This window comes from Clostridioides sp. ZZV15-6383, from assembly GCF_020657735.1.
In the GTDB taxonomy this organism is placed as follows: domain Bacteria; phylum Bacillota; class Clostridia; order Peptostreptococcales; family Peptostreptococcaceae; genus Clostridioides; species Clostridioides difficile_D.
Window position 1 is genome coordinate 1 of record NZ_JAGWCV010000033.1, and the last position, 40,829, is coordinate 40,829.

Consider the following 40,829-nt stretch of genomic DNA (forward strand, 5'->3'; position numbering starts at 1 on the left):
AATCTACACCAAATTGTATATTATATGCTGGTTTAAGTTGTCCATTTTTCATATGGTCTTCTTTCATTCTCATAAAAGTTGCGTCATTATCCGTTTTAGAATAACTATTTCGTTCACCCATTATATGAAGGTCTTTAGTATATTTTTTCAATCTATCAATATAATTATTTAATTGCTCTATAGATTTTTGAACGATAGATTTTTTCTTTCCTTTTCCATGAACAAATATTATATTTGATTCTTTTGATATTTTTTTTAGTTTCTTTAAAAGTTTCTTTAAATGATAGATTTTGATTTTATCCTTATAAATTATTTTAATACCAAAATCAATCTCACATTTTAATATGAAGTCAGATATATTATTCATCATTTTAGCCATATTTTTATTTATAGCTTTTTTCCAAACAAAAGTATATCTATTAGCAGATGACTCTATTTTTGTACCATCAATAAATAGAGTGTCCTTTGAAATCTCCTTATTATCTCCAAGAAAGTTTGTAAACTGTGCAATCAAATTTTTGCTTATTGGTGAAAAATGAATACTACGAAATCTTGCAATTGTTGAATGGTCTGGGGCGGAGGCTCCGCCTAGCAGATACATAAAGTTAATATCTCTTTTGCATGCTTTCTCTATTTCTCTTGAAGAATAAATACAGTTCATGTTTGCATATATTATAATTTTCAAAAGTTGTCTAGGGGTTACTCTATTTCCTCTAATTCGAGAATAAGTCTTATATAGTTTTTCTAAGTTCATCTCCTCAATAATTTGACTTAATAACCTTACAGAATCATCTTTTGGAATCATATAATCAATATTTAGTGGTAATTTAAATTGATAATTATCACCATAAATAGTATAATCAAATTGTATAGTGTTTTGTTTTGACATACAATTATTATACAAGAATCCCAGGCTCTTTTGAACTTGGGATTTATTTTTTTTATACAAAATAGGGGCGTAGCACTATTTTCTAGTGTGACAGCCCCTTTTTATTAAATTACTTAAATATATTCTTATTTAAATATAAATGTTATAAATTTGTTTTACAATCACTTCCATATAACCTTACCATCAATATCCTTGACCTCTTGACATCCAGTCAAAATCATAGTCTCACACAACTCATTTCTAATCTTATCTATAAAAAACTCCACACCATCAATACCACCACCAAAAGAAGCAGTAACAAAAGGTCTTCCCATCAAAACAGCATCAGCACCCAAACCAAGCATCTTAACTACATCAACACCAGTCCTAACACCACCATCAACAAGTATTGTTATCCTTCCCTTTACAGCCTTAGCTATATCTGGTAGTACCTCACAAGTACCAGGAGTATAATCAAGCACTCTTCCACCATGATTTGAAACTATAATAGCACTAGCACCAGACTCTACAGCCATCAAAGCATCATCTACAGTCATAATTCCTTTTATAATAAAAGGTAATCTAGTAGACTCAACCAATTCTCTAATTTCATCAATTGTCTTAGGAGAAAAAGGATTTTCTTGAAGCTGATTATTAATCAATCCACAAGCGTCAAGGTCTACACCAACTGCAAAAGCACCTGCTTCTTCAGACAATCTAATCTTTTCTATTATCCTTGAATTCTTCCAAGGCTTTATAAATACAATTCCATTTCCATCATTATCTTTTAACACATCTAAATTATCCAATAAAAAAGTATCTACATTAGTATCTCCAACCATAGCATAAATTCCAGAATTGGAGCAACCTCTAACAACAGGCTCTATGTATTCTCTTTCAGAAACTTTACCACCCATATTCAATATAGTTCCTGAAACAGGTGCAGCGAATATAGGAGAACTCATTTTTCTACCAAATAATTCTATTGATGTATTTGGCTTTGAAACATTATGTATTACTCTCATATTTATCTTTATTTTTTCTAGACTCTTTCTATTTTCAATAAAAGATGAACCACTTCCTTTACCACCCATACCAGGAACATTTCCAGCACAAGCTAATCCATTACAAATTTTACAGACTTTACATGTTCCATTAAAGTTCTCTCTAGCTGATTTTAATAAGTCATTATAATTCATACAAAAACTCTCCTTTTTATAATATTAAAATTAAGCATTACTATATTGAAAATATCTTAATTGTAAATGTAGAGATGATATTATGATGAGTTAAACTAGATAATACATATTAGATATTTTTTATTGTTGTAGGTACTTAAATTATAGCATATAATATAGGTAAATTTTAGAAAAATAAATTTAACTTATTCAAGTATACATTTTGTGGAAATTTAAAAAGACTATATATAGATTTCTTTAAAAATCTATATATAGTCTTTAAGTTTGTGACAATCTTTTTTTACTAATGAATAAATAATACAGAATACAATATATAAAAAAATTTCTCAAAATGCTAAGACAATCCCCATTTACAGAGCAACATCATTATGCTGTGTAAATTTGAATCAACAATGTTTTCACCATATTTAACAATAAAATCTTCTAATTGTGTGTCAATAAATGAATAATATCCACTTTCACTATCTATGTATGCAGTCATTAAGTGTATACATTCATCACTCTTATCTTTATACATATATATCTCCCCCTATATACAATATATAAATTTAGATACTAAATCGTATCATATTAAATAGTTAAGTGTGTCACATCTATGCAGTTCTATATTTATATACTTATAATAATAGTTAAAGTGAGTTTTGACAATGGATTTTGGAAAACTGGATGCTCAAAACGTAAACTTGGATTTTAAAAGAATTAATTAAGGTAGATATATAGCGACATATGGTACATATGACTTAATTAATTGTAAAGATTTTAAACAATTACTTTTATTAAGTTTGTTTAAGTGGTAGAATAACTTGGAGATTAATAATTGTAAGGAGGATATAATATGAGTTTATACAAATTTATATATGATGATAAAGAATATTTATTAAAAGAGGAAAATTGTAGTGCTTTAATAAATGATGAAGAAAATCCAGTTCAAGGAGTAAGTATTTCAAAAATAATTGATATACTTAATGAAGCAGAAGAAGTTGATTTTGATATAGAATATTATCAAGAAGCATGTCCATTATGTTTAGAAGGAGTAAAAGAAAAGAAAAAATTCTTTCCTTTTCTAGAATATCATTTTTATATTTTCAGTAAAGATGGAGAATATGTAATAAGTAATATATCTATTGATTACAAAGGATTATCTTTTAATAAATTATCAAGGTCAAATAAAGTTGATAATAGTTATATTGTAAGTTTGATAATTTGTGAAAATTGTCAGGATTATATAGTTCAGATAGAAAATTGTATAGTTTAGTGTAATATATGTCTTAATTTAAGAGAAATTTCTAAATTGAGACATCAACTTTTTTCAAAAATAGTATGGAAAAGTACTAAATTTATGAGATAATGTAAGTCGGAGGTGAGTTACAATATATAGTAAATATTTGGAAGAGATAGATGATACAATTTTAGATTCAATGTTTAAGCTAACCTTGAATGAAAGATTATTGAATAATAATGATTTTATTCAAAATGAAATTGATATAGTAAAGAATTCAATCGATTGCTATAAAACTGAACAAAATAGTTTGATGTTATTAAAATCAAATTTTTTGCTAGCTTTATTATACGGTATTCAAGGTCTTAGTGAAAAAATGAAAGAGTATATTTTGATTTCCTATAAATATATTGAGCAATACTTACCTAAAGATTATAAATTTTTAGCACGATTCTATTCACAAGTAGCTATTTTAAGTTTAAAAAATGAAGATGTAAATAGGGCAAAATTGTATATAGATAAATTTAACCTTCTTTGTGATGAAAATAATTGTCCAGTTGAAGAAATTATTTTTAAATCACAACTTATTTACATTAAGGCAAGTAAGTGCATAGAATCTTCTATAATAATTAAAGAAATAGAAGGTTTGTATATAAAGGTAAAAAAAATTAACGATTTTAATTGTAAAAAAAAATATTTTTTTATTATTGGTAAAATATATTTTTTGTTTTTAGATGATGCTCTAATTGCTAAAGTAAATTTTTTAAAAGCAAGAAAATATGCAGATTTACTAAAGGACATGGAAATGTCTTCATTATGTAATATAAAGATAGGTGAATGTGAATGTTCATTTGAAAATTATGAATGTTCGATAGAATATTTTAATGAAGCAATAAGCAATAAAAAATATAGAAATGTAAATATAATTCAAAAATATAGAGCGTCAAATAATATAACCAAAATATTAATAAAGACTAAAAATTATTCTATAGCAATAAATAATTTAGCAAAATCTGAAGTATATTTGGAAAAAATTAAGAATCAAAGTTTAAAAGAAGTAGAAAAGTTTGATTTATTTATAAATTTATCCATGTATTACGCAAAAAGTAATGAGAAATCGTTTGAACAGTCAATTTGCTATTTAGATAGGGCTAAAAATATCTTAAGTATGATAAAAAATATAGAAGAATATACAATGTATGCTTTGGAAGTAATTTATCATCAGGCAAAAATATATTATGTCTTTGGAGATTATGAGAATGCCTTAAGTACAAATAAAAAACTCCTTGAAAAATCTAAAAATGCTACAAACTATAATTATGTGAAGTTAGCATACAAGAATATATATTTGTGTTTTGAAAAGATTCAAAATTATGAGATGAGTATGAAATATTTTAAAATGTATTATGAATTAAAAATGATGTATGTAAAAGCTAGAAATAGAAATTATATAGATTCTTTAAATTATAGACATGAATATATAGAAAAAGAAATAAATAACATGAGAAAAGTACAGATTGATTTAGATAAGAAAAAGTATATTGATCATTTAACAAGTGTATATAATAGAGCTTTTTTGAAGGAGTTTTTAGAAAAACAAGAAGTCAGTGAATACAGTACTGTATTTATGATAGATATAGATTATTTTAAAGAATATAATGATACTTATGGACATTATAGTGGAGATATTGCTCTTAAAAATATAGCTATAATAATAAAAAAATATCTAAAAAAAGACATGCTTATGGTAAGGTATGGTGGAGAAGAATTTTTGATATTATCTATATGTAAAGATTATAAAAAAAGTAAAATATTTGGAAGAAAGTTATGTAGGATTGTAAAAAAACTTTCAAAAAATAATTTGACAGTTAGTATTGGTATTGATACATGTAAAAATAGTAGTATAGATATAAGAGAAATAATTGGAAATGCTGATAAAGCCTTATATAAAGCAAAACAAAGTGGGCGAAATAGATGTTTGCATTATCATGATTTTAAGAATTTTTAACTGTTGAAATAGGATTGGTGATTTACTTGAAAAGGAGTTTAATAGAAGATTTAAAGAGAAATATAAACAAGATAGAATATGATATGTTGACTAAATTTTATCTAAATTTGACAGATTTAAACTACATCTTGGATTATCACGAAGACCTTTTAAGTACAAAACTAGAAAATAAGAGTAGAGTCTATGTTTTGTATCTAATCAGTCTTATAAACTATATAAAAAAAGATAGAGAAGCATCATACAATTATTTGACAGAGTCATTAGAATATATTAAAAAATTATCATTGAAAGATGATGCAGATATAATATCTAAGATTTATATTTATCTTACTCTATCATCTATTTCTATAAGAAAATATGATAAGGCAAATAACTTTTATTTATCAGCAAAAAAAATTATAAGACAAAATAACCTGAATGAGTTGTTGGTCTTGTTTAATATGAATTTGTGTGTAGAAATAAGTGCATTATATCAGAATAAAACTGATATAATAGCTTTAGTGGAAGAAGTATCTTTTTTTAAAAATTTAAAAAATAAACCCCTTGTAAGTAGAGCAAACTATATATTTGGAAGAGTTTATCTATATTTATTTAATAACTTTATAAAGAGTATGGAGTACCTGATTGAATGTTTAAGGCTAGCTCAAGAAAATAACTTATACTCTATAGAAGCTTTTTGTAAATGTATAATAAGCTTGTGTTATTTAGAAAGTGGAAATAATGTAGAAGCTATAAAATATATAAATAATGTATTAGATGTTGCACATAATAATAACTCAATATCACTAACTGAAAGAGTGGCTATAAAAATAGACCTTATCTGGGCATATTTAAAAGAAGATATGAATAAAGAAGCAGAAGCTGTTCTAATAAAGACTATAAAATTGATGAAAGTTGTTGAAGGTGTGTATAAGGATTACTTGTATTCATTTATATTTTTATATTCAGCAGAAATTGAGTTAAAGAAAGATAATTGTAATTTTGAAAGAGTAAACGCATATTTAATTTTATCAAAAAATATATATAAAAGCTTTGGAGATGTTTTTATATATAATTCCAAACTAGATTATATATATAAGTTGTATGGAGATTTATATATAAAATTTGGTAATATAGATGAAGGTATAAGCTATTACCTAAAGGGTCTAAATTTAGTTAAAAAGAGTTCATTAAATCCTAAAAAAATGTCTATATTTTATGGGTTGATAGCAAATGGATATGAGTTAAAAAAAGAGTTTAAACTTGCAATAGAATATTATAAAAGTATGGATTGGTATTCTGATAAATGGGAAAAAAATAATTCCTATAAAACGTCTCAAGGAATTCACAAACAATATGAACTTAGACAAAAGCAAGAAAGTTTAAGAGTACTTGTGGATGATAATAAGAAACTAGAAAATGACATTTTAAAAGATGGGCTCACTCAACTGTATAATAGAAGGTATTTGGAACAACAGTTGGATTTATTTAATGGGACTAGAGATAAAAATATGGTCGCAATACTGGTCGATATAGATTATTTTAAAAGTTATAATGATAACTATGGTCATATAGCAGGAGATAAAGTTATAATTAAGGTAACTGATATTATAAGGAATGTATTTATAGATATTACTGAACACATAATCAGATATGGAGGAGAAGAAATTTTAATACTAGTAGATTCTATAGAATCAATAAATGCTGAAGAGATTGATAAAATAGAATTATACATTAAAAGAGTTTTTAAACTTCTTGAATTTGAGAGTATAGAACATATATATTCTAAAATAAAAAACTATATAACTATAAGTGCTGGAGTAAGTATAAAAAGATGTCGTAGTAGAAAAGATATTGAACTATTAATTGAAGATGCAGATAAAAAACTATATAAATCAAAAAAAGCAGGTAGAAATCAATACATTATAATTTAAAATTGAGGTGATTTTGTTGCGAAAAAAAATAGGAATTATAGCCTCTGATATTGAATTAAAAGAAAGAATAGAAGAATTATATAGAGAAGACGTAGAAAATGGAACTATAATAATCGACATACTTAATCTAGACTTAATGGAAAATCAAGGACGTATACTTGTTGAAAAAGGTGCTCAAGCTATAATTGGTAGAGGAGGAGGTTATAGTTTAGTAATAGATACAGTAAATGTACCTGTTATACCTATGAATATGAAGTCAACTGACCTTTTAAGAGCGATAGAAATAGCAAAAAGGTATTCCAAAAAAGTAGTATTAATTTTGGGAGATAATGAAGTTTCCTTTGATTATGTTGGCTGGAGAAATGTTATAAGTACTGAAATAACTGAAGAATGGTTTGAATCTAAATATGAGATAAGAAGTAAAGTTGTAAAATATATAGACCAAAAAGATGAAGTCGTAATAGTAGGTGGAGGTCTAGCATGTTCTTTTGCAAGACAATATGGAATTGATAGTGTATTTGCAACTGCTAGTGATGAATCTATAAGAGAAGCTGTCGAGTATTGCAAAAAATTATTAGATACATTAGGTGAAGAAAAATTTAATAATGAAGTGTTACGGAATATACTTGATGGTATAAAAGATGGAGTAATTGCAATAGATAGTAATGGTAGTATAATTTTATACAATGAAAGTGCAAAAAACATGCTTAAAGTAGAGAGAAAATGTGCACTCAATAAATATATACTAGATGTATTCCCAAAAATGGAGTGGATGTTAGACTGTTTACATGAAAAAGATGATGTAGAAGATAGAAAGATAAGAAATATAAACAACTTAATTGTTAATACTAGAACGACATTGATAAAAGTTGACAATAGTACTTATGGAGTTTTAGGAATAATACAAGATATAACTAAACTACAAAACCTAGAAAGAAAAATAAGATTTGATTTGAATAAAAAAGGTCTTTATGCTAGATATACTTTTGATGATTTTTTATTTAAAGATAAATTAACTAAAGAATTTATTGAAGAAGCTAAAAAAATTGGAAAAAGTGATTACACAACTTTACTCTATGGAGAAAGTGGGTCTGGTAAAGAAATTATAGCCCACAGTATACATAATATAAGTAAAAGAAAAGACAGACCTTTTGTTGCTATAAACTGTGCTACTATAGCAGAAAATTTACTTGAAAGTGAACTTTTTGGATATGAAGAAGGTGCATTTACTGGAGCTAGAAAAGGTGGAAAAAGAGGATTGTTTGAACTTGCTCATGGAGGGACTCTCTTTCTAGATGAGATAAATAGTCTATCCTTTAATATTCAAACCAAACTACTAAGAGTAATAGAGGAACGTCAAATAATGAGAATAGGTTCTGATTATATAATACCTCTAGATATAAGAATCATAGCAGCAACGAACGAATCTTTAACAGAAAAAATAGTTATGGGTACATTTAGGGCAGACTTATTTTATAGATTGAGTAGTTTAGAGATAAATATACCTCCTTTAAGAGATAGAAGAGAAGATATAATACCATTATTTAATAATTTTGTAAATGAAGTGTTAAAAGATGATGGTCTTAATGGAATAAACAGCATAGATGAAAATTTTGTTTTGCCCAAAGATGAAATGGATAATCTATATAATTATAGTTGGCCTGGGAATGTAAGAGAGCTAAAGACAATAGCTCAAAAATATGTTGTGACAGGTAAAATTAAATTAAGACAAAATCAAGATTTTAGAACTAAAAAAATGTCACCTGATTCTGAAATAGATAAATTTAATTCTGAAACGACAGCAAGTGCAGAAGTTCAAGATGAGGCTATAGATATAAGTAAAATACATGATGGTAAGGTAAGTATTGATATAAAAGAAGTAAATAAGTATGTTGAAGAAAAAATAATAAATATGCTTTTTGCTCAGGGGCTTTCTAAAAATGAAGTTGCACAAGTTCTTGGAATAAGCAGGACATCTTTATGGAAAAAATATAACAAAAATATTTAAATACAACTACATATATTCTTTTAAAAATAATGTTAATTTTTTGAAACAAGTGTTAATAAAAATTAACATTATTTTTTTGTTAATTTTTATTTTTTTAGACAAGCATATATATTCATAAGAGAAACAACTAAAATACTTAATTTAATAATGAAAAAAATCAGAATTCTAAACAAAACCAGTTTTACATAAAATAAAATTTATTGGCATGCTAATTGCTTAATATATAATGTGAGAGTAAATACAATTTTAGGGGTGATGGTATGAGTCAAAGTATGGTTGGTAAGCATGCAATGTGGCCAAAAGAAAATGATGTTATATTTAGCTTATCTGGTAGAGCTCAAGCAGCAGAAAAAGCTTTGGGCATGGATAATGTAATAAATGCAACAATAGGTGCTCTAATGGATGATTCAGGAAAATTAATAACAATGAAAACTGTATATGAAGAATATAAGGCATTAGACAACTGTGAGATAGGTGCATATGCGGCTCTTGAAGGTCAGCCAGATTACTTAGAAGCAGTTAAAAAAGTATTTTTCAGAGATTACTTACCAGAAGTACATATAAGAGTATTAGCTTCACCAGGAGGAAGTGGTGCAATAAAATTAGCTGTATGGAACTATACTAATGAAGGTGATGAGGTTTTAACATCTGATTGGTTCTGGAGTCCATATGTAAGTATAGCTGAAGAAGCTAATAGAAAAGTAGTTAATTACCAATTGTTTGATGAAAATAGAAGGTTTAATTTTGAATCATTTAAAGAAAATTTTATAAATATAGCAGAAAAACAAGATAGAGTTTTTACAATTATAAACACACCAGCTCACAATCCAACTGGATATAGTGTTGCAGATGATGAATGGGATAAAATATTAGGCTTATCAAAAGAAGTTGCAAAAGATAAAGATAAAAAGATAATATTTTTCGTAGATTCAGCATATATTGACTTTGCAGGTGATGATGATGTATGTAGAAAGTTTTTTAAGAAATTTTCTAATTTACCTGAAAACGTTCTCGTATTAGTTGGATTCAGTATGTCAAAAGGATTTACAGCTTATGGTATGAGAATGGGTGCTATAATTTGTATCTCTTCAAGTGAGGATGTAGCTGAAGAGTTCCATTATTCATGTGTTCATTCATGTAGAGCAAACTGGTCAAATTGTAATAGAAGTGCTATGGCAGTATTATCTAACATTGTAAATGACCCTAAAAAATTCAAAGAATATGAGGATGAAAAAGAAATATACAAAAACATGCTTACTAGAAGAGCAGATGTATTTGTAAAAGAAGCTGAAAGAGTAGGATTAGAAATTCTTCCATATATAGCAGGTTTCTTTGTAAGTATACCATGTGATAATCCAAGAGAAGTATGTGAAGAATTAACTAAACATAATCTATTTACAGTTCCACTAAAAATGGGCTTAAGATTTGCAGTTTGTGCAGTTTCAGAAGAAAAATGTAAGAAAGCTCCAAGTATTATAAAAGAAGCACTTGAAAGTTTAGAAGTAAAAATAAATAATTAATTTCATTGAACAAATTGGGTGGACTATGAATTTAATAATTGTAGATGGAGGGAATTTTATATGAAACAATTGATGACAGGTAATGAAGCAATTGCACGTGGAGCCTATGAGGCTGGTGTTAAATATGCATCTGCATATCCAGGGACTCCAAGTACAGAAATATTAGAAAATATAGCAACATATAAAGATGCAATAGTTGCAGAATGGGCTCCAAACGAAAAGGTAGCACTTGAGGCTGCTATAGGGGGTTCAATTGCAGGAGCAAGAACAATGGCTTCTATGAAACATGTTGGTGTGAATGTTGCAGCTGATCCAATATTTACTTATGCATATACAGGAGTAAATGGTGGTATGGTACTTATTACAGCAGATGAACCGGGAATGCATTCATCTCAAAATGAGCAAGACAATAGGATGTATGCAAAATTTGCAAAGATACCTTTATTTGAACCATCAACTAGTCAAGAAGCTAAAGATATGATAAAAGAAGCTTTTGAAGTTAGTGAAAAATATGATACACCAGTTTTATATAGAGTTACAACAAGACTCTGTCATTCAAAAGGATTAGTAGAATGCTATGATAGAGAAGAAATTGAAATTAAAGAGTATATTAAAAATGCTAAGAAGATGGTAACTGTTCCAGCAAATGCTCAAATAAGAAGAGGCGTTGTTGAAGAAAGAATGGAAATTCTTAAAAAATTCTCAAATGAAACTGATTTAAACTACTATGAGATAAATGATACAAAAATAGGTGTTATAGCTTCAGGTATGTGTTGTAATTTTGCTAAAGAAGTCTTTGGAAAAAATGCATCATATATGAAATTAGGATTTACAAATCCATTACCTTATGAAAAAATAAAAGAATTTGCAGATAAAGTTGATAAAATATATGTTATAGAAGAGAATGACCCATTTATAGAAGAACAAATAAAAGCGTATGGAATAGATTGTATTGGAAAAGATGTAATACCTCCATATGGAGAAATGACACCAGATGTTTTAAGAAAAGCTATATTTGGAAAAACAAATGATACTATAGAATACAAAGCTGAATTAGTAACGCCAAGACCACCAAGTTTCTGTGCAGGATGTCCACATAGAGGATTCTTTTATGAACTTGGAAAAAGAAAAAATTTAATAGTTGGTGGAGATATAGGATGTTATACTCTTGGATTTGCTCCTCCATATAATGGAATAGATTATGTTGTTTGTATGGGTTCTGCTTTTGGAACTGCACATGGAGCTCAAAAAGTTCTTAATATGAAGGATGGTAATGAAAAAAGATTAGTAGGTGTACTTGGAGATTCAACATTCTTCCATACAGGAATAAATGGACTTTTAGATGTAGTTTACAATAGAGGTAATTCTATATCAATTATATTAGACAATAGAATAACTGGAATGACAGGTCACCAAGAAAATCCAGGTTCAGGATATACTTTACAAGGTGCTAAAACTAAAGAAGTTGATATAGAAGGATTAGTTAAAGCTTGTGGAGTTGAACATGTAAGAGTTATAGACCCTAACAATCTAAAAGAAGTAAATGAAGCATTAGATTGGGCTTTAGCTATAGAAGATGAACCATCAGTAATAATAACAAGATGGCCATGTGTGCTTAAGAAATTCTCTAAAGAAGATATAGAAGAATTCAATAATCCATTTAAGACTAAGTGTAAAGTTAACCATGATAAATGTATAGGATGTAAATTATGTTTGAAAACTGGATGTCCAGCCCTATCATTTGATAAAGAAAATAAATTATCAAATATAGATAGAAATCAGTGTGTAGGATGTGGAGTATGTTCACAAGTTTGTCCAAAACAAGCAATAGTTAAGGAGGAAAAATAATATGACTAAGAGTATACTTTTGGTAGGTGTAGGAGGTCAAGGAACTATACTTGCTAGTAAATTATTAACTATGGGATTGATGGAAGCTGGATATGATGTAAAAATGAGTGAAATACATGGAATGAGTCAAAGAGGCGGTTCAGTTTCTTCACAAGTTAGATATGGAGACTGTGTCCATTCTCCGGTTATAGAAATTGGTGGAGCAGATATATTAGTATCTTTTGAAAAGATGGAAGCTTTAAGATGGTTCAATTATTTAAGACCAGAAGGAAAAGCTTTAGTAAATAATCATAGAATAGACTCTATGACTGTTTTAATCGGAGGAGCTGAATATCTAGAGAGTGATATAGATGCAGAGTTGAATAGATTAAATGCAAAAGTTATAAATGCTGCTGATAAAGCTGAAGAATTAGGAAATTCAAAAATAATGAATGTTATTTTATTAGGATGTCTAGTTAAATCTATGCAACTAGAGTCTATTGATTGGGAAAAAATTATAAGTGAAAATGTTAAACCAAAATTTGTTGAATTAAATATAAAAGCTTTCCATGAAGGTATGGAAATGGTTAGCAAATAGTTTATAATAGATATAAATAGACTATAGAAATTAAGGTGAAAGGAAGAAAATTATGACTTACAGAATATTAGCCATAAATCCAGGTTCTACTTCTACAAAAATAGCAGTATATGATGGAGAAGAACAAATTCTTGTGAAGACAATAGACCATCCAGCTGAAGAGATTGCAAAATATAATACAATACAAGACCAATTTGAAATGCGTAAAGAAGCAGTTTTGAATATTCTTAAAGAAAATAGTATAGATTTAAAATCTCTTAGTGCAATAGTAGGAAGAGGTGGAGTTTTACCACCAGTAAAATCAGGAGCATATTTAGTAAATGAAGAAATGATTGATGTACTTAGACATAGACCCGTGCTTGAACATGCCTCAAATTTAGGAGCTGTTGTTGCACATGCAATATCAGAACCTCTTGGAATAAACTCATATATTTATGATTCTGTTGCAGTAGATGAGCTAATAGATGTAGCAAGAATATCTGGTCTTTGTGGGATGGATAGAGCAAGTGCAGGGCACGCATTGAATACTAGAGCCATGGCTTTGAAATATGCTAAAGATAATGGAAAAGATTATAAGAGCTTAAACTTAATAGTAGCTCATATTGGTGGAGGAGTAAGTATTTATCTTCATGAAAAAGGAAGAATGGTTGATATGCTATCTGATGATGAAGGACCATTTTCTCCAGAAAGGTCAGGAAGAGTACCTGCCACAAAATTAGTGGCTGTTTGTTATTCAGGTCAATATTCAGAAAGAGAAATGACTAAAAAGATAAGAGGTAAAGGTGGTATAGTTTCATACTTAAATACTGTAGATGCTAGAGAAGTTGAAAAAATGATAGCAGAAGGAAATCAAGAAGCAAAAATTATTTATGAAGCAATGGCTTATCAATTGGCAAAAGGTATTGGAGAGTTGGCAACTGTAGTAGATGGAAAAGTAGATGCTATAATTATAACAGGTGGAATTGCATATTCTGAAATGTTTACTTCAATGGTCAAAAAGAAAGTTGAATTTATAGCACCTGTAGAAATTATGGCAGGAGAAAATGAGTTGGAATCACTTGCTTTTGGAACTCTAAGAGTACTAAATGGAGAAGAAGAAGCTAGAGTTTATAGTGAAAATTAATAAGAAAAACTAAAAATGTTTATATACTAAAAAAGTGGTATATCCGTTTTTTATACACGAAAGCTTAGAGTATAGGTGAAAATGTATAAAATGTGGATTACCACTTTTTTATAATTAAAATTTTATCTTAAGCTAATGAAGAATTCTGTAAAATTTCGTATTTATATATATATTTTATTGGTATTTATTGTTATTATTATTATAAGGAGTGATTTTTGATGGGAAAAATAAATTTAAAAAGTATGATAAGATTATTTTCAGGTTTCTTTATATTTGCAATTTCTTCTGTGCTTATGGTTAATGCACATGTAGGTCTTATGCCTTGGGATGTACTTCATCAAGGTTTATCTATAAAGCTAGGTATAACTATAGGTCAGGCTTCTATAATGGCAGGAGTTATAATCGTTATATTGGATGCAGTTTTTGGTGAGAATATAGGATGGGGTACTTTACTTAACATGACATTTATAGGAATTTTTATTGATTTAGTAATGTTTTCTGGAGTGATACCTCATGCAAGTAACACTTATGTAGGTGTATTTATGGTTGTTATAGGAATTATTTTGGCAGCAATAGCAAGTTTTCTATATTTAGGTGTTTGTCTTGGAAGTGGACCGAGAGATGGGCTTATGATTGCTCTTCAGAAAAAAACTAATAAATCTGTACGTCTTGTTAGAACGATTCTTGAAATACTAGCACTAGTTGTTGGTTGGTTGTTGGGAGGTTCTGTAGGTATTGGTACACTTGTAAGTGCATTGGGGTTAGGATATGTATTGCAAATAGTATTTAGGATATTTAAATTTGATACAAAATCGCTGAAACATAGATTTATTATAGATGATATAAAAGAATGGAAGGAAAAGAAAAGTGATGAGCATAAATGTAAATCAAGTATTGTAATAAAAAATGAGCAAAATTAATTAGTATAAAATATATTTGTAGTTTAGTTAATTTATAGTAAAGGCAAGGAGATTTTAGAATGGAGTTATGGGATTTATATAATGCTGATGGAATTAAAACAGGAAATGTTATAGAGAGAGGTAATTCTATTAAAAAAGGTTATTACCATTTAGCAGTTGAAGTATGGATTTTAAATAACGACTCTCAAATTTTAATTCAGAAAAGGTCTAAAAATAAAAAGACACTACCTAACATGTGGGGAATGACAACAGGATGTATTGTTTCTGGCGAAAATAGTTTAGAAGGTGCAATTCGTGAAGCAAAGGAAGAGATAGGGATAGATATATCTAAAGATGAAATGAAGATTTTTAGGAGTATGATTCATGGTGATACTTTTTGGGATGTATATTTAGTTAAAAAGGAGTATGATATATCAAAAGCTATTTTACAGGAAGAAGAGGTAAGTGACATAAAATGGGTAAGTACAGATGAAATAAGACAATTGCTAAAAGATGGTTTGTTTTTTGAGTATCCAGAAATATACGAATTACTATCTGATATAGATAATAATAAATTAAACATATGATGTGGAGCAGATTTCAGTATAAGTATGAGTATTTAAAATTTATCTTCTCTAAATTTTAATATTGTTTTATGAAAAATTAATAAGTATTTTTATTATTTTACTTGTAGGAGAGTACTATTTAGGGGTATGGGGATTATTAATTGGAGTTCCAATATTTATGTTCCTTATGGATATTTTGGGTGTTAAATTTACTTCTAGGTAATATATCAAAATAATAATTTATTTGTATATATGGATTATGATTCGCTTTAAAAAAGAACCTATAATTAGGCATCATTAATAAAGACGTCTATTTGATAGGTTCCATTTTGATTTTTATAACACTATAAATTTAAATAAAAAGAAATTTATTTCATTTCAAAAGTTTCACAACTTGCATTTCTTTCATTTATATGAACTTTTTCAGCTTTACAAAGTTCATTTTTATTATATTTACATTTTACAGCTTCACAATGAATGTTATCTGTGTCAACTTGGTTAGTTTCATTAGAACGACTAGTTATTCCAGACGTATATTTGTCTTCAAAAGAAGCACAGTAAGTATTTTCTGTAGTAGTTGCTTGCATTCCGTCTACTTTTATGCTACCAGCATAGCAGTATCCACTAGTATTATAAGCACAATTAGTAGCAGCACAATTTAAATTATTATTTTTCATAAATAACCTCCTAAGTTTTATTTAAACTTATTATGTGAAGTTATTTAAATTTTATACACTTATTTACAATTACATTTATTACATTTAACAACTACATCTTCGGAAGTTTCCCTTCCTAAATTTTTATTAACATGATACACATCAACATTTTCAGTTGAGCCACATATAGAACACTTAAAATTGTTTTCTAGTAAAGTTCTTTCTTTAAATAACTTCCAGTACATAGAATTGATGTAATCATTATAATTTACCTTGAGGCATGTCTCAAGAAAGTTTATGTATAAATTGTCTAAATCTCCTGTATTTAACTCTGTATATTCTGGTTCAAAATATTCACAACATCCTCTAAAGTCAGGTTTTGTATCTGAAATAACACATCTAATATCATATCTATAGTCTAGGCTAGGCCCCTTAAATGAAAGATGTGTGCAAAAAGAGCAAGATGTTTCTGGTAGATTTTTTTCTAGTTCATGTAATTTATTATTCATAAGTATTCCTCCAAAAAATTTATTTTAAGTATATAAATGTATAGATTATTTTAAAACTTTTATTTATTTATATTAGAAATATAGGATAAATATTCCAACAAGGAGTAAATACTTAAATATTTATTGCTGTATTAAATAAAAAAGAGGCAATCTCTAACTTGAGATGCCTATTTTTTATCATTTTTTATTAAAATTTAGTCTAAATGTTATTTTACCTAACTTTAGTCAGCTAGTTTGGTATCTGCTTTGCTTTTTAACTTTCTACCAGAGCGTACAGTTAAAACAGCATACAATACAGTAAATATAGCAGCTAAAACATATGATATATTTATATTTAAATTAAATCCAATTTGAGCATTAAATATATAACTGAATATAACAAAAGAATAAAACATGCCTGGAATTAAGCTTATAATATAATTCTTTCCTTTTATTATAAGGTAAACTGTAATCATTGCAAATGCGAATATAGCAATAGTTTGATTACTCCATGAGAAGTATCTCCACAATATATTAAATCCAGAAGCGCTAAGCTTTGCAAATATGAGGATGGCTATGACAGGAATAAATATACAGATTGATAATATAACGCGATGTTTCTTTTCCTTTTGGTCATAATGAAAGTAATCTGCAAGCATCAATCTTAGAGATCTTAAAGCTGTATCTCCAGAAGTTATTGGTAAAACAATAACGCCTATTATAGCTATGATACCCCCAATAGAGCCAAGTAAATCTCTTGCAACTAAACCTATTACATCAGGAGAACCTATTAATTCTTTAGGTATTCCTTTATTGTAAATACCCATAGCAGCTGCAGCCCAAATCATTGCAATTAAACCTTCTAAAATCATCATGTTATAAAAAGTAGTCTTTCCTTCTTTTTCATTTGAAACGGATCTTGCTATAAGAGTAGCTTGAGTTGAGTGGAATCCAGAAACTATACCACAAGCAACTGTAACGAAGAATGTAGGTATAAGAGGAATTCCCTCAGGATGAATACCCTTCCAATTTGCAATGCTTAGATTAGCTAAATCATAACCTTGTGTAAATATACCAATTCCAACACCAGCAGCAGACAAAAGCAGAATGGCTCCAAATATTGGATATATCTTTCCTATAATTTTATCAATTGGAAATAGTGTTGCACATAGGTAATACAGAAAGATAATTCCGTAAACTATCCAGACAACTGGATTATTTATAGTTGATTTCATATTTAATATTTGAGTAACAACTAAATCCCCAGGTGTGTAAATAAAAACTGCACCAACTAAAAGCATTAAAAGACAAAGGAATATATTATAGACTTGAAATACTTTATTACCTAAAAATCTACTGATAAGGGAAGGCATTTGTGCTCCTTTTTCTCTTATACAAATCATTCCACTCATATAGTCATGTAAAGCTCCCCCAAATACACAACCAATTGGGATTAGTATAAATGCTATTGGACCAAATAATATACCTTGGATAGGCCCTAAAATTGGTCCTGTACCAGCTATATTAAGCAACTCAATTAGACTATTTTTCCACTTTTTCATTGGAACATAGTCTACTCCATCACTTTGAGCAAGTGCAGGTGTTTTTCTGTCATCTGGGTCAAATACTTTTTCACAATAAGCGCCGTATAAAGCACCTCCTATTAGTAGTATAGCCAAGCCGATTAAGAATGTTGTCATAATATCACCCCATTTATAAAATTTTTTGGATTCTGTATACATATTGTCTAAATGTGTAGGCTTATATAAAATTTAATTCTAGACAAGCTACAAATTCTATAAAGTATTAAAACTAATATAATTTCAGGAATAAATACATATACATAACCATGTACTTAGTATACATGTATTTAGTAAAATTTTCAATATTATACTAATAAAGAATATAAACAAAATTCTGATAATATATTACAAAAAAATTAAAAAACATAAAAAATAGTTTAAATAGACAAGGAAAAAAGATAAATCAATTGATAATGTAAATGTCTATATCTTAACAATATTAAGAGGTCTAAAATTATTGAAGAAAGAATAGTCAAGTGATATAATGAGTTTACAGGTGTATATACACTAGTACATATAGAAAGCGGTGCAATTATGGATAAAGATTTAACATATCAAATCAAAGAGCTAAAGAAAGAAAAAAATGCAATAATACTTGCCCATTTTTATCAACCACCAGAAATACAAGAATTAGCAGATGCAGTTGGCGACTCATATTATTTAAGTGAGATTGCTAGAGATTGTAAAGAAGAAGTGGTTGTATTTTGTGGAGTAAGATTTATGGGAGAAAGTGCTAAGATAGTATCACCTGAAAAAACTGTATTGATGCCAGTAAGTAACGCTGGGTGTGCTATGGCAGATATGGTAGATGAAGAAGGCGTGATAAAACTAAAACAACAGTATCCAAATGCTTTGGTTGTATGTTATATAAACTCTACAGCTAAAGTTAAAGCACATTGTGATGTTTCCGTTACATCGTCTAGTGCAATTAAAATATTAGAAAATATAAATAATAAAGAAATCATATTCCTTCCAGATAAAAATTTAGGAGGATATATTGCAGAGAAATTTCCAGATAAAAACTTTATATTTTGGGACGGATATTGTAAATACCATAACAATATAAAGGTAGAAGAAATAATTGAGTTAAAAGATAAGTATAAAGATGCAGAAGTATTAGTGCATCCAGAATGTAAAAAAGAGATAAGGGATTTAGGAGATTATGTAGGTAGTACATCAGGAATAATAAAATATGCTACTAATAGTGGAAATAAAGATTTTATAATAGCAACTGAAGAAGGGATATTACATGAATTAAAGAAAAAGAATCCTAATAAAAACTTTTATATTCCTGGTGGGAAAATATTATGTACAGATATGAAAAAGACAACATTAGAAAATCTATACAGTACACTTAAAAATATGGAAAATGAAGTTATTGTAGAAGATGAAATTATGGAAAAGGCTTTAAATTCACTGCTTAACATGCACAGATTAGCAGAAGGATAGAGGGATAGACTTATGAATTTAGAACAAGACGTTTTAATAGTTGGAAGTGGTGTTTCAGGATTATATTGTGCATTAAATTTAGATGAAAATTTAAATGTACTAGTAGTATCAAAATCAACAATTGAAAACAACAATACATATCTTGCACAAGGTGGAATTTCAACTGCTAGAAATATTGATGATATAGAATCTTTTGTAGAAGACACAATGAAGGCTGGACAGTATAAAAATAGAGTTGAGGCAGTTCAAGTACTCGCAGATGAATCTATAGAAAATGTAGGGCAGATAGTAGAGTATGGTATGCCTTTAGACAAAGAAAATGGAGAGATAGATTACACAAGAGAAGGAGCTCATAGTGTAAATCGAATAGTTCATAGCAAGGATAATACTGGAGAGGTTGTTTTTAAGACTCTATTAAAAGAAGCTAGAGCTAGAGAAAATATAACTCTTATAGAAGATGCCTATCTTTTAGATATATTAAAAGATGGCAATAAATGTATCGGAGCTAGAATTTTCAAGTCCCAAAAAGAGATTCATGTTTTTTCAAAAGTAGTAGTTTTAGCTACAGGTGGAATTGGTGGGCTTTTCAAAAACTCTACTAACCAAAGACATCTTACAGGGGATGGAATTGCCATAGCCCTAAGAAATAATATTAAAATAGAAAATTTAGAGTATATTCAAATACACCCTACAGCATTTTATGAAGAGAATAGTGAAGGTAGGAGAATGCTTATATCTGAATCATTAAGAGGAGAGGGAGCTAAGCTTTTAAATAAAAATAAAGAAAGATTTGTCGATGAACTTCTTCCTAGAGATGTAGTTTCAAAAGCTATTTTTGAACAAATGGAAAAAGACAATTTGCCTTATGTGTGTTTAGATGCAACGCATCTAGGAAGTGAGTACTTAATTAATAGATTTTCTTTCATTTACAATGAATGTTTAGCTAGAGGAACAGATATAACGAAAGAATATATAAAGGTATCTCCTGCACAACATTATTTTATGGGTGGGATACATGTAGATTTGGATTCAAAAACATCTATGGAAAATTTGTATGCAGTTGGTGAAATTAGTTGTACAGGTGTTCATGGAGCAAATAGATTGGCAAGTAATTCATTACTTGAAGGGCTTGTATTTTCAAAGAGAGCAGCTAAAAATATAAACTCAGTTATAGATAATATAAAAGTTAAATTTATGGATATACCAGATATGGATATAGATATAGAACAGGTAAAAAAAGAGAATAAAATATTAGTTATAAAAGAAATTGAAAGAACAAGTGAGGATTTTGGCGATGAATTATTTGATTATTGATAGAATGATACAGGATGCTTTAATAGAAGATGTTCCAAGTGAAGATATAACAACTAATTCTATTGTGGATGAAAATTCTAAATCTACTGTAGATTTAATTTGCAAACAAGATGGTATAATAGCTGGTCTAGGCGTATTTAAGAGGGTTTTTGAGATACTTGGAGATGTGGATGTAGAATTATATAAAAATGATGGTGATATGGTAAAGAATCGTGAAAAAATAGCTGTATTAACTGGTAATACTAGAAAATTACTTGTAGGAGAGCGTGTAGCATTAAATTATTTACAGAGAATGAGCGGTATAGCTACTATTACAAGTAAGTATGTTGAAAAGCTTGAAGGTACAAATACAAAGTTGTTAGATAGTAGAAAAACGATACCCAATCTTAGAATATTAGATAAATATTCTGTTAAAGTAGGTGGAGGATGCAATCATAGATTTAATTTATCTGATGGAATATTGCTTAAAGACAACCATATTGGAGCTGCTGGTGGTGTTAAGAATGCAGTTGAATTAGCTAGAAAAAACACTTCATTTGTCAGAAAGATAGAAGTAGAAGTGGAAACTTTAGATATGGTAAAAGAAGCTATAGAAGCAAAAGCAGATATAATAATGTTGGATAATATGAGTTTAGAAATGGCAAAACAAGCTGTAGATATTATAAATGGAAGAGCAATTGTAGAATTTTCTGGAAATGTAAATTTAGATACTATAGAATCTATAGGAAAAATTGGTGTGGATGTTGTTTCTGTAGGAGCACTTACACATTCTGTTAAAGCTCTTGATATAAGTATGAAAAATTTAAGAAATATATAAATTTTATATTAAAATGGATTTAGTTTAATGATATAGTAAATAAAAAATAGATTACTTAAGGGCACTATATACCTTTAAGTAATCTATTTTTTATTTACTATAATTAACGAAAATTAAAAAATAATTAAATATATATAGATAAATGCTATGTTGTATTTTGATGATATAGTTATTATCTATTTTACAGATAAATAAGAATAAACTTATAATATACTTGTATATGTAAAATTTTGTATAAATGTAAAAAATATAGGGGGAATAAAAATGAAAGTAGCGTATATTTTTAATAGTACTAATACACATAAAATTCTAGACAAAATGATAATACCACAATTGGAACAAGGAACTCACGGAGTAGATGTTTTAGGGATGTTTTTCTTTATGGATAACACCTTATTTTTATCTAAAGGTAATCCTGTAGGAGAAAAACTAAGTAAATTACATGAAAAAACAGATATGATAATAATGGCTTGTGATCAGTGTGCTATAGAGAGAGGTATAGAGAATAATTTGGTTGATGGAGCTACAATTGGATGTTTCCCAAACTTATATGCTTGTTTAGGTAGTGCAGGTGTAGACCAAGTTATAACATTATAAAATAGTGAAGCATACAATCCATAGAAAAATTTATTTTCTGTGGATTATTTTAAGTAAAAGGAAAATTATTTAGAGTAGGGGATGAATAAATGTCTAAAATTTTAGTTGAATTTATAAATACTTGACCGTCTTGTGATGAGCATGGAGTGTTTATAAAAAAAATGTCAGAAAAGTATACTGACAAATTGGAAATAAAATTATATCAAGTAGGTAAAGATTTTTCATATGTAAAAAAATATGGAATTATAACAAAAGGAACTTTAATAATAAATCAAAAAAAGAAATATGATAGATTAAATAAAGATACAATTGAAAAGGCAATAGTAGAAGCTATAAATAATAGTTAAAAATTAGGAGCAGCAAAATGAATATATTAGAAATTGTTTTAAACGGAGTTAAAGAGACTATAGTAGCTTCTATAGTTACATTGAATGGAGCATCAGGATGGCTTATGATAAGTTTTATATTGGCAGGTGTCCTTCATAATATTTTAACTCCCAAAAGGTTTCAAAAACAACTTGGAAATAAGAAATTTTCTTCGTTGATTAAAAGTACTATTTCAGGAATGTTTTTACCAATTTGCAGTTGTGGGGTAATTCCATTAGGTATAAGTATGTATTATTCAGGAGCATACTTAGGACCAGTACTTGCTTTTATGACATCAACTCCAATAATAAATCCAATAGCTGTAGTTCTTTGTCTGGGTCTTTTAGGACCTAAAGTTACAATCATTTATCTAATATCTGGTTTTTTAGTGCCGTTTTTAGTAGGATTTTTAGGAAATTGTTTTGGGAAAGAAGAATTATCTTTGCATAGTGATTCAGATGAAGACGTAATAGAATTAGAAGAAGAAAAAAGAAGTTTTATAGAAAATATGATTGATGGTCTTAAATGGTCTTTTGGAGAGTTAGCTCTTACTATTAGTAAATATGTGGTAATGGGAATGATTTTTGCAGGTTTTATAACAACAATTTTTCCAGATAGTATAATTCAAAAATATTTAGGTAACCCAGGTTTACTATCTCTTGGAAGTATAGCAATACTTGCCTGTGTCATGTATGTATGTGCTGTAGGACATATCCCATTTATAGCAGCTCTTGTTGCAAGTGGAGCAGCTCCTGGGATAGCGATAACATTTTTAATAGCTGGAGCAGCTACAAACTTACCAGAACTTATAAGTATGTTTAAACTTATTGGAAAAAGAACTGTTATTATATATTCAGTAACTTTGACACTATCCTCAATAATAATTGGATATATAACAAATCTACTTTTAGTGGACAACAATTCAGTAAATTTAGATACAACAAATTCTTCTATACAGTTGGCAAATAAACTAATGTTAAATATACCTAATAGTTTTGAATATGTGTGTACGATTTTGATTATTTTATTTGCACTTAAATCAATAATACCAAAGATGAAAGAGGTCATAGGAAATCATGCTTAAAAAGATAGTTATAATATCCTGTATAGTAGTTGCATTAATAGTTTTATCAAAAATATTGGATGATAATCTTAAAGAAGATGCCTCTATTCCAAATGTAAGTAAAGAAACATTAGAATACTTTAGAAAAAATTATAAAGAAGATATAATAACTTGTGCTGAAGAAGACTTAAATGACGATGAGAAAAAAGATTTAGTAGTTATATATAAAAAAAGCAATAGTTCAAATGAAATGGTAGTTGTAGTTTCTAATAAAAATAGCCATTATATGACAAAACCAATACCAGCACCTATAGAGAATCAAACTATAACCTTTAAAAATATTGACGATAAGCAGCCAATAGAAGTAATAGTTTCAGGTTCTAAAAATGGTAATGTAGGATATGCTATTTACAGAGTAGAAGGTAAGAAGTTTGTTGACTTATTTGGTGAAGATATGGACAAATGTTGCTAAAAATAAAAATAATACATAAAGGTGGGAATTTTAGATGAGAGTATCTAAGAAGATTCAAGCATTGATATTAGTTAGTGTAATGGGAGCATCTATACTAACAGGATGTAGTAGTAAACCAAAAGAAAAGGAAGAAGCAAAGGCTGGAAAGGATGATTATACGATAACAGTAGGGTATTATAATTGTGACCATATGACTGCTGGACCAGTAGCAGAAGCGGCAGGAATATATAAGGACTTAGGTCTTAATGTAAAAACTGTTGGAAATGGTAAAGTTCCTGAAGCTATGGCAGCAGGGAAAATGGATGCTGGTTATATAGGAACTAAAGGTCTAGTGGGAGCTATACCTAAGGGTTCGCCAATAACAATAGCAGCTAATAATCATACTGGTGGTTCTGAATATTTAATAGTTTCAAAAGATATAAAAGAACCTAAAGATTTGATAGGTAAAAAAATTGCAACAGATATGAGTGATTTTTTATGGACAAGTGATTATGGTCCAGAAACAGGTATACCAACTGACCCATCAAAATATGAAGTTGTAAATATGGATTCAGATAAAGATAAATATTTAGCTCTTAAAACTGGGAAAATACAAGCCTTTACATCTTGTGACCCTTGGGGTTCTGTAGCTGAAAATGATGGTGCAGGAAAAATAATAGCTTCTACTCAATATAAAGAAAAAGCTAATGGTAAAGAATATAACTGTTGTTCATTTTCATTAAATAAAAATTTTATAAAAGAGCATCCAGATTTAGCAAAAAAATTGGTTTTAGCCCATACAAAAGCAATAGAATATATATATATAAATCCAGCTGAAGCAGCTAAAATATTTGCAAAATATTATAATGTAGAAGAAGAAGTTGCACTTAGAACTATTTATAAAAAGACAGTTGGAGAGGGTAGAACTCTTACTTGGAAAGTTACAGGAGAAGAGTATAAAAACAATTTACAAATGTATAAGGATTTAAAGGCATTAGATGATATACCTAAATATGAAGATACAATTGATACAAGTTTATTAGATTCTTGTGGAGCTGATGATTTTGACAAATTTATAAAAGAAAAAGTTAATCCAGAGTTTCCTGAAGGTATGAGCTATGAAGATTGGAAAGCAAAGGTATTATAAATAAATGGATAATATAAAAAATATAATAATACTTTTTATCGTTATTTTGGGAAGTATATTTATAATATTTTTTAATTTTGAAGATAAAGAAGAAATAAAAGGAAAATTAAGAATAGGGGTATCCGATGATACCTCTGGTTTTGTAATAAATTATATGGAAAATAGAGATTATTTTGAAAATATAAAAGTAAGCGATATAATGGATATTTTTACAATTAATGATTGCTGAGCAAGTACAATGCAGTGGGCTCTGAGTTCAGAGGAAATAGATATAGCAATCATATGTAAAGATGCTGCAAAACAGTATGTAAATAAAAATAGTGGATTTGAAATTGTTGGTACAGTAGTTCAAAATTCAGATATATTTCTATTAAGTGACAATAATCCTAATAAAATGGGAGTTACTCAAAATAGAGATTACCAGTCAGAATTAGTGAAAAAATACTACAAGAATGTGGAAATAGCTTCCTTATTAGGGACTGCACTAGCATATGGATTAGAAAGTAATTTAGTAGATGGTCTTGTAATAGATTGTATAAAGTCGATTGGGTTAGAAGGTAAAAGAAAATCTACGACCGAATTAGGAGATTATGATACCTATGTATTAGTTGTAAGTAAAGAGTTTAAAAAAAGTAAAGCGTATAGTGATTTTATAAAACTTTACAATAAAAGTGTTGATGATTTAAATAATAAAGCTACATTTAAGAAAGCATTAAAAGAGTACAAGAATATAAGAAATATAGATATGGAGGAAATAAACAATTGGAAATTAAAATTTCTAAAGATAAAAGTGATAGATTAACTAAGAAAAAATCTGATGGTAGTATGGATATTTTATATAAAATAATACTATTAGTTATTATATTTTTAGTCTGGCATTTTGCAGCAAAAGATATAGGGAGTTCTTTGTTACTTCCTATGCCAGTAGATGTAATAAAAGGTTTCTTCTATTGTGTAACAGATGCAGAGACAGTTACGAATCTTTTTATAACATTACAGAGAGTGCTTAAAGGGTTTATGTATGCACTATTGTTTGGACTTCCAATAGGATTTATTATGGGATTTTCTAAAACTTTTGAAAGAGTTTTATCCCCAGTAGTAGATTCTGTAAGACAAGTTCCTATAATGGCATGGGTTCCTCTTACTATAGTGTGGTTTGGTATAGGAGATGGGCCAACAATATTTTTAATAGCTTTTTCAGGGGTTTTTCCTATAATTTTAAACACTATTCAGGGAGTAAGAGCGATATCAAAAGATTACTATAATGCAGCTAGAAGTATGGGAGCATCACCAATTGTGATATTTACAAATGTAATCGTTCCAGCGTCTCTTCCAGATATACTAACTGGTTCGAGAATTGCTATAAGCACAGGATGGATGTCTGTTATCTGAGCTGAGTTTATAGCTACGAGTGCCGGTCTCGGTTACTCAATGGTACAAGCCCAAACATTAATGCACACAGACGTATTAATTGGACTTATGATATTTGCAGCTTTAATAGGATTTATGATAGATAGGGTATTAAAGTTTATAAACAAAATCCTTTGTAGATGGAGGTTTGCAGATTAATGAAGTTAAGTGTAAGAGGGATAAATAAGACATTTGTAAATAATAAAGTACATACAAAGGTTTTAGAAGATATAAGTATAGATATAGATAATGGACAATTTGTTTGCCTTTTAGGACCATCAGGTTGTGGAAAAACAACTTTACTTACTATAATAGGTGGGTTTCAAAAGTCAGAAAGTGGAGACGTTTTTATAAATGATAAAAAAGTTAAAAAACCGGGAATAGATAGAGCTTTTATATTTCAAAATTATGCTTTATTTCCTTGGAAAACTATAAGAGGCAATGTCCTATTTCCTATGAAACAGCAGAAAATACCAAAGGAAAAGAGAGAAGAAATGTTAGAAGAACTTTTGGTTATGTCAGACTTGAAAGGAAAAGAAAGCCTGTTTCCTCATCAATTATCAGGAGGAATGAAACAAAGGGTAGCCATGATAAGAGCTTTAGCATGTAATCCTGAGGTATTACTAATGGATGAACCATTAGGAGCTGTGGATTTTCAAATGAGACAAAACTTACAAGAAGAACTAGAAAGAATATGGATAAAAAAGAAAATAACTGCTTTAATGGTAACTCATGATGTTGATGAAGCTGTATATATGAGTGATAGAGTTATAGTAATGTCGAGAGATAAAGGAAGAATTCTTGATGACATAAATATAGATATTCCAAGACCTAGGATTAGAGGAAGTCAAAAATATGAAGAGTACAAAAATAAATTAACTGATACTTTATCAAAGTGTTATGAGGTTTAAAGAGGAGTAGGTATGAGTCAAATAGAAAAATATAATAGTTTGGATAACACACAACAAAAAATAAGAATCTCTATTATGGATATGATAATAGATAAGGGTTCTAGTATTAAGCTTCAAGAAGCGACTGAATATATAAGTAAAAAGTTGAAGACAGAAAAACAATATATGAAAAATACACTACAATATTTTATTGATAAAAATATAATGGTTGTTGATGGAGATAGTATAAATTTTATATATCCTGTATCAGCATTGCCAACTAATCATAAAGTAACCTTGAGAGATAATCGGAGTTTTAGTGCAATGTGTGCTATAGATGCTATAGGAACTTCTTGCACATTTAACCAAGATGTAAGAATAAACTCTATTTGTAGTGCTACAGGTAAAGAAATAGAAATAGTTATAAAAAATGAAAAGATTGAGTATGTGAATAATCCGAACTTAAGAGTGCTTCATATAAATCTTGATAAGCATTCAAATTGGGCTGCTAGCTGTTGAAATATAATGAATTTCTTCTGGACGAAGAGTGATTTTGATGCTTGGACAAATGAAGCGGGATTATCAGATGATGAAGATATATATTGCTTAGATATTAATGAAGCAATAGTAGAATCCTATAAAATATTTAAACTCAAACAAAAAGTATTATTATAGATATACATATATGAAAAACTAAAAATGAACTTTAGATAAAAGTTATAGATATGGGGCTGTCTCAAAATAGAGATAAGCCTCTTTTTCATTGTTGAAATGATGAAAATATATTTGATTTCATACAAAAAAGAGTGTCTCATAAACTAAAAAGTTCATTTTGAGACACTCTCATTAAATATATTTAAACATAAAAAATATTTTTAGTTTTTTACATGATTAGATAGCTTTATTAAGTATATATTTATTTATAACCTTTGCAACTCCATTTTCATTATTAGTATCAGTAACATAATCGGCAATTTCCTTTATGCTATTGCGTGCATTTCCCATAGCCACACCAAGACCTGCATACCTTATCATGTGCTGGTCATTTTCTTCATCACCAACAGCAATAGCCTTCTCTATAGGTATATTTAGATTAGCACATAATGTTTTAAGTGCAGTTCCTTTATTAGTAGTTTTACCCAAAAATTCTAGATAAAAAGGAGCAGACCTTACTATAGTATATTTATTGAATAAATTTTTAGGTAGCTGCTGTATGATTTCTTCCAATCTTTCTGGTTCATCAACTATCATAATTTTGCAGATTTTAATAGATTCATCAATTTTATCTTTTTGTATATATTTGACTTCTATATCATTTAACTTCGCTTCATGAAGTGTATACTTACCAGGAGTTTCATTTGGTGTAATTAAATTTGTCATTGTATTTATGTGTATTTTAGTATTATATTTTTTACAAACGTTATTATATATAAAATCAAAGTCATCTAAAGTCATTTCTACATCGTGTATAATTTTCTCACTTTTAACCTCTTGAATAATGGCTCCATTAAAACATATAACGTAATCACCTTCATCTGTTAGATTTAATTGATTTAAAAGCCCTTTTACACCAGGAAGAGGTCTACCTGTTGTTATAACTACTTTAGCTCCAGCCTTTTTTGCTTCTTGAATGGATTCAAATACTTCAGGAGTAATCCTTTTTTGTGTGTTTAATATTGTTCCATCAATATCTAGTGCGATTAATTTGTACATATCAACCTCCAATAAATTATATACTCAATTTTCCTGTGAAAACGTTGACACAACTAGTGTTGAACAAAATTTCAGTGGAAAATATGATTTGTTTTGTATACTATTATATCAAGAGATAAGCAATTTAGAAAGTTTAATAATATTAATTTTTTGATAAAAATATTACTTATGTGAGATGATAATGTAAAAATTTTATTTTTGATAACTCCAGAATTGTTAATTACAAATAATGGTATCGTTTGCATATTTAATGTAAATCTATTTTGTAGAGTTAAAAGTTTTAAATAAATATATTGATGAGAATTTGTTATAGTAATTAGTTTTATATTATAAAATATTGTAATTCCATTAATCATATGTTATTATTCAACAGGGTTACAATATAAAGAATATTTAATATATATATAATAATTTATAAAACTGTGTTACATAGGATATGTAAAGCTATATCTATAAATATAATAAAATAAAGTTGTAAAGGAGTGTTTTAAATGAAATTTTCAGAGTTTAAGTATGAAAGACCCAATTATGACAGTATAAAAAAAGAGTTTTTGGGATGTGTAGAAGATATAAATAACTCTAATGACTATAAAGAGCAGAAAAAAAATATACATAAGATTAATTCATTGAGAAATAAAATAGAAACGTTGTCAAACATAGCATCAATAAGATACAGTATAGATACACTTGATAAATTCTACCAAGAAGAAAAAAATTATTGGGATGAATATATGCCTTTATATGAAGAATTAAATTCACATTTTTATAATGCAATAGTAAATTCAAATTTTAAATATGATTTGACAAAAGAGTTTGGAGAACAATTTTTCACAATAGTAGACTATTCTTTAAAAAGTTTTTCTAAAGAAGTAATAAGTGAAATGCAGGAAGAAAATAAATTGTGCTCAGAGTATACCAGACTTTTAGCATCAGCTGAGATAATGTTTGATGGGAAAATAAGAAATTTATCTGGTATGGGGAAATTCATGTATTCTAAGTGTAGAAAAACGAGAGAACTAGCAAATAAAGCGTATTATAATTTCTTTGAAGAAAATGAGTCTAAATTTGATGATATATTTGATAAATTGGTTAAAGTTAGAGATAAGATATCTAAAAAACTAGGTTTTGAAGATTTTGTAGAGCTTGGATACATTAGAATGATGAGAAGTGACTACAGAGAAGATATGATAAAAAATGTTAGAAAACAAGTATTAAAATATGTTGTTCCAATGGCCAATGAACTTTATGAAAAACAAGCTAAAAGGATTGGTCTAGAGTATTTAAGTTACATAGATGAAGGCGTGGAATTTTTAACAGGAAATGCAAGTTTAAAGGGAGATTCAAAATACATAGTTCAAAATGGTAAAACAATGTATTCTGAGTTGTCAGAAGAAACAGATGAATTTTTTAATTTTATGTTAGAAAATGAACTTATGGATTTAGAAACAAAGAAAGGAAAAGGAGCTGGAGGGTATTGCACCTATATACCAGATTACAAGTCACCATTTATTTTTTCTAACTTTAATCAAACAGCTGATGATATAGATGTATTAACACATGAAGCAGGACATGCATTTCAGTTGTATATGTCTAGATGGATTGATATGCCGGAAATTAATTTTCCAACACTTGACAGTTGTGAAATCCATTCAATGAGTATGGAATTTATAACATGGCCATGGATGGATTTATTTTTTAAAGAAGATACAGATAAATATAAATTCACTCATCTATCATCTGCAATTAAATTTATACCTTATGGAGTAATTGTTGATGAATTTCAACATTATGTTTATAAAAATCCTAATATGGATAAGTCAAAAAGAAAAGAAATTTGGAAATTTTTAGAGAAAAAATACTTACCTCATAGAAAGTATGATGATAATTCTTTTTTAGAGAGAGGTTGTTGGTGGTTTAAGCAAGGTCATATATTTAAAAATCCGTTTTATTACATAGATTATGTACTAGCTCAAATTTGTGCATTACAATTTTGGAAAAAAATGATTCAAGATAGGGATGCAGGATGGCAAGATTATATAAATATCTGTAAAGTTGGAGGAACAAAATCATTTTTAGACATTGTGAGTATGGGAAATTTGTATTCTCCATTTGATGATGACTGTATTAAATCTATTATAGGTGATGTTAAATCCTGGTTTGATGAAGTAAATGACAGCAAATTATAAAAAATTATGAGAATTTTATTGTATAAATGTAAAAAATTAAAAAATACATAAAAAATAAATATTTGTTTTAAAAATAGTCTTATTTTTAACCAATTTGATAAAATAAACCAAAAAAGGTTTGAACTTTAAAAAAAAAGAAAATACAGGAAATATGTAATATCAACACTTGGAAAAAAAAGTGAAAATGTATACAAAATACATATAAAAAAACTATTGCAAATTTTATAGAATGTTTATATACTTAAGTCAACAGAGATAGAAAAAAGCTATTTATAAAAAACACAAGGATAAATTGCTTAATTTTCAATTTTCTGAAAAAATAATAATCCGGCTGAAGAGTATGGGAGACTGCTTTATAAAAAAGCGACCGAAGGGACAAATTTAATCTTATTTACCCAAAAGATTAGATGAAATTCTCAGGTAAAGATGACTGTACTTGGACGGGGCTCTGAAAATGATTTTAACAGGGAAGGCAAATTGGGAGATTTGTTTTTCCTGTTTTTTATTTATCAAGTAATAAATAAAAGTTTGAAAGAGAGTAAAAAATGATAATAATTACAAATAATCCAAAAGTAAAAGAAGAAGTTCAAGACAGAGAAGTTTTGTTTAAAGATACAACTTATATTGGTATCTTAGAAGCAAGTAGAGATTTGATACATGAAGGGTATGAACTTTTATCTCATCCACTCTATGGGAGTGTAAAACCAAATGAAACACCTTACAGAACTGTTATACTAAAGAAAGGAAATCGTTTGGATATAAACTCTTTGACCTTAATTGAAGAAGCAATCATCACTGCAAGTAAATTTCAGAATAATAAAAAGACTCCAAAATGGACAGAAAGTGTTCAAGATGACTTTAGAGTAATTGATTATGATATATTCTATAATACAATACAAAGAATGCAGTATGAATAAATAAGTTTGTTAAAAAGTTGTTAAAGTAGCCTAAATATTAAATCTAATTTAATATTAAATAAAATGAGAAATTTAATTGGGGAGGATAAGTCAAAATGGAAAATGTGTATGACTTAGTAATAATTGGTTCAGGACCAGCAGGGCTTGCAGCAGGTCTTTATGGAGCAAGAGCAAAGTTGAAAACTCTAATCCTAGAAAAAGACAAGACTGGTGGACAAATTGTAATAACACATGAGATTGCAAATTATCCAGGGTCAGTTCCAAATGCAACAGGTCCAAGTTTAATAGCTAGAATGGTTGAACAATGTAAAGAGTTTGGAGCAGAGATGCTAAGAGACAACATTGTAGATACTGAACTAGATGGAGATATAAAAGTTTTAAAAGGGGAAAAAGCAGAATATAGAGCAAAAGCAGTAATAATAGGAACAGGAGCAACTCCAAGAAAAATTGGTTGTCCTGGAGAAAAAGAACTTACTGGTAAAGGGGTTTCATACTGTGCAACTTGTGATGCAGATTTCTTTGAAGATTTTGAAGTATTTGTTGTAGGCGGAGGAGATAGTGCATTAGAAGAAGCGATGTATTTAACTAAATTTGCTAGAAAAGTAACAATTGTACATAGAAGACAAGGATTTAGATGTGCTAAAAGTGTTGAAGAAAAAGCAAAAGCTAATCCAAAGATAGAATTTTTATTAGATACAGTAATAGAAGAAATCAAAGGTGATGGAATATTAGAGTCAGTTGTATTCAAAAACAAAGTTACTGGAGAAACTCATGAATACTTTGCAGATGAAGAAGATGGAACAATGGGAGTATTTGTTTTCGTTGGATTAGATGCTCAAACTGATTTATTCAAAGGCAAAGTTGATATGGATGAAAAAGGTTATATAATAACTGATGAAGATATGAAAACTAATATACCAGGAGTATTTGCAGCAGGAGATTGCAGATCTAAAACTCTAAGACAGGTTGTAACAGCAACTAATGATGGAGCAATTGCATCTATAGTAGCTGAGAAATATATTGACGAAAAATTTGGAAACTAGAGTCTGTAAATTAAATTCAATAAATAATATTTAAAATAAAATAAAAATTTCAAGGGGGAATAAGAAAATGTTAGATTTAGATAAGGCTACATTTGAAGAAGAAGTTTTAAATGCAGAAGGTTTTGTATTTGTTGATTTTTGGAGTGAAGGTTGTGAGCCTTGTAAAGCTTTAATGCCAGATGTTCATAAATTAGCTGAGACTTATGGAGATAAGATAAAATTCTGTAAGATGGATACAACAAAAGCTAGAAGATTAGCTATAAAACAAAAAGTATTAGGTCTTCCAACTATGGCTATATACAAAGATGGGGAAAAAGTAGACGAAGTTACTAAGGATGATGCTACAGTTTCTAATATAGAAGAAATGATTAAAAAATATCTTTAATATATTGATAAAGTATTAACATCAAAAGAAAAAATTTATTTTAGTCTGAAGATAAAAGAAAAGTGTTTTTATGTCTAAGTTTGTTAAAAAAATAATTTTAGATAAAATAATTTTTTTACAATAAATATTTTTTATTAATGAAATAAATATTTGAAACATAAAAACAGAATATAAAAATATCTTTAAGATAAGTTGTAAAATGATATAATTTTGAGAAAAACTCAAATGCATATACACAAATTAAATAACAGGAGGTGCAAGTATGCGTCTTGAATTAGGGAAAATCTTTATAAAAGATATTCAATTTGGTGATGTAACAGAAGTAAAAGATGGAGTATTATTCATCAATAAGCAAGAGATGCTACAAGAAATTGGTGGAGATGAGCACATCAAATCTATAAATATAGAATTAGCTCGTCCAGGTGAAAGCGTAAGAATAACACCTGTAAAAGATGTTATTGAGCCAAGAGTAAAAGTTGAAGGTAATGGGGGAATATTCCCAGGCATCATGTCTAAAGTTGACACTGTAGGAGAAGGAAAAACTCATGCTTTAAAAGGTGTAGCTGTTGTAACTACTGGAAAAATAGTAGGTTTCCAAGAAGGTATAATAGATATGACTGGAGAAGGAGCTAAGTACACTCCATTTTCTAAATTAAATAATGTAGTAGTAATAGCTGAACCTATTGATGGTTTAAAACAATATGCTCATGAAAAAGCTGTTAGAATGATAGGATTCAAAGCAGCAATGTATTTAGGAGAAGTAGCAAGAAATCTTACTCCAGATGAAGTTTCAGTATATGAAACTAAACCTCTTCTTGAATCAATAAAAGAATATCCAGAGCTTCCAAAAGTAGGATATGTTTATATGCTTCAGACTCAAGGTTTATTACATGATACTTATGTGTATGGAGTAGATGCAAAACAAATAGTACCAACTTTATTATATCCAACAGAATTAATGGACGGAGCAATTGTAAGTGGTAACTGTGTTTCTGCATGTGATAAAAACCCAAGTTATGTTCACATAAATAATGGGGTTGTTGAAGATTTATATGCAAGACATGGCAAAGATATAAACTTTGTGGGTGTAATTATAACGAATGAAAATGTTTACCTAGCAGATAAAGAAAGATCTTCAAACTGGACTTCTAAATTATGTAAATATTTAGGATTAGATGCAGTTATAGTTTCACAAGAAGGTTTTGGAAATCCTGATACTGACCTTATAATGAACTGTAAGAAGATAGAAATGCAAGGTGTTAAAACAGTTATAGTTACAGATGAATATGCTGGACGTGATGGAGGTTCTCAATCACTTGCAGATGCAGATGTAAGAGCTGATGCTGTTGTAACAGGTGGAAATGCTAACCAAGTTGTAGTGCTTCCTAAGCTAGATAAAGTAATTGGTCATTTAGAAGTAGTGGATGTAATAGCTGGTGGTTCTGATGGAAGTTTAAAAGCTGATGGAACTATTGAAGTTGAAATCCAAGCTATAACAGGTGCAACTAATGAAACAGGATTTGGTCATTTAACTGCTAAAGGATATTAAAAAGTATTCCATTAAACGATTGAGTAATGTTAATTAAACATATTATAGATATATTATAATAAGTGTTATAGATGTAAAAAAATATATTAGAAATATAATAAGGAGGATTATTATGAGTTTACTTAGTAATAAAAAGGTTCTTATAATAGGTGACCGTGATGGTATACCAGGACCTGCGATAGAAGAATGTGTAAAAACAGTAGAAGGAGCAGAGGTTGTTTTCTCATCTACAGAATGCTTTGTCTGAACAGCTGCTGGGGCTATGGACTTAGAAAATCAAAACAGAGTTAAAGATGCTGCTGATAAATTCGGAGCTGAAAATGTTGTGATTTTACTAGGTGCTGCTGAAGCCGAAGCTGCAGGTCTTGCAGCCGAAACAGTAACTGCTGGAGATCCAACTTTCGCTGGACCACTTGCTGGAGTTGCCTTAGGATTAAGTGTTTACCACGTTGTTGAGGAACCAATAAAATCATTATTTGATGAAAGTGTATATGAAGACCAAATAAGTATGATGGAAATGGTTTTAGAAGTTGAAGAAATAGAAGAAGAAATGTCTGGTATAAGAGAAGAATTTTGTAAATTTTAATGCCTAAAAGCAAAAGGGGTGAAACTAAAAGATGGGAAAACTAAAAGCAGTACATTATATTAATCAGTTCTTTGCTGGTATAGGTGGAGAAGAGAAAGCTGATACTAAGCCACATGTGGCAGAAACTTTACCTCCAATAAGTTTACAACTTGATAAATTATTAGGTGAAGATATTGAAATAGTTGGAACGGTAGTTTGTGGAGATAGCTATTTTAATGAAAATATTGATAGTGCAAGTGAAGAAGTTTTATCAATGGTAAAAGGTTTTGAACCACAACTTTTCATAGCTGGTCCTGCATTTAATGCTGGTAGATATGGAGTTGCTGCTGGAACAATAACTAAAGTTGTAAAAGATGCTTTAAATATACCAGCTTTAACAGGTATGTATATTGAAAATCCAGGAGCAGATATGTTTAAAAAGGATGTTTATGTAGTAGAAACTTCTGATTCTGCAGCAGGTATGAGAAAAGCACTTCCTAAGATAGCTAAACTTGCAGTAAAACTTGCTAATGGAGAAGAAATTGGAACTCCTAAAGATGAAGGATACATAGCTAGAGGAATAAGAGTTAACTACTTCCATGAAGACAGAGGTTCTAAGAGAGCTGTTGACATGTTAGTTAAGAAAATAAAAGGTGAACCGTTTGAAACTGAATACCCAATGCCAAACTTTGATAGAGTTGACCCAAGTAAAGCTATAAAAGATTTATCAAAATGCAAAATAGCTTTAGTTACTTCTGGTGGTATAGTTCCAAAAGGAAATCCAGATAGAATAGAGTCTTCTTCAGCTTCTAAATATGGAACTTATTCTATAGCAGGAGTTATGGATTTAACAGAAGAGACTTATGAAACTGCACATGGTGGATATGACCCAGTGTATGCAAACTTAGATGCAGATAGAGTATTACCTGTTGATGTTCTTAGAGATTTAGAAAAAGAAGGTGTAATTGGAAAATTACATGAGACTTTCTATACAACTGTAGGTAATGGTACATCTGTTGCAAATTCTAAAAAGTATGCTTCTGAAATTGGAGCAGCATTAGTGGCTGATGGTGTAGATGCAGTAATCTTAACTTCTACATGAGGTACTTGTACTCGTTGCGGTGCAACGATGGTAAAAGAAATAGAAAAAACTGGACTTCCAGTAGTTCATATGTGTACAGTAGTACCTATTTCATTAACAGTAGGGGCTAATAGAATAGTTCCAACTATAGCAATACCTCATCCACTTGGAAATCCAGCACTTGACCCTACAGAAGAAAAAGCCTTAAGAAGAGGCCTTGTAGAAAAAGCATTAAATGCTTTAACTACAGAAGTAGATGGTCAAACAGTATTTGAAAAATAAAAATAACACACATACATTATATAGGTAAAAATATAAACACACACTAAAAATAAAAAATAACTATACACAAAAAAATAATATAGATTTCATGAATGGATAAATTGGAGTTATTCATTCATGAAATCTTAAAAAATGCCAAAATACATAAAAATAATAGAATTAAATATACAATAATAAAAATAGAATAATTAGAGTTTTTAATGAGATTAAAAAATAAGTGTTCATAAAATTTATGGAGGTGCACAAAATGACTTATCCAGTTTTAAAAGGGGCAGGCTATGTACTTATTCATACTCCAGATATGATAGTGCAAAATGGAAGTACTTGTACAGTTGAAAGAGCAACAAATCCAGATTCAGAATTTTTAAAAGAAGTAAGTAGTCATATAAGAAGTTACGAAGATGTAGTTAACTACATGCCAAATCAAGTTTATATAGGAAATAGAAGACCAGAAGAATTAAGAGATTTACCAATGCCATGGTGTGAACAAAAGATTGAGGGAACTAGAAATGGTAAATTTGGAGAAATAATGCCTCAAGATGAGTTCATAGCTTTAATGCAAATAAGTGATGCATTTGATTTAGTAAAATTATCACAAGAATTTATTGATGAAGTAAAACCAAAAATTGAAAATAACTACCCTGAAATTGCACCATTTGTAGGCAAATTAAAGGGTGATGATATAGAAGAAGGTAAAGAATTAGTAGCAACACACATAGCAGAAGGATTATACCATGATGGAAAATTCGTTGGTTATGTAAAAAGAGCACATGACGTAGATGTTAACTTAAATGCCCATACAATGTTTGAAAATCTAGTAGTAAAAGCATCTGGAGTTTTATCTGCTATTCAAATGCTAAGACATAGCAAAATAGACCCTGCTGAAATAGATTATGTTATTGAGTGTTCAGAAGAAGCTTGTGGAGATATAAACCAAAGAGGTGGAGGAAACTTTGCTAAATCAATAGCTGAGATAGTAGGACTTCAAAATGCAACTGGCTCTGACACAAGAGGATTTTGTGCAGCACCAACACATGCATTAATTCAAGCAGCAGCTTTAGTAAAAGCTGGAATACATAAAAATGTAATGGTAGTAGCTGGTGGAGCAAGTGCTAAACTTGGAATGAATGCTAAAGACCATGTTAAAAAAGGTCTTCCTGTACTTGAAGATGTTGTTGGAGGATTTGCAGTACTTGTATCTGAAAATGATGGTGTAAATCCAGTTATAAGAACGGATTTAACAGGTAAGCATACTGTTGGAACTGGTTCTTCACCTCAAGCAGTTATGACAGCACTTATAACTTCAGGTCTTGATAGAGCTAATTTAAAAATAACAGATGTTGATGTATATTCAGTTGAAATGCAAAACCCAGATATAACTAAGCCAGCAGGAGCAGGAGATGTTCCAGAAGCAAACTACAAAATGATAGGAGCACTTGCTGTTAAGCGTGGAGATTTAGAAAAGAAAGCGTTAAAAGATTTTGTTTCTAATAAAGGATTACCAGGATGGGCACCAACTCAAGGTCATATACCATCAGGAGCTCCTTATATAGGATTTTTAATAGATGATTTAACTACAGGAAATAGAAATAGAGCTATGATAGTTGGAAAAGGTAGCTTATTCTTAGGAAGAATGACTAACTTATTTGATGGAGTATCTTTCATAGCTGAAAGAAATACAGGTATTATTGAAGAAACTTCAGGAATATCTAAGGATGAAATTAAGAAGATAATAGCTGAATCTATGAAAAAACTAGCATTAGATATGTTAGAAGAATAGGGGTGAGGATATGTCAAAAAAAGTAATCGCAGATGTATTCTTAGAAGTAGCTAATGCAATAGAAAGCGGCGAATTTGGCAAGAAAGTAAAAATTGGTGTGACTACACTTGGAAGTGAACATGGTGTAGAGAACATGGTTAATGGTGCACAATTAGCAAAATCTAATTTATTTGATATAGTACTTATTGGACCAAAGGTGGAAACTGACCTTGAAGTGGTTGAAGTTAATGATGAAAAAGAAATGCATGTAAAAATGGAAGAATTATTAGATTCAGGATATATTGATGCTTGTGTTACTATGCATTACAATTTTCCAATAGGAGTGTCTACAGTAGGTAGAGTAATAACTCCAGCAAAAGGAAAAGAAATGATACTTGCAACAACAACAGGGACAAGTGCCACTAATAGAATAGAAGCAATGGTAAGAAATGCTATTTATGGTATTGTTACAGCAAAATCAATGGGTAATAAATGCCCAAAAGTTGGAATACTTAATGTTGATGGAGCAAGACAAGTTGAGAAATGTTTAAAAGAATTAAAAGATAATGGATATGATATGGAATTTGCTGATTCAATTAGAGCAGATGGTGGATGTGTAATGAGAGGTAATGATTTACTTGTGGGTGCACCTGATGTTATGGTTACTGATACGTTATCTGGAAATATATTTATGAAAGTATTCTCTTCATATACTACAGGTGGGGATTATGAAGCTCAAGGATTTGGATATGGTCCTGGGGTTGGAGAAGACTATGATAGAAAGGTACTTATAGTATCAAGAGCATCAGGTTCTCCAGTAGTAGCAAATGCGTTAAAATATGCTTATGATGTTGTAAAGGGAGATATAAGTAATGTTGCAAGAAATGAATTTGCAAAGGTTAAAAAAGCAAAATTTGATGATATTATAGTATCTCTTACTAAAAAAGAAGTTAAAACTGAGAAAGTAGAAGTTAAAATGCCAGATAAAGAAGTTGTTACTCGTCAAATAGCTGGTGTTGATATAATGGATTTAGAAGATGCAGTGTCTGAGTTATGGAAAAATGGAATCTATGCTGAAAGTGGTATGGGTTGTACAGGTCCGATAGTTTTAGTAAATGAAGCTAAAGGGGATTTAGCAGTTGAAACTTTAGTTAAAGCTGGATATACTGCAAAATAAATATAAATTATACATGTAAATGAAGAACATATAGTTATAGTCTTTTAGGTTATAAGTATATGTTCTTTTGAGTCTGGAAATATTTATGTGTATTCTTTAAATAAAAATTTATTTTTTAAGTGATAATTAAACATTTATTTGTAAGGCTATGGCTTTAAAAATCATAGCCTTATTTTGATATTTTTTCCATTTT

38 protein-coding genes and 1 riboswitch are annotated in these 40,829 nt (G+C 28.9%); of the genes, 31 read left to right on the forward strand and 7 right to left on the reverse strand.

The window, feature by feature from the left end:
• The 3 genes from KGF42_RS12435 to KGF42_RS12445 form a co-directional block, all read right to left on the reverse strand.
• Window positions 1-889 (reverse strand): transposase (locus KGF42_RS12435; protein WP_227826430.1); only part of this gene is annotated, 889 nt, incomplete at its 3' end.
• 161 nt (window positions 890-1,050) lie between these two features.
• The gene (locus KGF42_RS12440; RefSeq protein ID WP_227822388.1) at window positions 1,051-2,067 is read right to left on the reverse strand and encodes an alpha-hydroxy-acid oxidizing protein; all 1,017 of its coding nucleotides are present in this window, start codon (window positions 2,065-2,067) and stop codon (window positions 1,051-1,053) included.
• A gap of 334 nt (window positions 2,068-2,401) precedes the next feature.
• Complete coding sequence (locus KGF42_RS12445) at window positions 2,402-2,584, reverse strand: hypothetical protein (protein ID WP_054274392.1); 183 nt, start codon at window positions 2,582-2,584, stop codon at window positions 2,402-2,404.
• Between the two features lie 318 nt (window positions 2,585-2,902).
• Between KGF42_RS12445 and KGF42_RS12450 the strand changes: the two genes are divergently transcribed.
• The 10 genes from KGF42_RS12450 (at window position 2,903) to KGF42_RS12495 (ending at window position 15,769) form a co-directional block, all read left to right on the forward strand.
• The gene (locus tag KGF42_RS12450) at window positions 2,903-3,322 is read left to right on the forward strand and encodes a DUF3785 domain-containing protein (RefSeq protein ID WP_107595041.1); all 420 of its coding nucleotides are present in this window, start codon (window positions 2,903-2,905) and stop codon (window positions 3,320-3,322) included.
• Window positions 3,323-3,452: 130 nt separating this feature from the next.
• The gene (locus tag KGF42_RS12455; protein WP_227826431.1) at window positions 3,453-5,294 is read left to right on the forward strand and encodes a GGDEF domain-containing protein; all 1,842 of its coding nucleotides are present in this window, start codon (window positions 3,453-3,455) and stop codon (window positions 5,292-5,294) included.
• A gap of 83 nt (window positions 5,295-5,377) precedes the next feature.
• Window positions 5,378-7,207 carry a GGDEF domain-containing protein gene (locus KGF42_RS12460; protein WP_306800922.1) on the forward strand — a complete coding sequence of 610 codons (1,830 nt, stop codon included), beginning with the start codon at window positions 5,378-5,380 and terminating at the stop codon, window positions 7,205-7,207.
• A gap of 7 nt (window positions 7,208-7,214) precedes the next feature.
• Window positions 7,215-9,215: a sigma 54-interacting transcriptional regulator gene (locus KGF42_RS12465; protein ID WP_227822385.1), complete on the forward strand. Its 2,001-nt coding sequence runs from the start codon at window positions 7,215-7,217 to the stop codon at window positions 9,213-9,215.
• 260 nt (window positions 9,216-9,475) lie between these two features.
• Complete coding sequence (locus KGF42_RS12470) at window positions 9,476-10,735, forward strand: aminotransferase class I/II-fold pyridoxal phosphate-dependent enzyme (RefSeq protein ID WP_227826432.1); 1,260 nt, start codon at window positions 9,476-9,478, stop codon at window positions 10,733-10,735.
• A 60-nt stretch (window positions 10,736-10,795) separates the two neighbouring features.
• Entirely contained in the window at window positions 10,796-12,583 is a 1,788-nt protein-coding gene (gene iorA / locus KGF42_RS12475; protein ID WP_227822383.1) for an indolepyruvate ferredoxin oxidoreductase subunit alpha, read from the forward strand.
• Window position 12,584: 1 nt separating this feature from the next.
• Window positions 12,585-13,160 (forward strand): indolepyruvate oxidoreductase subunit beta, encoded by a 576-nt coding sequence (locus KGF42_RS12480; protein ID WP_227822382.1) that lies wholly within the window; start codon window positions 12,585-12,587, stop codon window positions 13,158-13,160.
• 52 nt (window positions 13,161-13,212) lie between these two features.
• Entirely contained in the window at window positions 13,213-14,283 is a 1,071-nt protein-coding gene (buk, locus tag KGF42_RS12485; protein WP_227822381.1) for a butyrate kinase, read from the forward strand.
• A 218-nt stretch (window positions 14,284-14,501) separates the two neighbouring features.
• Window positions 14,502-15,203 carry a hypothetical protein gene (locus tag KGF42_RS12490; RefSeq protein WP_227822380.1) on the forward strand — a complete coding sequence of 234 codons (702 nt, stop codon included), beginning with the start codon at window positions 14,502-14,504 and terminating at the stop codon, window positions 15,201-15,203.
• 59 nt (window positions 15,204-15,262) lie between these two features.
• A complete protein-coding gene (locus tag KGF42_RS12495) occupies window positions 15,263-15,769 on the forward strand; it encodes an NUDIX domain-containing protein (RefSeq protein WP_227822379.1) in 507 nt (168 codons plus the stop codon).
• Between the two features lie 347 nt (window positions 15,770-16,116).
• On the opposite strand, the gene KGF42_RS12500 is transcribed toward KGF42_RS12495, so the two are convergent.
• From KGF42_RS12500 to KGF42_RS12510, 3 genes are all read right to left on the reverse strand, one after another.
• Window positions 16,117-16,425, reverse strand: a complete 309-nt coding sequence (locus KGF42_RS12500) for a DUF1540 domain-containing protein (RefSeq protein ID WP_003430798.1) — start codon at window positions 16,423-16,425, stop codon at window positions 16,117-16,119.
• A 59-nt stretch (window positions 16,426-16,484) separates the two neighbouring features.
• Complete coding sequence (locus KGF42_RS12505; RefSeq protein ID WP_227822378.1) at window positions 16,485-16,913, reverse strand: hypothetical protein; 429 nt, start codon at window positions 16,911-16,913, stop codon at window positions 16,485-16,487.
• A 221-nt stretch (window positions 16,914-17,134) separates the two neighbouring features.
• Complete coding sequence (locus tag KGF42_RS12510) at window positions 17,135-18,592, reverse strand: carbon starvation CstA family protein (RefSeq protein WP_227822377.1); 1,458 nt, start codon at window positions 18,590-18,592, stop codon at window positions 17,135-17,137.
• Window positions 18,593-19,009: 417 nt separating this feature from the next.
• On the opposite strand from KGF42_RS12510, the gene nadA reads away from it, so the two are divergent.
• The 12 genes from nadA to saoL all read left to right on the forward strand — a co-directional run bounded on the left by nadA (window position 19,010) and on the right by saoL (window position 28,654).
• The gene (gene nadA, locus KGF42_RS12515) at window positions 19,010-19,924 is read left to right on the forward strand and encodes a quinolinate synthase NadA (RefSeq protein ID WP_227826433.1); all 915 of its coding nucleotides are present in this window, start codon (window positions 19,010-19,012) and stop codon (window positions 19,922-19,924) included.
• Between the two features lie 12 nt (window positions 19,925-19,936).
• The gene (locus KGF42_RS12520; RefSeq protein WP_227822375.1) at window positions 19,937-21,238 is read left to right on the forward strand and encodes an L-aspartate oxidase; all 1,302 of its coding nucleotides are present in this window, start codon (window positions 19,937-19,939) and stop codon (window positions 21,236-21,238) included.
• On the forward strand, window positions 21,219-22,055 hold the full coding sequence (gene nadC, locus KGF42_RS12525; protein WP_227822374.1) for a carboxylating nicotinate-nucleotide diphosphorylase: 837 nt from the start codon (window positions 21,219-21,221) through the stop codon (window positions 22,053-22,055). Before KGF42_RS12520 ends, nadC begins: the two co-directional genes overlap by 20 nt.
• A gap of 264 nt (window positions 22,056-22,319) precedes the next feature.
• Complete coding sequence (saoD, locus tag KGF42_RS12530; protein ID WP_054274375.1) at window positions 22,320-22,652, forward strand: DsrE-related protein SaoD; 333 nt, start codon at window positions 22,320-22,322, stop codon at window positions 22,650-22,652.
• 89 nt (window positions 22,653-22,741) lie between these two features.
• Complete coding sequence (gene saoT / locus KGF42_RS12535; protein ID WP_255643321.1) at window positions 22,742-22,999, forward strand: thioredoxin-like (seleno)protein SaoT; 258 nt, start codon at window positions 22,742-22,744, stop codon at window positions 22,997-22,999.
• A gap of 17 nt (window positions 23,000-23,016) precedes the next feature.
• The gene (saoE, locus tag KGF42_RS12540; protein WP_227826434.1) at window positions 23,017-24,102 is read left to right on the forward strand and encodes an efflux transporter SaoE; all 1,086 of its coding nucleotides are present in this window, start codon (window positions 23,017-23,019) and stop codon (window positions 24,100-24,102) included.
• Window positions 24,095-24,553 (forward strand): Cys-Cys-COOH (seleno)protein SaoC, encoded by a 459-nt coding sequence (gene saoC / locus KGF42_RS12545; protein ID WP_227826435.1) that lies wholly within the window; start codon window positions 24,095-24,097, stop codon window positions 24,551-24,553. Before saoE ends, saoC begins: the two co-directional genes overlap by 8 nt.
• A gap of 34 nt (window positions 24,554-24,587) precedes the next feature.
• Window positions 24,588-25,679: an ABC transporter substrate-binding subunit SaoX gene (gene saoX, locus KGF42_RS12550; protein ID WP_227822370.1), complete on the forward strand. Its 1,092-nt coding sequence runs from the start codon at window positions 24,588-24,590 to the stop codon at window positions 25,677-25,679.
• Between the two features lie 13 nt (window positions 25,680-25,692).
• On the forward strand, window positions 25,693-26,481 hold the full coding sequence (gene saoB, locus KGF42_RS12560) for an ABC transporter substrate-binding (seleno)protein SaoB (RefSeq protein ID WP_308463834.1): 789 nt from the start codon (window positions 25,693-25,695) through the stop codon (window positions 26,479-26,481).
• 23 nt (window positions 26,482-26,504) lie between these two features.
• Complete coding sequence (gene saoP, locus KGF42_RS12565; protein ID WP_255643327.1) at window positions 26,505-27,248, forward strand: ABC transporter permease subunit SaoP; 744 nt, start codon at window positions 26,505-26,507, stop codon at window positions 27,246-27,248.
• Entirely contained in the window at window positions 27,248-28,000 is a 753-nt protein-coding gene (gene saoA, locus KGF42_RS12575; protein ID WP_227822367.1) for an ABC transporter ATP-binding protein SaoA, read from the forward strand. The genes saoP and saoA overlap by 1 nt, the downstream gene beginning before the upstream one ends.
• Before the next feature lie 12 nt (window positions 28,001-28,012).
• Window positions 28,013-28,654 (forward strand): MerB-like organometallic lyase SaoL, encoded by a 642-nt coding sequence (gene saoL / locus KGF42_RS12580; RefSeq protein WP_255643319.1) that lies wholly within the window; start codon window positions 28,013-28,015, stop codon window positions 28,652-28,654.
• A gap of 216 nt (window positions 28,655-28,870) precedes the next feature.
• Here the strand turns inward: saoL and yidA are convergent, their stop codons facing one another.
• Complete coding sequence (gene yidA / locus KGF42_RS12590; protein WP_227822365.1) at window positions 28,871-29,692, reverse strand: sugar-phosphatase; 822 nt, start codon at window positions 29,690-29,692, stop codon at window positions 28,871-28,873.
• A 491-nt stretch (window positions 29,693-30,183) separates the two neighbouring features.
• Here yidA and KGF42_RS12595 point away from each other — a divergent pair, with 491 nt between their 5' ends.
• The 9 genes from KGF42_RS12595 (at window position 30,184) to grdD (ending at window position 40,636) form a co-directional block, all read left to right on the forward strand.
• Window positions 30,184-31,878: a M3 family oligoendopeptidase gene (locus KGF42_RS12595; RefSeq protein ID WP_227826437.1), complete on the forward strand. Its 1,695-nt coding sequence runs from the start codon at window positions 30,184-30,186 to the stop codon at window positions 31,876-31,878.
• 331 nt (window positions 31,879-32,209) lie between these two features.
• Window positions 32,210-32,321: riboswitch (glycine riboswitch) on the forward strand.
• Between the two features lie 102 nt (window positions 32,322-32,423).
• The gene (locus tag KGF42_RS12600) at window positions 32,424-32,795 is read left to right on the forward strand and encodes a GrdX family protein (protein WP_009903157.1); all 372 of its coding nucleotides are present in this window, start codon (window positions 32,424-32,426) and stop codon (window positions 32,793-32,795) included.
• A 95-nt stretch (window positions 32,796-32,890) separates the two neighbouring features.
• Window positions 32,891-33,838, forward strand: a complete 948-nt coding sequence (gene trxB, locus KGF42_RS12605; RefSeq protein WP_054274358.1) for a thioredoxin-disulfide reductase — start codon at window positions 32,891-32,893, stop codon at window positions 33,836-33,838.
• Window positions 33,839-33,905: 67 nt separating this feature from the next.
• Window positions 33,906-34,223 carry a thioredoxin TrxA gene (trxA, locus tag KGF42_RS12610; protein ID WP_107595020.1) on the forward strand — a complete coding sequence of 106 codons (318 nt, stop codon included), beginning with the start codon at window positions 33,906-33,908 and terminating at the stop codon, window positions 34,221-34,223.
• A 262-nt stretch (window positions 34,224-34,485) separates the two neighbouring features.
• Window positions 34,486-35,772: a glycine/sarcosine/betaine reductase component B subunit gene (locus tag KGF42_RS12615; RefSeq protein ID WP_227826438.1), complete on the forward strand. Its 1,287-nt coding sequence runs from the start codon at window positions 34,486-34,488 to the stop codon at window positions 35,770-35,772.
• Window positions 35,773-35,884: 112 nt separating this feature from the next.
• Entirely contained in the window at window positions 35,885-36,358 is a 474-nt protein-coding gene (gene grdA, locus KGF42_RS12620; protein WP_011861535.1) for a glycine/sarcosine/betaine reductase complex selenoprotein A, read from the forward strand.
• Window positions 36,359-36,389: 31 nt separating this feature from the next.
• Entirely contained in the window at window positions 36,390-37,700 is a 1,311-nt protein-coding gene (gene grdB / locus KGF42_RS12625) for a glycine reductase complex selenoprotein B (protein ID WP_227822362.1), read from the forward strand.
• 247 nt (window positions 37,701-37,947) lie between these two features.
• Complete coding sequence (gene grdC, locus KGF42_RS12630) at window positions 37,948-39,480, forward strand: glycine/sarcosine/betaine reductase complex component C subunit beta (RefSeq protein WP_227822361.1); 1,533 nt, start codon at window positions 37,948-37,950, stop codon at window positions 39,478-39,480.
• Window positions 39,481-39,490: 10 nt separating this feature from the next.
• Window positions 39,491-40,636, forward strand: a complete 1,146-nt coding sequence (gene grdD, locus KGF42_RS12635; protein ID WP_227822360.1) for a glycine/sarcosine/betaine reductase complex component C subunit alpha — start codon at window positions 39,491-39,493, stop codon at window positions 40,634-40,636.
• The last annotated feature ends 193 nt before the right edge of the window (window positions 40,637-40,829 follow it).

What these genes read in the sequence shown, in the direction of transcription:
- KGF42_RS12440 (WP_227822388.1), bottom strand. Translation starts at nt 2,067, where the DNA reads ATGAATTATAATGACTTATTAAAATCAGCTAGAGAGAACTTTAATGGA.
- KGF42_RS12445 (WP_054274392.1), bottom strand. Translation starts at nt 2,584, where the DNA reads ATGTATAAAGATAAGAGTGATGAATGTATACACTTAATGACTGCATAC.
- KGF42_RS12450 (WP_107595041.1), top strand. Translation starts at nt 2,903, where the DNA reads ATGAGTTTATACAAATTTATATATGATGATAAAGAATATTTATTAAAA.
- KGF42_RS12460 (WP_306800922.1), top strand. Translation starts at nt 5,378, where the DNA reads ATGTTGACTAAATTTTATCTAAATTTGACAGATTTAAACTACATCTTG.
- KGF42_RS12470 (WP_227826432.1), top strand. Translation starts at nt 9,476, where the DNA reads ATGAGTCAAAGTATGGTTGGTAAGCATGCAATGTGGCCAAAAGAAAAT.
- iorA (WP_227822383.1), top strand. Translation starts at nt 10,796, where the DNA reads ATGAAACAATTGATGACAGGTAATGAAGCAATTGCACGTGGAGCCTAT.
- KGF42_RS12480 (WP_227822382.1), top strand. Translation starts at nt 12,585, where the DNA reads ATGACTAAGAGTATACTTTTGGTAGGTGTAGGAGGTCAAGGAACTATA.
- buk (WP_227822381.1), top strand. Translation starts at nt 13,213, where the DNA reads ATGACTTACAGAATATTAGCCATAAATCCAGGTTCTACTTCTACAAAA.
- KGF42_RS12490 (WP_227822380.1), top strand. Translation starts at nt 14,502, where the DNA reads ATGGGAAAAATAAATTTAAAAAGTATGATAAGATTATTTTCAGGTTTC.
- KGF42_RS12495 (WP_227822379.1), top strand. Translation starts at nt 15,263, where the DNA reads ATGGAGTTATGGGATTTATATAATGCTGATGGAATTAAAACAGGAAAT.
- KGF42_RS12500 (WP_003430798.1), bottom strand. Translation starts at nt 16,425, where the DNA reads ATGAAAAATAATAATTTAAATTGTGCTGCTACTAATTGTGCTTATAAT.
- KGF42_RS12505 (WP_227822378.1), bottom strand. Translation starts at nt 16,913, where the DNA reads ATGAATAATAAATTACATGAACTAGAAAAAAATCTACCAGAAACATCT.
- KGF42_RS12510 (WP_227822377.1), bottom strand. Translation starts at nt 18,592, where the DNA reads ATGACAACATTCTTAATCGGCTTGGCTATACTACTAATAGGAGGTGCT.
- nadA (WP_227826433.1), top strand. Translation starts at nt 19,010, where the DNA reads ATGGATAAAGATTTAACATATCAAATCAAAGAGCTAAAGAAAGAAAAA.
- KGF42_RS12520 (WP_227822375.1), top strand. Translation starts at nt 19,937, where the DNA reads ATGAATTTAGAACAAGACGTTTTAATAGTTGGAAGTGGTGTTTCAGGA.
- nadC (WP_227822374.1), top strand. Translation starts at nt 21,219, where the DNA reads ATGAATTATTTGATTATTGATAGAATGATACAGGATGCTTTAATAGAA.
- saoD (WP_054274375.1), top strand. Translation starts at nt 22,320, where the DNA reads ATGAAAGTAGCGTATATTTTTAATAGTACTAATACACATAAAATTCTA.
- saoE (WP_227826434.1), top strand. Translation starts at nt 23,017, where the DNA reads ATGAATATATTAGAAATTGTTTTAAACGGAGTTAAAGAGACTATAGTA.
- saoC (WP_227826435.1), top strand. Translation starts at nt 24,095, where the DNA reads ATGCTTAAAAAGATAGTTATAATATCCTGTATAGTAGTTGCATTAATA.
- saoX (WP_227822370.1), top strand. Translation starts at nt 24,588, where the DNA reads ATGAGAGTATCTAAGAAGATTCAAGCATTGATATTAGTTAGTGTAATG.
- saoA (WP_227822367.1), top strand. Translation starts at nt 27,248, where the DNA reads ATGAAGTTAAGTGTAAGAGGGATAAATAAGACATTTGTAAATAATAAA.
- yidA (WP_227822365.1), bottom strand. Translation starts at nt 29,692, where the DNA reads ATGTACAAATTAATCGCACTAGATATTGATGGAACAATATTAAACACA.
- KGF42_RS12595 (WP_227826437.1), top strand. Translation starts at nt 30,184, where the DNA reads ATGAAATTTTCAGAGTTTAAGTATGAAAGACCCAATTATGACAGTATA.
- KGF42_RS12600 (WP_009903157.1), top strand. Translation starts at nt 32,424, where the DNA reads ATGATAATAATTACAAATAATCCAAAAGTAAAAGAAGAAGTTCAAGAC.
- trxB (WP_054274358.1), top strand. Translation starts at nt 32,891, where the DNA reads ATGGAAAATGTGTATGACTTAGTAATAATTGGTTCAGGACCAGCAGGG.
- trxA (WP_107595020.1), top strand. Translation starts at nt 33,906, where the DNA reads ATGTTAGATTTAGATAAGGCTACATTTGAAGAAGAAGTTTTAAATGCA.
- KGF42_RS12615 (WP_227826438.1), top strand. Translation starts at nt 34,486, where the DNA reads ATGCGTCTTGAATTAGGGAAAATCTTTATAAAAGATATTCAATTTGGT.
- grdC (WP_227822361.1), top strand. Translation starts at nt 37,948, where the DNA reads ATGACTTATCCAGTTTTAAAAGGGGCAGGCTATGTACTTATTCATACT.
- grdD (WP_227822360.1), top strand. Translation starts at nt 39,491, where the DNA reads ATGTCAAAAAAAGTAATCGCAGATGTATTCTTAGAAGTAGCTAATGCA.